Below are 55,043 nucleotides of genomic sequence, written 5' to 3' on the forward strand. Positions count from 1 at the left end.
TGATGCCGACCGCGAAGACAACCATGCACCCGGCAGTGTCTCCTCAGCGATTAGATGCTTGACGCCCCGGTAGCGATTAGACAACAGCATCAACAGCAGGCTCGTGCACCGCAGCAATGCGTCGTTATTCGATCACCTCGTCAGCGCGGGCAATCAGTGTCGGCGACAAATTGAACGCCCTGGCTGCTCTTGCGTTGACGATCAATTGAAACTTGCTGGGCTGATAGAATGGGATGTCGCCAGCTTTGGTGCCATTGAGAATTTGATGGACGTCATTGGCAATTCGCTGCGCCAGCTCTCCGAGGTCCGGCGCATAGGCCATTGCTCCGCCTTCTTCGACATAGTCACGGTATGGATAAAGCACCAGCAAACGGTATTGCTCTTCGAGTGCTGCCATGAGGGTCCGTTGCGCCAGAAAGCTGCCGCCTTCATCTACTATTGCGGCATCGAATTGCTGCTCCGAAATCTCCGCGAAGGTATGGCGAAGTTGAGCATCATTCACCTCGGCCAGCTGTTTCGCGGTCAGTTCTATTCCCAATTGTCGCGCAGCTTCTTCATATGCGGACATGCCGCTTAACGCGCCGGAAAAAAGAGCCATTACTTTCCTAGTCGTTGGCATTGCTTCCTTGATGAGCTGCAAGCGCTTGCCGTAAATTTCGAGACCGGCATTGATGCTCACGCCGGTCAGATTGCCGCCGGGATGAGCGAGACTGGTGAGCAATCCGGCTGCAACTGGATCGCCAGTGATAGCAACCAGCGGGATCGTCGAAGTGGCAGCCGTGAATTTCTTGGCGAGGTCGTTGAAGTTGAGAATGATGACGTCTGGCTTGCGGCTTACGACGTCGGCGGCGAGGGGGGCGAACTGTTCGTATCGGCCTCCTGCCGAAAAGCGCTCCACGATAAGGTTCTGTCCTTCCACATCCCCCAATTCACGCAGGGTCTGGTAGACCCGTCGTACCCAGAATGGACCAGCGCTCTCGGTGAGCTGATCGGCGGGGATGCCAGAATGAACGAATGCCAGCCGACGCATCTTCTGCTGTGCGCTGGATGCACCATGCAGAAGAAGTGCGCCGACCGCACTTCCGATCAACCGCAAACAGTCGCGCCGTCTCATGGAGAGCCCCTGCCGAAGCCATCAAGCAGATTGAATTATCACAGGAAGCTTGTGCTGCGCGCCACAATAAAATCAAATGAGCGACTTCCGCCTTGGGTCATGAGCGTCGATTTCGCATGCCCTCAACCACGTCCGGTTTCCCCCAAACAGCCGACGCCAGAGTGAACGTCACGGCTCGGCGCTATGGGCCAAAACCTGACGCATGCACCGCAGCAATTGACTGCGCGCCTGGCAATGCTACTCGATAACCTCGTCCGCGCGGGCGAGCAGAGACGGCGGGAGGTCGAGGCCTATTGCCCTGGCGGTCTTTAGATTGATGGTGAAGTCGTACTTGACTGGTTGCTCGACGGGAAGAGTGCCGGGCTTCTCGCCCTTGAGAATCTTATCGACGTAAAGACCCGCGCGCCGGTACAGGTCGACCAGATTGGGACCATAGGACATCAGCAGGCCTGCCGTCACGTAGACGTCGGCAGGTGCCATCACAGGCACGCCATGCGCCATTGCAATTTGCGCCATTTTCCTGCGCTCATTGAAAAACATGGAGTCGAAAACTGTCATCACGCCGGTCTTTCGGTCTCGGGGGACTTGCGAGAAAGCGCGCTCAAAACCTTGCGGACCGAGCACCTCGACCGGCTGAACCGTTAGATTCAGCGGATCGCCCGCTGCTTGAGCATGATCGACAAAGCGCTGGGCAGTTGATCGGTTATCTGGATTGATGAGCAGCGCTACGCGAGAAAGGCCAGGAAGGCTCTCCTTGAACAGTTGAAGCCGCTTGGGGCTGACGTCCACCACTGCATATCCGGTGATGTTGCCCCCTGGACGCGAGAGGCTATCGACCAGCCCGCCTTCTACCGGGTCCGGAACGACAATGAACACAATCGGAATTGTCGTCGTTGCGACCTTCGCAGCGTACGAGGCTGCCGGCGCGGAGGTGATAATGGCATCGAGCTTGAGCTGCGCCAGCTCCGCAGCCATCGCTTTGAAGCGTTCTGGCTGTTCCGCCGCAAAGCGATGTTCGTAGACGACGTTTTGCCCTTCGACGTATCCCAGCTCAGTCATCCCTTGTAGCAGCGGCCTCAGGAAAACCGCTTCTTGCTCGGCGCTCCCCGCGTGCCAGAGCACGCCGACCCGGGCAACTTTCCGCCTTTGCTGGGCGCGCGCGGAGAGCGGCCACGTCGCCGCGCCGCCGATAAGTGTGATAAATTCGCGCCGCTTCATTGGATCACCTCACGGCAGGCCGGCAGGTCCTAGACCGAGTATGCGGGTCGGCGCCTCCGACCAAAGGAATAGCACATCTCCGTCACGTTGAGGCGCTGCGCTTCTGGTCACAACCTGCCGATATTGCGCTCGGGAAATCACGATTCTCTTGCATGATGTGAGCTGCCGCACACGCGCCCGAAGCGGGCAGCGCTTAAACTCCACGCAGACAGGAATCCGAAAGCTGACGTTCTCGTTCCTGGCAGATGCATCCGGCTGTGATAGCGTTTTCGCCTCCACCCCGTTCTTAGAGTCGCTTCCATGAAACGCGTCGGACGTTTCGGTGTAGCAGTTGGTCTCGTTCTATTTAGCGGCTCCGGCTATTTTGCCGTTAGCCGACAGAGCGTAGCCCCAGAGGCGATCCAATCTTCGGTCATTCAAAGATCAGAATTGATCGACCGCGCATGGCGGCTTCCGGTCGCGACTACGTTTAGGATGGAAATCACATGGCAATCGAATGGCTCACGCTGTGGCCCAGCCAGTGTCGCCAACACGTTTCGTTCGCTCGACGAGCAGAAGACAACCGAGACCCTGGTGCTCGAAGGAACAGGAAAATGTTGGACAGGCATTTGCTTTATGGGTCTTACGCTTGATGAGCTTGCCGATGTCGCGCGCGCCAAAACCCGTCGGAGGATCACCGTCCTTCGGAATCTGACGGGCGAGGAATTCCGCGAGCATATGAAACGCAGCAACGACCCCGGCCGCCGCTACATTGTCAATTTTGCCCGAGATAAAATCTTTGGCGCCGGGGTCGGTCACTTTTCCCCGATCGGAGGGTATTTGAAAGACGAGGATTTAGTGTTTGTCCTTGATGTGAATGAACATTACAAGCCTTGGCTGATCCAGCGTCAGCGGCTGTTCTCTGCGATGGACACCCTCGACGGCGATAAAAAACGCGGGCTGCTCCTGATCGAAGACAACTAGCGCAACGTCCGCGTAAGCCCGATAGTCCGCAATGTGGCTGCCCGCTCGTGACTTCCGACTTACCCCGAGAAACGGACATTCCCGCAGATAGTCGATAGGTCTCAAAGGGGCCAGAAGCGGTCATTCGATCACTTCGTCGGCGCGAGCCAAAAGCGCCGAAGGGACAACAAGACCAAGACTTTTAGCGCTCTTCGTATTGACCACCAGTTCAAACTTGATTGGTGTTTGAACTGGAAGTTCGCTTGCTTTCGCGCCCTTAAGGATGCGGTCGGCGTACGTGGCCCCCCTCCTATATTCCTCCACAAGGTTGGGACCATAGGAGATCAAGCCGCCGCCTTCAGCGAATGATCGGGACCAATTGATAGCGGGAACACGATGCCTCACTGTCAGGGAGATGATCTCCGCACGATGAAGTTCTGTGAAGGCATCGGGTATGATGACGAGAGCGCCATCTGTCTTACCAGCCTCACCAGTGACCTGGGCCTCAATTGCGTCCATATTTTCTACGGGTGCAAGTTTAGCTTCGACGCCCAGTGACGAAGCCGCTTTTTTGAAAGTGTCGGCATAGCTTTCGATGAAGGTCGCCGATAACGGGTTAAACAGCATCGTGATCCGACGGACGGAAGGCGCGATTTCCTTGATTAGCTCTGCCCACTTGCCACCAAGAGAAGGTACGATTGGAGCAAACCCTGTCATATTGCCGCCGGGCCGCGGAAGACTTGCAATCAGGCCCGTTCCAACCGGATCGGCGACCAATACAAAAACGACGGGAATGGTGCGGGTAGCTTCCAACATCGCCGCAGCGGCTGGTGTTGAGCTCGTGAATAGGAGGTCGGGTTGGCGCGCAACCAGCTCTGTCGCAGCTCGTTTCATCACCTCAATGTCCGCCGCTGCCCATCGGACGTCAACGGATACATTGCGGCCGACGGCCCAACCTGCTTCTTGTAACCCCTGGAGAAAGGCAACAACGCGGCTTTGACCTTCCGGATCATCGGCCGACAAGTGCATCAACACGCCAATGTGCCGCGTCCTCTCGCGCTGCTGCGCCAAAGCCCTTAAAGGCAACGACGCCCCTGCGCCCCAGATTAGACCGATAAACTGCCGCCGCCGCATGTCAGTCCTCTCAACATGATGGCGTAGTGTATCTGCCCGTACTATCCCGTTGAAGGCACGCGCGGCTGAAAATAGATAATTCCAGCGTTGCAAGCTGGCGTCCGCTATGGGTCATGAGCGTCGATTTCGCATGCCCTCAACCACGTCCGGTTTCCCCCAAACAGCCGACGCCAGAGTGAACGTCACGGCTCGGCGCTATGGGCCCCTAGGAGACATCAACGCTTTCTTCGCCGCCGAACTGTACTTGCGATTTCCGCCGCTGCATTCTGAAGTTCGCCGAGATGACGGGCCGCGAACGCTTCGATGGAGAATGCGTTCTTGAGCCACAGCATATTGATCGCTCCCAGCACGCGGGGTCCGTCCAGCAGGGGAACAGAAATTGAAAACAGGCCGTCTGAGTGCGGCGGTCCGCCATAGTAGCCTCCTGTGTGCATGGAGTTCCGTATGCCGTAACCGCGCGCCCGAACCTCATCGAGAATGGCACTCAGCCGCGCCGGTTCGCGTGCCAGCCGATCTTCCGGGCGGGTGGACGCGCGCAGCAAGCCAATGACGCGCTGTCGTTCTTTCGCAGGACAGTACGCAAGATAAGCCGTCCCCACGGCAGACCATAACCAGTTTACCGGCAATCCTATGCGCTCCTGCTGCAACAGGAACGGGCTCCGCGCTCGGGTTGTCTCGCAGATCTCCATGTGATCGCCGGCAGGCACCATCAAATCTGATGGCCAAGATACGCGCTCGCATAATCGGTCCAAAATCGGAGCCGCGGCTTCCGCAATCTTGTCGCGATGTTCACGGTGCGACGGCGCATGCTGCGAAAGCATCGCGCCGATGCGATAACGGCCGTCGCCAAGCCGTCGCGTGACGATGCCCGACCGAGCGAGGGTGTGGAGGATCCGAAGCAGGCTGGGCTTGGAGATGCCGGTCAAAATGTAAAGTTCTTGAAGCGAGGAGTCCGGCTGCATTTGCAGCGCCTGAAGCACCTGCAGCCCTCGCTCTAGGCTCTTGATGATTTTAGGTCCCGCCACCAGAGTTCCGTCCATCCAGATTCCACATTGTGGAACATAGCGTTTCACATTGCGAAACGCACGTCGATTTTTATAGCGTCTTTCATCGACCCGCTGGAAAGTCATGTGCCTGCAGGTTGCGGATTGAGAGTTCATCCCTTGATGGAGACTTCCATGACACCTCGCCAGTTTAGCCAAAGAACTGCATTGCCGATCGCGGCCGTGGCGCTTTTGATGGCTTCTAGCCTACCGATTTCAGCACAATCCTTTCCTTCTGGGACTGTTCGTTTCGTGGCGCCGAACTCGGCCAGTACGCCGCCCGACATCATAAGCCGCATCATTTCAAAGGAATTGGCGGAATCGGAAGGCTGGCGCGTGGTCGTCGAGAACCGCCCCGGCGGCGTCACGACCATTGCTGCGACCGACGTCTTAAATCAACCGGCGGACGGCAACAGCCTCTATGCGATGTCGGTGCCATCGGTCGCGGCGCCGTCCCTGTTGCCCAAAATCGCGTTTGACCTCGACAAAGATTTCGATCCCGTCATCAAGGCGACCGTATCCTACAATGTGCTGGTGGTGAATCCGTCTGTGCCGGCGACGACAGTGGCGGAGCTGGTCGCCTTGCTAAAAAGCCAGCGGGACAAGCTGACGTTTTCCTCGGGGGGGTTCGGCACGCCCGCGCATCTGATCGGCGAGCAGTTCAAGCAGCAGACCGGTACGCGCGCCCAGCACGTTCCATACGCGCAATTTTCGCAAGCAATCGGCGACCTGCTCAACGGCACCAACGCCTTCCAGTTCATCACAATTTTGCCCGTGGTAGACCTGATCAAGACCGGCAAGCTGCGGGCTCTGGCAGTGACTGGCCCGAAGCGCGTGCCGACCCTTCCTGACGTGCCAACCATCGTCGAAGCAGGTTATCCGTCGTTGGTTGTCGAGGACTGGACGGGGTTTGCGGTCAAACACGGCACGCCGAAGGAAGCGGTGACGCAGCTCAACGCAGCGATCAACAAGGCATTACAAAGGCCGTCGGTGCGGGAAGCACTGGGAAAGATCGGCGCCGAAGCCGCAGGCGGCACGCCCGAGCAATTTGGCCGCATGGTCGGCGATCAGATCACGCACTGGCACCAAGTCGTCTCCGATGCCGGCATTAAGGTCGAGTAGCAATGACCGCGGATTTCCGGGTGACGCTGCTCGGGACGGGGGTACCGATCCCCCGTCCAGATCGGTTCGGGCCGAGCACGCTTATCGAGGCGGGCGATCACACTCTCCTTATCGATGCTGGTCGCGGCGCCACGATGCGGCTCTTTCAGCTCGGTGTTCCCATCGGCAAACTCGATGCGCTATTGCTCACGCATTTTCATTCGGACCACACCGTGGGCATTCCCGACCTCTGGTTGACAGGCTGGCTGAGCTCCTATTTCGCCAACCGTCGTCGGCCGTTCAACGTGATCGGCCCGGTCGGCACCGCAAGGCTTATGCATCATCTCGAAGCGGCTTATGCGCAGGACATCGAGATTCGTATCGAGGATGAGAAGCTCGCCCGCGAGCACGCCGCTATCACTGTGAAGGAATTTTCCGAGGACGGCATCGTCTACGAGGCCGGCGATCTAAGGGTTATTGCCTTCTCGGTCGACCATGGTGAGGCGATCAAGCCGGCTTATGGTTACCGGATCGAGTACCAGAGCCGGGTTGCCGTGATCTCCGGCGACACTCGCTACAACGCCAACGTGGTGCGCTACGGCGCGGGCGCCGATCTGCTGGTGCATGAGGTAGCGATGGCGCGCCTTGAACTTTTGGATGAAATTTACATCCAGCGCATCCTCAATCATCACACCTCGCCGCAGGAGGCTGGACGGGTATTTGCGAAGACAAGGCCGAAAATGGCGGCTTTTACCCATCTCGTTATGCTTGCGAGCAGAGCCGTCGCGGCGCCTAGCATAGGGGATTTAATTTCAGCGACGCGCGAGACCTATTCCGGGCCGCTCGTCGTCGGCGAAGATCTGTTGAGTTTCGAGATAGGCAAGACCGTCACAGTTGTAGGTGCAAAATTGGAGAGCTGAAATGTCGGCATCGAGTCAATCGCGACGGTTTAGCCCAGCTTAAGTTAGTTCGGTCTACCCCTGACAGCCGACATATCCTTGGCCGTAGGACGTGGCAGCGATGGGCCAACAAGCGACATTCGCCAGTAGCGCTACTTCTGTTGCGGCTCATCCGCTGGATCGACGAAAATTGTCTTCGAAGGACCCTCAAATTGAAGTTGAACGACGGCTTCTTCGTCTAAGGTCCAAACGAAATGCGCTTGGCCAGCGGGCACGATAGCGAATGTGCCGACCTTTCCAATTTCCGGGTTGGAGGCGTCAAATCTTTCGCCCACAAATGGACAATCACGCTGACAGGAAACTCCACAGCCGGTGGTCTCCCCACGTCTGACTACCAGTTTTTCGCTTAGCTGGATTCGAGTTTCACGCGGTAGGAGCATGCTGAAATTCATGCTCCGCTTCCATGCAAGTGCGGCTATCGTTCGAATTGATGAACTCAACATATGTCAGTGCAGCTCCGCGTGTGCGCGGAGCGGGCATTGTCGACTCACATTGACGTGGCGGACATCCGCTCCTCCACACCAACAACGACAGGATGCTGAAAAGACATCGACTTCTTTGGATCAAAAGGGACGTCGCGCAAATAGCTACGGTGAGTAGCTACGAAGATGGGCCGCGCCTTACCCCGATGGCCTGACTTCCAATATCCACTGACGACGGATGAGGTATTGCTGCCAGCAATTCGACAGTTTCATGAGCTCGCGACGCGCGCCTGCAAAGCGCCGAACACCGGCTCAGGCCCGCTGATCATCGGCATCGCTTCGCCGAATTCCACTCTGCGCGATAGTCACGAAGCAACTGCTTCTGTCTAAAGTTCCGCTCAGCGAGATCCATCTCGGCCTCCAGTTGCCGTCTCGCCAGGTCTCTCTCTGCACCGATCTTCCGGACGTTCAAGGCTCGCCACGAGTGGCTGTTGCGATGCTCGGTGCGCTCATCTTGGAGCACGCTACGACGGGGTCGCGAAAGACAGCCGCCCGGCACGCATATAGGTCGATTTGAGCGCGGGCCAACTGAGCAGAACCTTCAATCTGGGCGCGCGGCTCAGCCTTTGATGACAATTTCCCGCCGGGGTGTAGCCTGTGCAAGGGCGGAGCTTGATTCGTCATGCTGGAAGCTATTCTCATGCTGCTGGGAATTGGAGCCGTGGCCCTTCTGCTTATTGCGTTTTGGGGACTGCATAGGCACGTGTGAGCGGGCCCCTCGTGCTTGAAGAATCTAAGGGTGGACGCTAGCCGGTTCACGACTGGCGATTGTCTCACTAGTCTCAAAATAGAACGAGAGGGCTCAGCAGTCCGCTCTCTCACGCACTTTGCCATAGAGACAGCAAAATTGCACTTCACCCGTTTTGATGAGGGAAACCGGCTTTAGAGATCCGCATCTCGACCTTTGTGCAGTTCGACCCCGGGCCGGCGCTCGATCAACCGCCTGCCGAGGAAGAAGGAAGAGATCGCCAAAAAGATCGCCAAGGAGATCGCCCGGAGTGAGCGAGCTGGGACAGGCGCACCAGTCTGGAAGCGATCATGGCAGGGATCGTTAACCAGCCCCAATGCTCCCGGCTGCCGATCCAATTGCGGGGTAAGAGCGCCGGAGCAACGACGAAAGGCCGCAGGAGCGCCTAAAAGCTTATAGGACGTCTCCTGCGGCCAGCGCCGCGACGTTCCGCACGATCGGCGCGGCACTGCAAGTGCTAGTACAGAGGCTCGTCAGCGTGAAGGGCAGGCGGCCCGCCAATCAGGCGATCCTATTAATTGGGAGGCTTGTCTTCCCGGTTGAGCAGTCCCAAACGCCGTTCGAGCTCTTCCTTCTTGGCCACGAGTCTCGCGGCAAGAATGTCATTGACGACCGTATGGAGTCGCCAAAGCTCTTCGAGAGACATGCTCTCAAACGGCTGCCGTTCCATGAATCCCCCCGACTCACGAAATTGCCCATAGCTCGGGCTTACGAGGGGCAGACGGCAACTCGGGGTTGGTTGCGCGGAGAGTTACCTACACCTAGGGCGCCGACCTAGTTTCTTGGAAGCTGAACGGCTCGACCTTGACCGCGAGCGGCGCAACTGAGCTTGCGCTAATCGGTTTCGCAGGACACCTAATTCAGCAATTTGACATTCGATAAATACGATACGTTGGTGCAGAGCAAAAGCGGCGTCGAAAGTTCGATCGGAAATACTCATCACGACCTCAACACTACTGGACTGAAAAATATCTCGACAATCATAGCATTACGACAGTGGACGGGCACAATTGCAAGGCGAATTCTTGAGCAATGCGCCCGACGCCGTTGCACTGATGCTTGGATCGTCGCCGGGCAGCCGGCCGAGCGGAAAAGCTGGCGCGCGCCGAAGCCGGCCCGTTGGCGTTGCCAGCGGCTGGCGCGGCTACCGCCGATGCACGAAACCATTTTACGCGATCGGCGAAGTCGTCCGGAAACAGGCAAGGTTCTAGGTTGATGGCATCAGACGCGGGGATGCCACCATGCTAGTCCTGATGAACCTGATTTGGCGACGACTTGCCTACACCATGCTGATCGGCATGAGATCCAAGCTCGTACGTCAGTGAAACTAGAGGCGGCTGTGGTCAGGAGGCCACCATGCCCAAACAGGTCGTGATAGCTCTCTGCCTTTGGGAGTTGCGTGCCGGGTCGCTTTCAGCATGGTAGCGTTGGTTGCGCAAATGCACGAATGCCCACCTGTCTCAAAAGCCTGAATTCTCGAAGCTTCTGAGCGAGTCACACGGAACTTTAAGCATATGCAAATTGAGCGTTTCAAACCGTAGTCTTCCAGCAAACCCATCGGCGGCGGCCCCTTGATGCATGGTGCGGCCGATTGTGAAATGGATCATATTGCGAGCCAGAAATGTCGCGATAGGATCATTCCACCGGAGCTGGCTGTATATTTCACTTAGATCTTTTCACCCGGTGTCTTTTGATCATGCGCGGAGTCGCTGCGGCCTTCGTGCAGGCCGGCTGCTTTTAATCACCAACAAGCTCTGTTTCCCTCGCGGCAAGTTCTAAGTTTTTCTGTACCGACAATTTGCGGAATCCAAATTGCCGTTGGAGGACGTTTATGCCCAAGGAGAATTGCCTGATTGTTCGTGCCGCCGGGAAACGACTGGACCTGTTACGAGGCGAAGCCGCCCGCATCGCCCAAGGAGCTAACGTTGGCTGGTGGACCGACCGCGCGGAGATAGGCACAAGGTTCTGCTTTGAAGATTCAAAAACAAAGGACTTATTCGCCCTCACCTGCGACGGACTCGGCATCAGCTGCCAGGACGGCTAGGCCCCAATGAAAAACCCGCCGACCTTGGAGCCGGAGGAGTTTGGACTGTAGACCAGACCGGAGAGACCTTGAGCCGTTGCAGCATGAAGGCTCGCCAGCCGTGAACGAGAGGCCGCGAGTTGAGGCGGTGGCCCACAAAGGGAAGCGGGATTGTGTCAGCGACGATCTGGACGCGCCTGGAGGGGCACGACTTTGTCCATGTCGCTGTGACCGGAGCGCCGGCTTTGCAGCTTCACCACCTGCTCAAGTTCGAGAGCCTCTATGGCGAGCTCATCTGCCAAGCGTTCGAAAAGGGCGCGCTTTTGCGGGTCGCTCGTTCGCCTGCTCATAAGGGCCAAATCCGCGGCGTCGGCACGGAGTTTGTCCAATTTTTCCCTGAGGTCCGCCATGGTATCGGCCCCGTCCTGGACCCACCTCGTCATGCGTTGACGGGATGCAGGTCAATGGCGGAACAAGCTATGAGTTCTTCCTTAACCGATTGTTAGGCCGACATTCATTAGGGTCGAGATGTGTGAACGAGCGCCCGCTAAGCTTTACCGAGCGTGCGTCTGCGGCTATTGTGCTCAATGCTTCAGTGCGCACGTGGTCACGAGCAGCATGGTCCGGCTGCATTGCCAATCGGATCCCAACATCGGTTCGTGGACTCCACGAGGAGTACCGATGGCCATAGTGGTACCAGCTGCCGCTAGAACAGCGGCGGTCAGCGCGAGCGTTCGATAGGTTGCCAAGTTCCACCTCATTGCGCTTCCCTCCAGTGGAAGCGCCCATGCTAGGCGCAGAGATACCTCCCGCTTGTGAACTACTTCACACGGCGTTTCTCACAGTCATCACAGTCGCGTGCAGCAAGCCCGCCGCGTGAACCGGCGCCACTTGAGGCGCTAGGCCGCCGAGGCGCAGTCATACGTGATGATGCAGTCCCCAGAAGGCGATCGGCAGAAGGGCTGCGGCCCCAATTCCCAGCAATAGGAGAATGGCTTCCAGCATGACGAATCAAGCTCCGCCCGGCAAAGGATCACCTTCGCGGTCGGTTGGCATTGGGCTTGCTAGGTAGGGATTGCTGGTCACTCCACCGTCCCAGTTCGTAGCAGTGCCGCCGGGTCACGATCAGGCAGGCGGTGAAGCTGCTCGCCCGCGACGATCGAGGCGCAGCAGGGCCGCGGCACCCTTGTCACGGGGACCGTGCGGCAGGATGCGGCACACGCGCAGCACTTGCGGTCCGAATTCGCTAGGGTGTTGCGAACTGTTGAGGAAATGGTCTCACGAGGTCGATCCACAAAGCGGCCAAAAAGGTAGTTCGGCGGCGGCCCAAGTAACACTAACGCACGGACGTTCTTGCGGCGATCGCGCCCAGCGCCGATACTGGATGCAGTCGCGAAGTCGTCCTCGTTTCGCGTCGCGGGGCCTTCGCGGCAAGGGGCCCCGTCACAGGCGACGGTCCCACCCATGATCAGCTCTAGTGAGCGCGCCGCGCCGCTTGGGGCACAGACGGCAGGCTCCGAGAAAACGGCTTGGCGATCGCGAGAACTGCGGCTTCGTCAGTTTCGAGCGCGATCTTCTGGGCGAGCATCACATCGCCAATTGCCAAGTCTCGGTCCGGGAGGAAGCACCACCCGATCTTAGGCTCCATTCTGTCGTCAAGCTCCAAAACATTCCCCATGGTGCCTTGATGAATTCGGTATCGTCGGCCGGTTTGAGAGCCAGTAACGTCAAAAAAGCCATTAGTATCAAATTGCGCGCGCTGTTCTGGAGATAACCATTCTCGCAAAAGGCGACGTGCACGCGCTTCCGGGCCACTTTGTCATTGAAGCTCCGATAGAGCGCACGCAGGGCACGCAAACGCGCACCCTGAGCGACGCCGTTGCGTCCGAACAAAAACATCTTCCGTACTGCGACGGCTTAACCGCCGACTAAGTGCGGATAGAACAGCGTTTCCTCCGTTGTTGGATCAAATGATCTTATCAGCTTGAGATCGCCGGACGCTGTCCGAGTGGCAGCGGTAAATCCCTCGCAGGTCAGCTTCTTGAACCGCTGCTCAGCCTCGGCGAGCCCATTGCGGTCGTCCTGCTCAAAAAAATGTCTGCTGTCGCCTGTGCTGTTCATTACGATCTGGGTAGCCATGGAAGAGAACTCCGCAAAGCCTAGCCCCCGATGAAGAACAAACCTCGCCGCGCTGAATAGTGTTCCTGCTCGAGACCAACTTTATTGTGCGCTCCTGTCAGCCATCCGTCTGGCTCGCTGAAGTCGACGAAACGCTGATCCGCCGCGACCTGACCCCGGGCAGGGCGCGAAACTGATCGCGAAGCGGAACGCGGCTTATGAGGCGGTGCACGGCCCAGCGAAGGCTGTGGGCGGCGCGTTTCGGCCGCCAAGACCGGCAAGCCTGAACGACGAGCCGGCCAGATCTTTTGTGTGATGGCCCGTGCCTTGGCCCGCAGCAAACACGTCGCTCTCGGCGGCTTCTACAGGCGCATGGCCGCACGGCGCGGCGGCTTGGTGGCGAACAAGGCCCTTGCGAGAAAACTAGCCACGCTCTTCTGGCGCGTTATGGTCAAAGGCCTCGACTTCGTCGAGACCGGCGTGGCTCAATACGAGGCGAAAGTATTGGAAACCAAGCATCGCATTCTGCGCCGACTGGCTCGTCAGCTCGGCCAGCAAATCATTCCCAATCCAGCCACCGGCGCCTGATCGGTGTTCATGGAGAGAGAGGGACCGGCCAGCTGCACGGCTTCGCCCTAGTGTCATTTGAAATCATGGCGCCTGCGGCGGGCCGCGGCTCGTTTCCCTGCGGAAATGAGCGCTCGAATGCCATAGCCAACGATGACGCCGAGGATGAACGCGGCTGCCACTAGCAACGGTACAGAGAACCACTCCATACCAGCCGAATGCGGTACGTGGCTGCAGCGTTCCTACCTGGCCCGCCGAAGGGCCGGACCGCCAAGGCTTAGTGCAGCACGCGGGCGGCTTCGGCGAGCCGGACCTTCTCTCTCAGGTCCTCGAGCTCCTGGATCATTTTTAGCAGATCGGGCAGAGGGCGCGCCCGCTTCAAAATGGGGGCCTTTTGTCCCATCGCTCTTCGCCTCCATGACACGCTGACGGCGAGCGACACCAAGGCGCAAGCACGCAAATTTTCCCCTGCAAGGGAATGGACAATCTTAACCAAATCATCGTGGACTGGCAGCTGGGTTTGATCACCCGGACCGAGAATAGAGCCGCATTCCCTGGCAGGAATTTGCCCCGACGCCTGGCAGCGTTCGGCGGCTGACGAGCCTTTGAGGCTCAGAACGGACGCGCTTGGCGGCGCGGCTCCGAACCCAACCATATTGGCCGGGGGCGAGCGTGCTGTCCAGAGGGGCAACCCTTAAAAGCGTCTCGACCAGTCTTCTCGGCTGGTGATCAACCCCCGGCTGCCGGTCTGTCACCGGCGACGGCTTTGATCGGCCGAAACCGAGAGCACCACCATGTCCAACGTCATCGAACTGGCCGCGCGGCGCGCAGCACGCGCTCTGCCGCCCGAAAACGTCCGCTCTCTCGACCTCCTCGTAACCGGCCGGCAGCGAGCCAGCCGCGGGCGCAATCCGTTGCGGCACCCCTGCCTTAGCGTTTCCCACGCTGTAACGGTTGCAGGAAAGCTCCACAGGGGCGAGGCGCTCCGGGTCGATCCCTTCATCGACGAGGCCGCCATTCTCTGGAAAGGCGTGGAGGCGGCTCGCCTCCTCCTCGCGGAGCTCTTCCAGCTCGCCGTGCAACAGGGCGGAGGGCAACAGCAATGAGCAACGCAATCCGTTTCCCCCACGCTGGACGCATGGAAAAGATCGAACGCGACCGACGAGATGCAAGGGCCTACCGCGAGTTGGAGAGCGATCTACGCGACGTGGTCAACATGGGCCGCATCGCTGCAAATCTCGCCCACGATGCGGACGGCGAACCTCCGCTCTGCGAGAAGCGAAACTTGGCTTTGTTCGCCGTGTACCATCTCTTAGAAATGCTGCAGTGCTTTGAGATGAAATACGAAGATGATGGTTGGCACGTCAGCCAGGAGGCGTCATGAAGCGCCGACGCCGAACCCACAAGACCATCGCCAGCGGCTGGCGGTGCACGCCCGCCGGCTGAGGCGGTGAAGCCTGGGCGCGGGGCTTCGGTCCCGCGCCTATATTGAAGGGCCGACGGACCCGCAGGGCTCATGGGTTTTTTTGAGCACGTGCCCGTGCCAAGTTTGGAAAATGTACCCGTTCCGACATTCACGGTGCTTTTGGGCGAAGCCAATCAAGGCCAGGACAATCAAAGCCGCTGCGACGCATCCGGCTACAACGTTCTTCATCATGGCGGCCACTCCAGCTAAACTGTGACTGGCTACTCGGCCAAGTATAGGCCATCCGGCCTCCGAAGTCCGCTTCGGCAGCGCAGTGTGGCTAGGCTGCGATGAACATCTCGCCTCGGCATCACCCAAAGCGTCTGACATGACTCGCTAATTTTCGCGAATGTCGACGCTTGAGTACCACTCCTGCGCGGCCCGCCGGTTCACACTGGCGGGCCAATCACCTCGTACTCGAATGCGACGCCTTCCGGATCGTTCTCATCGAGCCACGCTTGAGCGATTTCCTCGGTGGCGAAGACCTTCAACTCCTCGCCCTGATCGTAAATCCATACGGTCATTGCACTGTTGGCTCCTCTTCAATCTCCTGTCCGTGCAAGTGATCCATAACTTCGGCGAGGTCGCGCATATCAATCATCGCGCCACAGACTGGGCAGCGGACAAAATGTTCTGCCTCGTTTCGCACCGGCGGGCCAATGGGTCTTCCTTCGCTCGTCATAGCTCTCGCCCCATTGCAGGATGGCTCCGGTTCTTGACCTTGATCCAGTGCTTCTGCCGACCGCCGCGGTACGGCCGATCACGATGTTTGGAGACCAAGCCCTCTAGGCCCATCCGGCAAGCCGCCTGAAAGAGGTCGGGACCGATCTCGCCGCGCTCGAAGGGAGCCACCGTGATCCCGTCCGGCCGCCGGGCCAATAGGCGCTCGAGGTTTGTCTTACGGAGGTGCAGAGGCAGACCACGCAAATCGTCGCCGCCCATCGCGAGAATATCGAAGGCGTAAAGCTGCACCTCGTGATCGTATAGCCGGCTGTGCAGCGCGTTGAAGTCGCTGATGCCGTCCACCCCCAGGATGACGGCCTCGCCATCGATCACAAAGCGCTTCTGCCGGCTTTTCAGCGCTGCCTCGGCGATCCACGGATAGCGCTTGGTCCAGTCGGTGCCGTTGCGCGAGAGCAGGCGCACACGCTCATTCTCTCGAATGACCAGCATCCGGTAGCCGTCGTGTTTTACTTCATGAATCCAGTCGGGTCCTGAGGGGACTAGCTTGGCCGCGCTGGCCAAGCAGAGCTCGTACGCCATACGCATGGTCCTGAAGATAGGACTTTCCGCTGGCTTTACGAGACGGGAACAAGTGGCAATTTTGTCCGCCTCCTGCTCGGGCTCCCAACCCCCCTTGAAGCCGCAGCAGACCCCAACAGCCCCAGCCAGCCCAGCTGGGGCCGCTTTCATGGACTCGGCAGACCTCGCTGGTGCCGTTCTCCAACCGAGAACAGATTGTGACTATAATGGGCGCTGTTTTGTTCGCTGTGCGTGTATTCATAAGCGGAACGCCCCGAAGTAAGGCTCTTGTCCTAATTCCTCGACTGCCGAGCAAAAGAGGCCCCAGCTCCGTTTGGGCGGGCGAAGCTGGGGCCAGACGGGGTTATAGCCCTTGGAAAAGGGCCATCGGGAAAACTTGGCAATCGACCGAGCGTTCCCGGCCGCTAGTGGCCCAGTTTCGTTCCGATGCAGGAACAGAACTTGAGGCGCGACGGGTCGTTAAGGAGTACGTGGAAAGCCTGCGCGAGATCATCAGGAAGCTACGGCGCCGAATGAATTGAGGCCGCCTCACTTGGCGGCCGGCTTCTTCTTAGGAACCAGCTGCAAGCCTCGCGCTTGGTGCTGTGCTCCGGCTCCATGCCCCCCTGCGGGCCGGAGTAAGTCCCAACGGCCCCAGTCGCCGCCAAATGGCTGGGGCCGTTTTTTAGGCTATCGCGTTCGATGGCCCGTGATTGCAAGCCGCGGATCTCCGCGCTCGAAGTCGGGCCGTACATCGGCGCCGCGGGCGCCGCAGCCCTGACAGACGAAGCGGGGCTCAATGTCCGACAACCTCGTCCGGCCACTGATCAGCGTCCAAGGCAATGTGATGTCCGCAATGGCAGTAGACCAGGACACCGCGCAAGCCCATCTCGCGCATCTGGCCGAAGTTGATCTTGAGCGGCCGGCCGTCGGCGGTGGCGTCGGGCAGGGCGAGGCATGCAGCCATCGAAGCGCGGCGCACGCGAGAGTCAAATTGTCGATTACTGGTGGTCCGGAACGGTCGACAGCTACTGAACGTCGTAGGTCGGGCGAATGCTGCGGCGTCGGAACAGCGGACCTTGTACGGGCGCGGAGAGACGGCCCCGGCTGCAGGGGGGCTTTTGAGATGGACCGGGGCCGCTCTGCCAGCTCTAACGGCAAGCTGGCAAGACTCCGAAATTGTCGTCAGGGCTCTCAGTTCCTTTCATAGCTGCCCTCCCATCGCTCTGTGCAAAAGTGGACCGCAATAAAATTCCGGACGGGTCTAGGCTGGCTGTGCTGGCCCCCAAGGCAAGCAACCTTCAACGGCCTCGGCATTTAGGGTTGTGCTGGGCCGTTTCTCCTTCTGCCCTTGATTGCGCGTCATGTTTAACGATGCACTCTTTGATGAGTTGAGGCAGCTGGAGCGCGATGTCGTCGAAGCTGAGCGGCGACTGGCCGAGCAGGAGGCGATGATTGTCGACCTGAAACGGCAACACCAGGATTTCAGCAGCGCGCAGGCCGAACTGGAAATAATGCGCGAGAACCAGCGGCAGCGTCAGCAAGACCGACAGCGGCTTCTATCGATGCTGCAGCGCTAATGAACCTTCTGCAGATCTATGATTCCTAGCGGCTCGGAATGCGCGCAAGCTACTGCGCTTCGTGGGTGTGGAAAGTCCACAATTTGCGGGAACTTCGGACTCGCGTTTTGCGCGTGGCCCCGGCTAGTCTCATCTGATGCGGTCTGGTCCAATTTGGGTTCTGCTGGGATTTGTCGTCCAGGTGCTCGCCGGGGTCGTGCCGGTGAAGTATCCACAGTACGCTCTGCTCTCCGACCTCATTTTTTGGGCCGCAACACTCTTTCTGGTCTCGATTGTCGCATGGTGGATCTGGTTCAATCGCCACGCGCTGAAAGCAGGGGCGAAGCGCTTGACCGGACTTCAATGGCTTTTACTCGTCGGACTGGGAGGGCTTTGGCTGTTCGGGTCTATGGCGGTCGCGGCCGGAGCGTGGATGGTCTGGAACGGGTCGTCTTCGACGACGGTTGGCGCTGCTTCCATTGCGCCAGCTGCTGAGGACGGTCCTCTCAGATGGTTTGGAAATCTCGAGATGTTTGGCGGGTCAGCAGCAGGACTTAATGTCCACCAACTCTCGTTTCACGGGTTGAACGCGTCGCAACGCGAGGTCAGGCTTATTTCGGCAGCTATACGCTCGGCGATCGATGGGTCCGAGATCACTCTCAAGGTGCAAGCACCAGATCAACTGGTGGCGATCGACCAAATCAACCTTGTGCCTTCCGGTGCTCCTATCAAGCTCACCGCTGTAATGCCCAAACAGGGCGGGTTCACCGCTGATGAATTTCTGGCTTCGTGGTCGCGGTTTAATTTCATCGCGAGGGATGACGAGCGGGAGTATCGCATCCCGTTTAACGAAGCCGCCATTGCGCCTTTCTTCCCTGGCCGGGTCGGACCTCGCGTGACCAAAAAGCAGTAGTATCGCTCACGCCGAAGGTCGGCTTGCTGCTACCACGACCGTCACAAACGCCACCACCAGCACGACCCAGCCAACGACCGATATTGCATTCATGATCCGCCCCCATGCGCTGAGGGCAGAATAAGAGTCACGCATTCGCGGGGTTGTCCAAGCTACGGTTTCAGGCGTCAACCGTGGCTAAGACCGTAGATTGCTCGCGTCGCAAATAGAAAGTGGCGCATTTTCAAGAGGGTTGACAGGACCCCCCTTCTTCCGATGGTCACGAAGCTTTGCCTCCCATCACCGAGGCCGCGGGTTGCTGCCAAGGTCTCGTAAAGCTTGCGGCAGCTGAAGGCGATACCGAGTCCCCTGTGAGGCTAAGCCTATCATTCGCCACTGATAAGGTTTGGTCGCGAACCTTATCAGTTCGTCGAGGATCGAGTCCTCAAGGGGTCGGGTTGGGTAGCGCTCAGCTTCCATGTGCCTCCGGAAGGACAGGCATTCGAAGCACTGCGTTTGGCCTGAGCTTGTGAATCAATGGCTAAAGACGTGCTGCCCAATGCGGTCGGCAAGAAGGATCAGCCAGCCAAGCAGTTCCCGTTCCGAACCGGAGAGATCGGATCGGCTCGCGAGCCGGGCGACAAAAGGGCGATATTCGCTCCAGCGATGATAGAACTCGATCAGATCGCGCGGGGGCGAGCATTGCTCTTCCCGTCGCGTTAGCTTCTGGTCGTCTTCTTCGATCATGACTTTGGAAGCTAGTGCACCTTCACACGCCATGGGCGTGAAAAAAGCGTGAACTCGCTTGGACTTACTCCCGCGTGGTGCTAGCCTGGCACAGTTTTAGGTTGATTTATTTTCGGGGTTTCTCTTGTGGCGGCCAAAGCGCATTGAGATCAATCTCTTCGGGGCTTGCGTAGTACGGTCTGCGCAGTTCGGTGGCTTCGAAATCACGGGTGCCAAGCACAAGGCACTCTTTGCGCTTCTTGCGACCGCGCCTTTCGGCCGTCGCACGCGCGCGTTCCTGCAGGAGACGTTGTGGGGCACAGCCTGCTATGACACCGGCCGGCAAAGCTTGAGGCGAGCCTTATCCAATCTCCGGCAAATCATGGGCGATTGTTTCACGGAGGTGCTCAGCACCAGCCACGCCGATCTTGCGCTCGACCTCTCGCAAGTACTTTCATCGGTCGACCGGGCGCGGGCGAGTTCCTCGAAGAGATCAACCTTCGCGAAGAAGGCTTCAATCGCTGGTTGGCGGCAGTCCGTCTCGACCCCCAGCAGATCTATTCGTTGTACAGCACGCGGTCGCAGCCGCCGAGCGCGCCGATGCTCCCGCTGATCGCCGTGCTGCCGTTCCGCGCCATGAACGCCGATTCAATCGAAGCGTCGGCCAGCGACGCCGCGTTGGGAGACTGGCTGGCCGAGGAAGTGTGCCGTTCGCTTTGCCGCTCCAACCTCATCGCGGTGATCTCGCATTGGTCGAGCCGGGCGCTCGACCACCGGACCGTGGATGTTACGACCGTGCGGTCACGACTGGCGGCCGACTATTGCGTGGCGGGAACGATGCGTGTTCATCGCGGTGAGATCATCCTCGACGCCGATTTTGTCGACACCGTGTCAGGCCGTATTCTTTGGACGCGGCAGTTCGCGGGGCGAGCGAGCGATTACCTTGGCCGTTGCTCGGAAGGCGTGGTGGAGATTGTGCGCGCGATCGGCGGCACGCTGGCTGACGACGCGATCAAACATGTCGCCGGTCAGTGCTGCCCCCGGCATTGTCCGCTCGACTTCTTAGCCGGACGTTTTTCGTGATGTCGTACCGAAGCGTTCACCGAGGCGAACGACCACGCGCGAAGACGTGACACGAGCCACTCCCGTCCTTGGCGAGGACACCTCTTAGAGTGCCAAAGAGCAATCCTTTCGTCTCATCAGCGAGCTGCGCCGTAAAGTGGATTGGAGAGCGATACTTCGCCGCATTTTCAACTGGCAAGCAAACATACGAAACGGAGTCAGTTAGGCGACTGATAAGGATTGCATCGAAACCTTATCAGTCTGGTGGCGGTGAAACGATTCCGTTGCTCTCGGGAATAATGTGTGGGTCGGAGGGGGCGAGTCGCTCCGGACCTTCACGTTCTTGTGCGAAATGCCCGCCAATGCCCTAGTCCCGTGCACGTCTCAGCAAGGCTTACAGCCGCTCTCTTTGCTTCTCCCACCGATCATCCTCGGCGCGTGACCGCTTCTCAAGCGCCTCGACCTCGGCCTGGATGTCCGCTGCTTTTCTTTCGTGCTCGCGCTGGGCCTTGTCCAGCGCAGCTTGCGCTTTGGCCGTCGCCCTCTCTCGCCGTTTGCGCTCCCTTTCACGGGCGACCTGTTCCCGCCGGCGCTCGGCATCGCGGCGTTTCTGCTCCTTCTCGAAGTCTGCCGCGGCCTTTCGGGCTTCTCGTTCGCTGATTTTCGGAGCAGCTCGCTTCGCCGGCTTCGGCCGCTGTCTTCCGCGCCGGACCCCGTTCTCACCGGATCCCAGGTCGGACGGGAGATCGGACTGCTCAGCGAAGCGGCCATTCGATCCCGCCGGGCGCTTGAGCACGACGCCGGGCTTCGACATCGTTGCGGCGACCACGTCGAGGTCGTCCGTCTCCTTGGCGACGCCCTGATGGAAGAGATTGCTGCCAGCGCCCCAGGCCTCGAGCGCCGCTTTCATCGACGGCGCCGCAATCGCCAGATCGTAGAAGCCCAGCGACGTCTGGAATGTCTTGAGCTTCCTTGCCATGGATGTCGGCAGCCCGCGGCTTTCTCCTAGCGCCGGCGCGCAACCCAGGTACCGAGTAGGAAGGCGACGAAGAGCGAGGACAACGGGGCTTGCACCGTCACCTTGCGCAGCCGCTCGGCCCAGCGCAGCGCCGCCTCATTCGAAGGCTCGCGCCGCGACTTTCGGCTCCAGGCCGTCTCGGTCTGGCTGCTCGGCTGCGCTGCGCCGAGGGCATCCTGATCATCAACCAGGCCAGAGGCTTCGGTCATCGCGGAAGCTTCTTTCATATCCATGCGGTCCTCCTATTCCGACCTCAGGCTGACTTCCGTTGCGGCTTGGCCGTTGGTTTCTTTGCTGCCGTCTCCTTGGGCTTCTTGCCCTCGATCGGCATCAGCATCTCCTTCTGACCACTCGATGCCTTGCGCGCTTTCTTGGCTGGCTTTGCGGCCTTCGCCGGCGTGGCCTCCCGGCCGACGCTCCGCCGCAGCGCCTCCATGAGGTCGACCACGTTGGTCGTCGCTGGCTTGAACTTCGGCGTGATGGGCTTGCCGGCACGCTTCTGGTTGATGAGGTCGATCAGCGCGGCTTCGTAGTGGTCCTCGAATTTCTCCGGATCGAAGCTGCTGGCCTTTTGATTCACGATGTGCTTTGCAAGGTCGAGCATGTCCTTCGTCACTTTGACGTTCTCGATCTCCTCGAAATACTCGGCCTCGTTGCGCACCTCGTAGGGATAACGCAGCAGCGTGCCCACCAGGCCCTTGTCCATCGGCTCGAGCGCGATGATGTGCTCGCGATTGGTCAGTACGACGCGGCCGATGGCGACCTTGTCCATCTCGCGGATGGTCTCGCGGATCACGGCGAATGCATCGTGGCCGACCTTGCCGTCCGGTCGCAGATAATAGGGGCGAATGAGATAACGCGGGTCGATGTCGGCCTTGTCGACGAATTCGTCGATCTCGATGGTGCGCGTGGACTCGAGTGCAATCTCCTCGAGCTCATCTTTGGTGACCTCGATGTACTGGCCCTTGTCGAGTTCGTAGCCCTTGACGATGTCCTCGTTCGGCACCTCGTCGCCGGTGTCAGCGTCGACCCTGAGGTACTTGATGCGATGGCCGGTCTGCCGGTTGAGTTGGTTGAACGAGATTTTCTCGCCCTCCGAAGTCGCCGGATAAAGCGCAACCGGACAAGTCACCAGGGACAGACGCAGAAAGCCTTTCCAATTGGCACGGGGGGCCATGAAACGCGGTACTCCGAAACAAGGGTGGCCGGATTCAAGACGAACGGCAGGGCATGGTTCCGACAGCCTGACCACGCTGCAGGACCATTTTTTCTGAAGGGGCTCGACTCTGTTGTTCTTGATATGTTCTAGTTGGTCATGACCGATCGACCCGCGAGCTGGCGCATGCCGACCCGTAAGCAGATGGACAAGATGGCCGCTTCCGTCGGCAGAAACGTGGCGCCGAAGTCCGGATCGGCCCCGAACGGTGATCTGCCGCCGGAATACTGGGGGGCGCTTCTGGCCGACCCGCGCGCCGAGGGGGCCGATCCGGGACGAGGCGCATCCGCACGTGCGCTGCGGCTGGCCCAAATTGCAGAGCATTTACTGAGGGTGGGCTGCCGGCGATGCGGCAGAACTGTCGAAATCCAAAAGGTTGACGCCGTCAGGCTGTATGGTCCGAGCGCGATCTGGCTGGATGTCGGGCAGCGTCTGTTGGACAACACCTGCAGCCAGCGGAGCGGGCGCCATGAGGAAGACGGCTGCTGGCCGGCGTTCGAGTAGTCGCCGACGCTGCGTGAACTGGATGCTGCCATGGCACCGAAGTATCACCCGACGCCCCTCTCGGGAGGAGACCGCAAGGCACTCACCAAAGAGCTCGGCCGGGCACGCGCAATGACGACGATCCTCGCAGGACAGGCCGCCGAAGCCCTGGCCCAAGGCGAAGCTCTCAACCGTCAGGCCGACAAGTTGCTCTGCGAATCCTGGAACGAGCGCATGTGGGCGGATGGCGGCCCCATTGACCCGTCACCGACGGTCGACCAAGCCATCAATGGGGACTTCGCCTCTCTGGAGATCGAATGCTCGCGCTGCAAGACGAAGCGGGACGTCGATCTGGCGGCGCTGCGCCATCCGCCGACCACATTCGTCCACGACTTGGCCAGCCGGCTCCGTTGTAGCAAATGTGCCAAGGCCGGGCGTCGGCCGTCCGCTACGCTGCTGCAACTGATGTCGCGCTCCCGCCTGATCGCTCCAGAGACTTGATCGTGTGCAATCTATACTCGATGACAAAAAACGTCGACGCGATCCGTCGCCTGTTCGGCGCTCTGAACAGCCGCGTTGGCAACCTGCCATCGATGCCCGGCATTTTTCCGGACTACCCCGCGCCGATCGTGCGCAACGGTGCCGAGGGACGCGTGACCGTCATGGCACGTTGGGGCATGCCGAGTTCGCAGCGGGCTCTGATGGACGCGACCAAGAAGCGTGCGGAAAAATTACAGGCGAAGGGCCAGACCGTCGACTTCAAGGAATTGCTAAGGATGGAGCCGGACGGCGGCACGACGAACATCAGGAATGTCAGCAGCGCTCACTGGAAGCGATGGCTCGGACCGGAGAATCGCTGTCTGGTGCCGTTCACGTCGTTTTCCGAGTACGACACGATCGACGGCAAGAAAGTGCCGGTCTGGTTCGCTCAGGACGAGACGCGACCTCTGATCGCCTTTGCCGGGGTGTGGACCAATTGGACCAGTGTGCGCAAGGCGAAGGAAGGCGAGATCACCACCGACATCTTCGGATTCCTCACCTGCGAGCCGTCCATCCCAAGGCGATGCCTGTGATCCTGGCGACGGCGGAGGAATACGAGGTGTGGCTCCGCGCCCCCTGGAACGAGGCGAAGTCGCTGCAGCGGCCACTCCCGGATGGCGCGCTGCGGATCGTCGCCACCGGCGAGAAGGAGGATCCGGCACTGGCCGCGTGAGCGAGGCCATTTGGCAGCAAGCTGCCGCCAAAATTGGAGTTCGCGGCTGTACACAGGCCGGCGGAACACGTGGACAAGCGGCGGCTCCAGCGATTTTGAATCCCTGCTCTGTGCTAACCGCCGGGAACGACGCGGACGGCACAAGGAGTTCGTCCCGGCGGGAGCGATCTCGTTGCTGATGACGAAACAGAGACGGCCGGCGATCCGGACGTTGCGCGGCTGGCGATCTCCGTGCTGCAGGAAGTCGGCGCTATCCGAGAATGCGAGGAGCACGGCTGGATGCAGGACCGCGCCGAGCGCACGCCCGCGATCGCGCTTATGATATCGCTCGCCGGGATCCACCGGCAGGCGTTTCTCCCGACGAAGCCACAGATGCGATCACAGAGCTCTTGGATTCGGTCGGTGATACCTGCCCCGAGTGTCCGCCCAAGGACTTGGTCTAAGCCGCGACGGCTGGACGGCGAACGTCTATAATCTCAGGATGGTCCGGTCCGATTCAGAGCAGGGCAACTCGAACGCGCCTCACCGCAAGATCATCCACATAGACATGGATGCGTTCTATGCGTCCGTGGAACAGCGCGACAAGTCGCGACGATCCCGGCATGTCAGCGCAGCCGAGGCCAGATCAGATCTCGCGAAAACGCGACCCAAATTGACGCGAATGACCAATTTAGAGGGAGGAGTTGAACGCGCGAGCGCGATAGTACGCGAAGGGCACAGGACGGAGTATTTCGAACTCGAGTTTGCTGTGAGAAAGGGAGCACTCCTCTTCACGCGTTTGTCTCATCGCCTGCATCTGCTTCACCAGCATCTTCTCAGCACCACCGGCCTCAGAGAAGGCGAAGCGGGCAGAACTGCCGGTTAACAGGGCTGCCGAGCGGATCGACTAAAAGGGCAAGGCGGCCTTCGCTGAGCTCAAGGAGAACGACAGCGAACGCGAACGTGTTGCTCAATCCGGCTCTTCCCAAACGGGAAGGAACGAACGTTTACGGTCATAAAGATACGAAAGGCAAATTATTTCACGACGAGATAATCAAGACAGCTGAAGCGATGGGATCGGGATAGGTCTCGATCACTCGTTTCAGGAACTCGGACATACCGAGCCATCAGCAAAAATGGACAGACGTCAACTTCAATATCCAGAAATCGAACCAGTACACGATCGAGATACTGGGGCTTCGGGCGTGGCGGCCGTCTCATCTTCACTCAGGTCGTGGACCAGTCACTGATTGTTGCGGCTCCAGCCACTGACTCGTAGCCCAATAACTCACTATTCGGCGAATTACCGGCGTGGCGATCAGCACAATGGGCACCATCAAGGCCCAAGACGACAGCCAGGACGCGAGCCAGCCGAGGATGAACATGCCCTCCTTAAGAAGGTGAAGATTCGCTACACCGGAAGCAATCGCGGTTGTCAGGCCGGATTGGATTACGCCAAACGCGAAGTGCTCATGCCTGCGGGAGATCTTTGGCAAAAGATATGCTGTCATGCTGCTGCGGACTTTGATTTCCGATTGGCTTCCAGCCGCCGATCTACAAGGGTTACGATTTCCTCGAGGATTGGATGGCTCATGCCCCTCTGCGCTGCGACAAGCTGAACCAGTTTGTCCGCCCGTTCGATGTTGGGAGCGCCATTATTCAACGCACGAGCGGCTGACGCGGGACGCGATAGGTCGTGGGCAGCTGCCGCGTATTTCTCGAAGCTAACCAACTCGTCACGCGAAGCGCCAATACTCACGCACACGTCGAGCACAAAGTCATAGATCGATCGCGAGGCCTCCAGGTCAGAATAGACGGCCTCTCGTGCCGTTCGCATACCGTCTTCGGTGATGCAGCGATAGTTGCCGGCCATCAGCATCGCCCATTTGGCCAATGGAACGAACTTGGAATCGTAGAACCGCAGCTTCACCGGCAACTCAATCCTGCCTTCCCTCGTATCGAGCCGCGCGTCGTCGATATCCTGCTCCAACTGTCGGAGCACCTCGTTTCCCTTCTCGCCATCGAAACGTGCAACCTTGAAATTGGTGGGCAACGTGACCTGAAGTACGTTCACCTTCTCGTCCGGCGGCCTTATCGCTTGCGGGTCCGGACTGCACAGCGTGATGGTCACTGGATCGAATTCATCCCACACGGCTGGCGCTGTATACGCCGGCTTGAGCAGTTCAGAATTCACTCCCCGAATGCGCCTCATATAGGGGAGGGGGGGCATGTTCATGATCGAGATGCACGGCACACGCGACATCGCGATGGCTTTCAGGAGTTCTCTAACGCCCGGCGATCCATACTGTGGCTCCTGCATCGCTAAGCCGACGATGTCGAATTCTCGCGGATCGACGTCTGCGGCGGAAATCGCGGACACTCGGCCGGGTAGGCGCCGCGAATCGAGTTCGACCGGTTCGCTTCGGCCGCGAACCGGAATCCTGACGCGAAAGCCTTCGGAATTGATAAGGTCCGCCTCTGCCGGCAGGCAAACCAGCCTAATTGAATGACCGCCAAAGAGGATCTTCGACGCGAGAAGCGAACCGTACGATGCACCCAGGATAAGAATATTGTACTTGGACATGGAGCTTCCTTCAGCTTAATTGTGATATCGTTACCTTGCTGGGTAGTCGCTACGCTGGTACGCACGAAATGATCTCGGCAAGTGCCGAGAGTCCATGGGCTCGATAGTCGGGCTCCAAGCCGTGTTCGTCCATCTGCATGCGCAGAGCCTTGAACATCGTCAGCGGCGGCACAAGATCGTTATTCCGGCAGGCCTCCGCCATCGCGTCAGGCGACACCCGCTCAATCCAGACCGTGTTCAGGCCAACCGACTTTGCACCGATGGCATCCCATGGATTGGAGGAAACGAACATGACCTCCGCGGGCGTGACGCCGAGGCGACCTTCGATTAGCGAATAGGCCTCCGGGCTGGGCTTGAATATCCGCTTCGAGTCAATGCTGATGGTTGCGTCGAGGATTGCGTCTAAACCGGTATTGCGAACGAGGGTGTTCAGCATATCGGCGCTGCCATTTGATAGTATGGCGAGCTTGTACTGCTTCAGATCAGTCAGGGTCCGCCTCGCGTCCGGATAAAGATCGAGATGCAGGTACTTGTCCATGATCCGCTCGAACACGGCGGCATCGTACTTCAAACCGAGAGTTCTTAATGTGTATGCGAGCGATTCGCGGGTAATGACGGAGAAATCCTCATAGCGACGCATCAAGGAGCGTAACCAGGTGTATTCGAGCTGCTTGATTCGCCAAATCTGCGTGATCATTTCTCCATAGCCCGGAAATGCCACGTCGGTGATCGAGGCAACCGACTGGATATCGTAAAGGGTACCGTAGGCATCGAAAACAACTGCTTTGATGGTCACTGGATTAGCTCTCGTTCGGGGATGTGGGCGATAACTTCGGACAAAGGAGCATTAGAGGGGCCGGATCACTTTGGTTCTACGCCGGTGTGTACCTGGAACAGGAACGCGTCGAAGCGCTTTTCATTGTCGAAGTCGCGACCGGCCAACAATGTCCCCAGCACACCACCGAGGAAGCCCAGTGGCAGCGACACGATCGTTGGGTTGACGAGCGGCCAAAACGCATCTGCCCCGCGCATCGCCGGTCCAATCATTGCCAGCACGACAGACGATACGAGTCCCAGCGTCATTCCGCCGATCACGCCACCTGTATTGAATCGACGCCAGAAGAGCGACAGCACCAACACTGGAAAGTTGGCGCTTGCCGCTACGCAGATTGCCAGGATCACCAGCACCGCAACGTTGACGCCCTGGGCGAGAATGCCGAGTGCGATCGCAAGCGTTCCGATCAGAATGGCGCTCGCCCGCGCGATCCAAACTTCCTGTTTGCCTTCTACACGGCCGTGCTTGACCCAGTTGACGTAAAAATCATGTGCTATCGCGCTCGATGTCGACAGAGTCAAAGCCGAAACTACTGCCAGGATCGTCGCCACGGCGACCGCGGCGACGAAGCCGAGCAAGAGATCCCCGCCGGCGCTTCCTTTGCCCCCGCCGAGATACTGGGCAAGCAGGGGAAGCGCGAGATTGCCGCCCTTGTCTGCGGCCCGGATGGTGTCCTGACCGAGGAAATCCGCGGCGGCCAAACCGAAAATGGTCGTGCAGACGAAGAAAACACCGGCGAGAAACATTACCCAGACCACGGAACGTCGCGCCGCCTTGGCATCCGGCACCGTATAGAAGCGTGTCATAACATGGGGCAAACCTGCGAGGCCGAGGACATAGCCCAATCCGAGCGAGATCTGGTCGAACGGGTTCTTCAGATAATTGCCCGGCAGCAAATAACTTGCCGTGTATTTCTTCTCGGCTTGCTCAAACAGGAGCAACGGGTTGAACCTCACCATCGACAGGATCATCACCACAATGATGGCCCCTGCGCTCATCATGAGAACCGCCTTCACGATTTGGACCCATGTTGTCGCAAGCATGCCGCCGAATGCGACATAGACGATCATGCTGATTCCGACGAAGATCACTGCCCAATCGTACGAAATGCCTGTGAGCAGCCGGACGAGAACTCCCGCGCCTGCCATCTGTGGCATCAGATAGGTGAAGTTTACGACGACCGTTCCCGCAATGACGGCGAGAAGCGAGGTTCTGGTTTGCATTCGACTACGGACGATGTCGCCGAGCGTATACTTGCCCGTGTTGCGCATCGGCTCGGCAATAAGAAAAAGCACGGTGCAGAACGCCACGAGCGGGCCGAGGGCATAAAGCGCTCCGTCCATTCCGTAGAGCGCGGTAAGTCCGCTGAAGCCCAGGAACGCCGCGGCGCTGCACCAGTCGCCCGCCAGAGCAAAGCCGTTCTGGGCGGCCGTAAGTCCGCTGTCGGCCGCGTAGAAGTCACTGGTTGTCGCCGTTCGCTTGGCAGCCCAATAGGTGATCCCGATGGTGATCAGCAGTATAACCGCGAAAATTCCCAAAGTGATGTTCATTGCACTACTCCGCCTTTCGGGAAGCGGCGGCGGCGCGCGCTGCCAGCGGATCGAACTTGTTTTGGGCGATGAAGCCGTAGGCTATCGCAAGTCCCCATGACAGCAGATAATTGACAGCTATCAGGACGAAGCCGAGGTTGACGGAACCGATGATCTTCGTCCCAACGACCCCCTTGTCAAAGGCCGCGAGAATGGTGAGTCCGATGTAACAGGTCATAAACATGACCGTCATTGGCACGAGATATCGGAGTTTCTCTCCTACCAAGACCCTTATGGAGGCGTGTGCGGCCTCCGGTGACGTCTCAGTGTGGACCATGGTCCTCCCCTTATGTTTTTCAAGCTCGCGCCTTAAATGGCGCCGTGTTTTTGTTCTCACATGCCGCTGCGAGTTCACCCGGCTGAAACAAGCTGGACCGGGATATGCATCTTTACGAAATGTCCCTTAAGTGACAAAATAAATAATTGCGATGATCACTATCGTAATATCCGATTATGGAGTTGAACCCTTGAACTTCGACATCGATTGCCTTCGCTCGTTCGTTGTAGTTGCCGACAGCATGAGCGTCTCCCGCGCCGCCGACAGCGTCGGCCGTTCGCAATCGACGGTGAGCCAACAGATAGCGAAGCTGGAAACTCAGGTGGGCAAGGGCCTGCTGGTTCGTAGGAAAGGGCGCGTAATCGAACTGACCTCGGAAGGAGGCAAGCTGCTGGAATTTGCAAGGCGTATCCTGAAGCTTAACGACGAGGCCTACGCATCAATGTCCGACGATGTGCTGATGGGCTCCGTCCGGCTCGGAGTGCCCTACGATTTCTTCGGGCGCAACTTCGCTACCTGGCTTGCGCAATTTAAGAACAAGCACCCTATGGTCGGGCTGGAGATCGAGGCCAACCAGTCCGAAAATCTGATGAAGCGCAGTGCGCGTGGCGAATTCGATTTAGCGTTCTTCAAGCAGCCGACCGGAGCTAAAAACGGAATCGTTGCATTGCGCGAGCAACTTGTTTGGGCGAGCGGGCCCAACTACTCGCCTGACGCACTGAACTCCCTGCCTCTTATCTTGTTTCCGGAGGGCTGCGCGTATCGGCGATTCGCGGTCGCTGCGCTGAAGGAAAGCGGCCGGGACTGGCATCTAAGTTTTGTGAGCCCGAGCTTCGAGTGTCTCAAATCGGCAGCCGTGGAAGGCCTCGGTATCACAGTACTTGCACGCGCTTTGGTGACGCCCCCTTTACGCGTCGTTCGTCATGGACTGAGATTACCACATCTGCCGAGTGTAGAACTCGTCTACTCGTACGGGCGGCGCAGCAATTCGCGCGTGGTCAGCGAGCTTGCAAATTATTTGGCTGACAGTCTCACCGACTCCGGGCCGGCCAGTGCAATAGGTTCAGCCTGAACTTTGCGACCACACATCGTGATTGCTGCTCATTCGCCGATGCACAGCGGAACGGGAACTGCGAGACTGCAACAAGCTCCCTACCATGCTTAGTCGGACAGGGACCTCTGTGCCGTCAGACTCGCTGCAGATCCTCAAAGTCAGAAGAGATGGATGGTCAGCTATTTGGCTGCTGTCTATGAACGTAAAGCAGGCCTGCGACCTACAAATCGATGCGTTCGCATCGGTCTCCTCATACGGATAGACGCGCAGAGGGAGTCCATCAACTCACGTGGGACGAAGCCGCGGCCCATGCTTCGAAGGACGTATCAGGCTCGTTGGTGCCTTTGAAAACGACGCTGACGATGCTGACCGATTTCGAGAACGACCGCGTGGAAGGGATTTCGATCATTCCCCAATGTGAGCAACTAATCATGCGCGGAGATCTACCCGAGATGTTAGAGACGAGATTGATATCTATCAACTCTGCGTACGTCGACTCAGCCGCCCCGATCGTCGCAAAGTCGTTCTCGTCGCCTATAACTCCGCTCGTTCGCGGCATAGTACGGATGCAACCGACTCGCGCGTTGCGTTCGGCATGTTCGGCTGGCTCACGATCACGAAGTGCCGTGACGGTGTTCGACACGCTGCCAGCGGCTCGTTTGATCTGGATGTAGAGTTCTGTAGTAGCGGTGGCGGATTCAGAGATGGGACCAGAAACACGTGACATGGTGACACTCCTTGAGCAGCGACCGATTTGAAGAGTGACAGTAAGAATCCGCGATGAAAAATTGAATGTCATGAGGTATCATATACGTGCTCTATCGTCTCAAGCTTGAGGTCTCCGCGAGCGACCCATGCATTGGCTCAGCCCACATTTCGAGATGATGCTCGCGTGACCCGGATGTGCCCGGCTCTTAGGTCCGCCCGGCGCATCGAAACGGCGGGGCCACGGAAATCCCGTATCACTCGGCTTCGGCGGATCGGCGGTGCTTGGAGTCGCCGCTGGCGGGCGTCCGCTGCAGCTCACGGTCGGCGACATCCTGCTGGTTCCCGGCACATGTTCAATGATGGAAGCGGGCGTCGGTGCCGCCCCGAAATCGCTCCAAGCCTCAACCTCACGATCCGGGCACAGGTCAGGACTCGAAGGGAATCGGTGAAGACCGGCTTAGCGGGCCGCCTGCTGGAGTTCAGAGGTAGAGGCCGTGGAGAGCCTGCGTTAGCTGGTGGTAGTCGGTGGCGCGATCGCGCGTGGTGCGTACCCTCCGCATCAGTGGAGATCTGAGTATCGCGCACCGCCGACGTTGGAGGTGTAGCCGTCCAGGCGTGACGATCTCTTCGAAAGGGACTGCCTTGTTGAAGATCAGCCGGTACAATGCGATCTATATAAATTCGAGACCCTCTGGGACCGACGTATTCTCCGCCGCACCCGTTCTCCATTACTGAGCGCGCAATCGCCGGCGAGCGAGAAACTCGCCGGCGACGCGTCGCCATCAGCAGAGTGCCCTCTTAGTGTCGCATCAGGCGAACCACGTCCTGCCTCAGGAGGTAAAGCGAGACAGCGAGCAGAACGACGTCCTTCATCAGGAACGGCACGTTGCCGGTCATTGCGGGGAAACCTCCCGCGGCGACGTCCCAGCCTTCCGGCATGAACGGAATGATGGTGACTGTCGCGATAAAGGTGCCGGTCGCGCCGAGGGCACCAAGAACGCCGAGCCGCTTGTCCCAGAAGCCTAGGAGCAACAGCGAGCCGAAGGTCCACTCCGAGGCGCCCAGGAAATAGCTGGCGCCAGCGTGGCCGAAAACCGGATAGAGCCACCAGATCAGCGGCCCGTTGCTGATGAACGGGACCAGTCTTTCGAACTCGTACGGAAACCATTTCTGGTAGCCAAAGAAGAAGAACATGATCACCATCGAGGTCCGGACGATGTGGTAATCGAGATCATCCGCAAGCAGGCCGGACCTGTGCAGCGCGCGGACGAGAGGAGTTTGCGTAGTGTTGGCAAGCGTGGTCATGGTCGTAATCCTTTCGTGCAAGATCTGACGTGCGCACGGTCGCTTCACGCGACCGCGGGGAAGTCGATCTCGGTGTCGTTGATGCGGTTGAAGACGTTGGTGAATACGGTGGTCGCGAACGCCAGGCTGATCTCCACCAGCTGCGCGTCGCTGTAGCCCGCGGCCTTGATCGCGACGAAATCCTCGTCGCTGACGGTACCCCTGGACTGCGCGAGCTTGCGAACAAAGCCGATGAGCGCGTCGCGCTTGGCGTCGCCAGTGTGTTGGCCACCAAGGAGCTGCTTCAGCGGCTCCGGCTTCACGCCGGCGAGCTTGGCGAGATGGTTGTGGGCGGCGACACAGTAATCACAACCCGCTGCTTCGCTGATCACCAGCTTGATGACCTCCTGATCGGGCTTGCTCAGTGTGCCCGCAGCGAGCACCGCATCGGCGGCGAGCACTGACTTGAGGGCTGCGGGACCATGGGCGGCAAGGGCCGCGAAGGTGTTCGGCACGCTGCCGATGGCCTTCTTGATTTGCGCATAGATCTGGCCCGACGGGCCGGCTGTGGTTTCGAGATTGGGGACTGAGAGGCGGGACATGGTGGCACTCCTTTGTGAGGTTTGGTGAACGATCGCGGAGTGACAGTATGACCGCTCCATGATACGTTGAATGCCGCATCTGCTAGATTATATGCTCCATCGTCTCATGCTGGACGCATTCAGGAGGTCGCATGGATTGGCTTAGCCGGCTGTTCGAGATGATGCCGGTCCGGGGGCGGCTAGACTTGCGCTGCTCCTACGGCGCGCCCTGGCGCATCGACCAGGGGCCGGGCGAGGCGAACGAAATCCCGTATCACGCGGTCGTCGGCGGCTCAGCACTGCTGGAAGATCCGGCTGGTGGCAAGCCGCTGCAGCTGATCGCCGGCGACATCCTTCTGCTCCCTGGAAACCCCCGGCACATCATGCACGACGGCAGTGGGGCGCGAGCGAAGCGGGCGCAAAATCACCAGCACCTTAATCTTGTGATCAGTGATAACGCCGGCAGCGGCGAGCGGCTCGATTTGCTCTGTGGCCATTTTGCGATTGCGCCACCGCACGATCGGCTGCTGCGCAACTATTTGCCGCCGCGTCTGGTGGTGCATGCCGGCACTCGCAGCGGACAGCCGGCGAGCGCCGCACAACTCGCAGGCCTCGTTTCGCTGATGCGCAATGAAGCGGTAGAGGATCACCTGGGCGGTCGCGCGATGCTGAACGCGCTGTCCACGGCGATGTTCGCGCTCGTGCTGCGGCTCGCCAGCGACACCGACGCCGCCCCCCGCGGTCTCCTCGCCCTGGCTGGTCATCCCCGCTTGGCACCGGCCGTGGCCGCTCTGTTCGACGAGCCTGCGCGCGCATGGTCGCTGCCGGATCTCGCGCGCCTGTGCAGCATGTCGCGGGCCACGTTCGCGCGGCAATTCCAGGAAAAGCTTGGACGCTCGGCGAGCGATCTCTTGACCGATATCCGGATGACGCTTGCAGCGAACGAGTTGAGGAAACCTTCGATCTCGACGGCTGCGGTGGCGGAAGCAGTCGGATATCAATCCGAGGCGGCTTTCCAGCGCGCATTCAAAAGCCAAATGGGGATCACTCCCGCCCAATGGCGCAAGGCGCACGAACGGGCGGTCCTCACCGACGCGATGTCGGTCAGGACCGAAAGAGAGCGGGCCGACGACGAGAACGCCCGGACTGATGCAGCCAGTTTGGTCCGGTGCAACACGTTCTAGGCGCACGTTTCGGCATGGCCGCGCCTGGCGCGATCAGAATGCCACTTGCGTCCGCATCGCGACCGCATCGAATTTCGAGCCCACGTCTGCCGCGCTGGTCGGTGCTGCCTGTTTGGAGATGTTGCCATGCAGGTAGTTGAGCATGAAGCGGACGTTGCGATTGACGTACCAGTTCAGGCCAGCGGTGTAGATTGTCTGACGGCCGCCGGCGACGCCCGTGGCTGTCGCGAGCTGATCGTTCAGATCGATGGTCGAGACGCGGCCGGCAATCTCCCAGGCTCCCCAGCCGCCACCTGCCAACGAGAACGGGTTGGTGGGGTTAATGCCGTTATAGGCGGCGGCCGCCGGATTGTAGGTGTGAGTTTCCCCAGTCAGGACATAGCTCGCCTGCGCGTAGCCGCCCTGGAATTTCAGGCTTGGCGCGCCGAACGGCGGCAGTCCGGTCGCGGCGCCGCGATCCACATTGAACCAGTAATACTCACCCTGTAGCCAAAGCGGTCCGTAGGTCGCCGCAGTTTCGATGCTGTAGACCTGCGCGCCTGAGGCATTGGCGATGGCGCCGGTCGAGATCAGCGCGGTGGGATCGATACGCAGCTCGGGGCGGTCGCTCAGGGTCACGGTCTGCGCGCCAGTCACGAGATTGTGCGGCGGCTGGATCAGCCACTCGGCATCGGCGCCCAGATGCAGCGAATAGTCCTTGCCGCTGACGATCTGGCCGGCGGCGCGTGCCACCGCGCCATACTGCTCGGTGGTACCCGGGGGAGTGATACTGGAAGCGGAATGAATGGCGCCGGTCGTCGGGCCTGTGACGTAGGCGCCGGCCCAGAACACGTCATTCCACCAGTGCGTGCCGAAGGTCGAGCGGAAGTCGCCGGCTGCGATATTGGTCGCGATAACACCGGCCGAAGCTCGCTCCATGAACAGGATGTCGTTGGAGCTCGTCGCCTCATCAAGCGTGTACGGAATATCCATGATGCCGCCTTCGATGGCCATCTTGCCGCCAAATGGCTTTAGCCCCGTGTAGCTCAGATACGCGTTCTCAACCCCGGAAACGCCGCCGCCTGGCAGCGATCCTGGCGCCGTGCCGCCAAAGCCGTCCGACGAGCCGCCAAAGTCATAGATCAGCGCGTAATTCCAGTCGCCAAAGAACTTCCCAAGCACGCCGATGCGCGCGCGGCGCAGGTTGGTGCCGTCGTCGAGCCGCTGTGGTACCGTCCCGGCCGTGTTCGGGTGGTAGTCATAACCACCGGCATCGAAATGCACGCGGCTCGTTAGCGAAACACAGTTCTGGTCGTCCGCTGTGCAGATGGTTGGACGATTGTTTGGCATGGTCACGACGACGCCGGATGCTGGAGGCGCGACCTTGACGGGAAGTGCCGCGTTGGCATTGGCGGCCGTCTTGGTGGCCTCTGCTTTTGCATCTGCCTTGGCTGCAGCCTGCGTGTTTGCCGTCGTTTGCTTCTGCAGCCGGTCCAGCTTTTGCTCGAGCAGATGAAGCTGTTGCTTGAGTAGCGCGATCTCGTCGTTGTTGCTGGCTGACTGTGCCTGGGCCTGCGGCGCCGCCAATGCTGCTAGACCGATTGCTGCTGCAAGTGTTGTCCTGATCACCTGATCCTCTCCTTGCTGATGAATTGTTCCCCGCTCTATCCAGCGTGCGTGACTGCGCCGAGACTAACGCACGGTCTGCTGTCGGCCGCACCTGATGCGATCGTGCAGCCGAATACCCCGAAAGCGCAATGGTGACGGCGAGCATGAGATCCTATCAAAGACGTTATGAACAACCATTCGCCTGAGCTGCGACGACAAAGGACAGAGTAGGTTCCCCATCGTGCCGCGCAGCTGAGAGCAGTCCTCACCGACCGAAATCGGTGAAGACCGTCGAAGCAATATCCGAGTTGGAGTAGGCTCACGCCGCCGACGCCAGGTCGGCTGTCGGATAATCCGTGTAGCCGCGGGCATCGCCGCCATAGAAGGTCGAGCGGTCGTAGCGGCTGAGCGGGAGGCCACGACGCAGCCGCTCCGGCAGATCCGGGTTCGAAATGAAATGGCGACCAAAGGCGACGAGGTCGGCGTCACCAGAGGTGACAATGGCCTCTGCAGAAGCCGGCGCGAAGCCGCCAGCTGCGATCAGGGTCCGCGAGAACTTCGGCCGCAGATGCTGTGTGGCGATCGGCGCCTGGCCATGTGAGATCTCCTCGGTTCCCTTGATGCGCGGCTCGACGACGTGGAGATAGGCAATACCCAGGCGGTCGAGTTCGGTCGTCACGTAGCCGAAGGTTGCGGGCGGATTGCTGTCCGACATTGATCCGTAGGTGCCGCTCGGAGAGATGCGCACGCCCACGCGATCGGATCCCCAGACTGAGATGGCGGCTTGCGTCACTTCGAGCAAGAACCGGGCGCGATTTTCAATGGGGCCGCCGTATTCGTCGGTGCGCTCATTGGTCCCGTCTTGCAGGAATTGGTCGGGCAGGTAGCCGTTGGCGCCATGAATCTCGACGCCGTCGAAGCCCGCACGCAGCGCGCGCTCGGCGCCGGATCGGAACTCCTCGATGATACCTGGAATTTCCCGCAGTTCGAGGGCGCGCGGCATCGAGAACGGGGCTTCGCCGCGCTTGGTGTAGGCGTGACCCTCGGCCGCAATCGCAGAAGGCGCGACGGGTGCTTCGCCGTTCGGCTGCAGATCGACATGTGACTGCCGGCCGACGTGCCACAACTGCAGAAAGATGCGTCCGCCGTTGGCGTGGACGGCGTCAGTGACGCGCTGCCATCCCGCGATCTGAGTATCCGAGTAGATGCCCGGCGCCCCGGCATAGCCGTAGCCGCGGATTGAAACCGGGGTGGCTTCGGAGACGATCAGTCCACCGTCGGAGGCACGCTGCGTGTAATATTTGACCATCAGGTCGCTCGGAATATCGCCGGGATCGGAGCGCATCCGCGTCAGCGGCGCCATCACGATGCGATGGGACAATCGATACGGGCCGACCTGGGTCGGCGTGAACAGTCTGGACATCGTTATCTTCCTTCGGGAGCTTGAGAACGACAGCGGCCGATGGTCGCGACGGATTTGCGCCCCACCGGCCGCCTCATGCGCCGTCATGCCTTGACGGCGGTCGCCCGCTGGAGAACCGGGATCATGTCTTCTGGCTCGGGCCGACGGGTGTAGTCGGGGTTCACTTCGGAGTAGAGGATCACGCCGTCCTGTCCGATGACGTAGCGGGCCGGCATCGGCAGCGTCCAACTCGGATCATCGTTGAACGTCGGCAGATCGTTCTTGAGCTGCTTGTAGAGCTCGACCAGATAGTCGGGCATATTGAACCGCAGGCCGAATGCGGCGCCGACCTTGCCTTTTTCGTCCGACAGGATCGGGAAAGAGAGCTTGTTCTGGCGCACCGATTTACGGCTGTTCGGAGCGGTCTGCGGCGAGATCGCGACGAGCGAGGCGCCGTACTTGTCGAATTCCGGCTTGGCGGCCTCGAGTGCCTGGAGCTCCATATTGCAGTACGGGCACCAGACGCCGCGGTAGAAGCTGAGTACCAATGGGCCGCGCCTCAGCAGTTCGGTCGAATTGACCACATTGCCTTCCGGATCCTTCAACGAGAAGGACGGGGCGACATCGCCGGCCTTCTTGGCGCGCTGGGCAGCCCCTGAGTCAATTAGTTCGGCGGTGGCGCGGTGCATCGTCTCAATGACCGGGTGGGGAACGTTGTAGGGCGGCTTTCCGGCTTCGAAATCGGCTTTGAAAGCGTCGAGCTTGGCTTGAAGAGACATGGACGGTTCTCCTTTGGTTTTACGTGGACTGCGGTGTTGCGCCGGTCCAAAGGTGGATCGAGGTCGCGCGAAGAACCTAAAGAAGAACGCTGTGGTGAGTTAGGGATGTTGTCAGACTAAGGATTATTCCTGGGGGGAATATTTGAGCGGGCGCCGACAAACAGAAAGGAGCGCCTGCGAACGTGAGACGATTCACGCCCCCACCGAAATGACGAGAGAAGCAGTTTGGCCAAGGATCAGTCTGATTTTGAAGATGTTGGCAGCGGTCGCAATTGATTCCGACCGCTGCCACCTTGCTGTGCTACGCCGCCCGGCCTTAAGTGTGTGCCAATGATGCCTGCGTGGGTTCTGGCTTATGCAGACTGGTGACCAGCAACACTGCCGCGCCATTGACCCAATAGTACCAAGCGTCGAGACCGCTAAAGCCTAACGCGAGCGGCGCTATCAGGAAGATGCCGCCGACGAGAAAATCGACGGAGAGATGAAACGAGTAGGGAAGAATGCGGATCACGCCGGTTTTGTGGTCCGTGAATAGCGTTAGAGCGAATGCTGCTAGGCCTGTCACGACGGCGAGCCATTCTGCGAGAGGATTGGAGGTGCCGAGCCCCAGGATGAAGGGCAACGCAACCAGACTGATGGCAACGGGATAGTCCAGGTACGCATGCATTGTCTTGGTGACGAAGCGGGGATCCATGTGAGTAACTCCTGTTTGGTGAACCGATTGGCGTTGTGACGCGCCATTGCTGTTCTCAGCCAATCACTGCGCTAAGCGGTCGGCGGGTCCGAGCGACGGGACGATCCTGGACTTCAGTGCTCTTTCGACGCCGTTTCGACACGGGGAAAGTCGATGTCGGTTGCGGCGAGGTGATTGAAGTAATTCGTGAAGAGATTCAGGGCGACGTTGCCAAGGATCTCGAGCACGTCCTCATCGGTGAAGCCGGCGGACTTCACCGCAACGATCTCGGCGTCGCTCACCACACCACGGTTGATCACGAGCTTTCGCGCGAATGCCAGGGCAGCCTTTGCTCTCGCATCGGAGGCTTCGCCGGCGAGGTTGCGATTGATCTCGTCAGGCGCGAGCCCAGCGATCTTGCCGGCCGCACTATGAGCTGACGCGCAATAGTCGCAGGAATTGGCGCCGGCAGTGACCAGGGCGAGCTGCTCGCGCAGCGCCGGTGAGAGCTTGCCGGCGCCGATTGCACCCGAGAATGCCAGATAGCTGTTCAACACGGCCGGCGCTTGCGCCATGGTCTTGAGGATGTTCGGAACCTTGCCGATCTTGGATTTGATGACTCCGAGCGTGGCGGCAACTTCAGCTGGGGCTTTCGCCGGGTCGACTTGAGGAATGCGTTGCATGATTGACTCCTAGTGGTTGAAGCGCCGTCTCTTGGCGGCACATGCTGCAACCTAGGAGTATCAAGACGGATAAAAAGATGTGCTGGCTGATTACGAGCTTATCGGCAATTCAGTTGGGACGATGTGCAAACTCCGTAATGATTACATGCTCCGATATTCTGTAGGAGGCACTCCAAAGCGTTGGGAAAAGGCTCTGCTGAACGCGGCCGCCGATTGATATCCGGCCTGAGCAGCTATTTCCTTTATGCCGACTTCTTTGCGATTGAGGCGCAGCAAGGCCTTCTGTAACCTCCATTCGGAGACGTAAGTCATTGGTGCTATGCCAACGAGGTCCGTGAATCGCTTTGCGAAGCGACTCCTTGACATGCCGATCGTCTTTGCAAGGCTATCGACTGACCAAGGATCCTCGGGCGCTTTGTGGACGAGCTCAAGCGCACGACCGATCTGGAAATCTGTCATTGCTTTCATGACTTGGGCGAGCGGGGCGTGGTGTTCCATGCTCACGCGCACAGCCTCGATGAAGAAGACCTCGGACAGGCGCGAAATCGAAGCGGCTGCGCCAAGCTCATCAGCGAATGCTCGTCGTGCGACGAGGTGTAGCGACTCGTCGAGCAGGGGATGACGGCCACGGTCCGCTTGCGTCATGACAATCACTTCGGGCAGTGCCCTAAGGAGGGGGTGATCGGCGCCCTGCGAAAAACCCAAATGGCCACATACCATCTGGGTCGTTGCTTGCGGATCGCCTTTGCCGATCACGAATGCGCCCTTGCCGTTATAGCCAGACTCTTGGACCACCCGCTCGAGTGGTGCGGGGGTGCGGCCGGCGCTGTCGGCGAGGACATGTTGCTGGCCGCGAGGAATTAGGGCCAGATCGCCCGGCCCGAGGTTGATGCTGCGACCCGATGCGAGGCCGATATGACAGCGCCCCTGGATCACGAGATGGAAGCGCGCCGCCTGCTCGTAAGCCGGGACGGTGATCGCCCAGGGCGGCGAATAATCCGTGCGAAAGTAAAGCATTCCCCTCAGCCTGATCGTCTCAAAGACATCGCTCAGTATGTCGCTCATGCCGATCGTCCCCTTCAGTCAAACGAGTGCGTGCATGCTGGCAGGAGCGGCGTCATTGCCTCCGCCATAGTGCCACGCATGGTTATGGGCCTTTCAGAGTGCGCTCATGCCGCCATCCACCACGAGATCAACCCCGGCGACATAGCTGCTCTCGTCGGAGGCGAGAAACAGGGCGGCTGCTGCGATCTCCTCAGGACTTCCAAGCCGGTTAAGTGGGACGGCTCGGACGAAGTTAGCTCGGATCGCATCGGCGCCTTCCTTCGTTGCGGCTTGGGAATCGATAATCGGCGTGTCAACTGGCCCCGGGCTGATCGCGTTGACACGGATACCGCGATCCTTCAGCTCGGCCGTCCAGGTGCGCACGAAGGAACGGACGCTGGCCTTGGTCGCACTGTAGGCGGTGTAGCCGGGGATGCCTTTGAATGCTGCAATCGAGGAGATCACAATGATGGAGCCGCCATCACGGATCAACGAAAGCGCTTTCTGAACCGTGAGAAGCAAGCCCCGCACATTGATCCCGAAGGTCTTGTCGAAATTCGCTTCGGTCACATCGACCAGCCTCTCGGGCGCGATGAATCCGGCGTTAGCAACAAGGACGTCGATTCCGCCTTTTTCCTTGCCGATTCTGGCATAAAGGCGCGTGAGATCGTCGAGGGATTGTACGTCACCTGGTACTGCTGTGACATCGTGTCCGATCAGGTGGACTGCTTGTTTGAGCTCGCTCTGCCGGCGCCCTGTAATGTAGACATAAGCGCCTTCCTTTGCGAAGCGATGCGCTGTCGCCAAGCCGATGCCGCTGCTGCCGCCTGTGATGACGGCGACCTTACCCTGTAATTTGCGCATTGCTCTTTGCTCCTGTGTCAAGCCTGCCGGATTGGCGGTGGCGCTCAGGTAGCGGGGAGGCGGTCCGACCAGCTAGGCAGGTGGGATGAATAGACCTCATTCCGCGTTGGAATATTCGCAGGTACCGCGTCAGCGACCAAGCGAACAGCGTACTGATGTACGCCGTCCATTCTGTTGCGAACCTCATTAGGGTGCTCAAGCTGCGGTGATGGAACATTTGAGCCACGGCCCGAGGACGGTGACGCTGTCCGTTTTATTGGAGTCATAAGGGAGGCTAAAGGAGACCGCCGTTCTGGGAAGCGGGGGCGTGGGACCAGAGATTACTTCCATCGGGACTGATCGCTTCGCGACCCGGGTCAGCACCCGCGACAGATGATCAGCTTGCGGTCTAGCTCCTGGTCGAGCCGCTGTTGCTGACGCTCCGAGGCCGCGATGGCCTCAGCTGGGGATACGTCGGCTCGGCGCGGTTGGCGATGGCCAACCGGAGCAAGCCAGGGCAGGTGCGAGGTCAGCACCATGGACCGGGGCGCTGCAACGGCCGCCGTGGCGTCGGGATGATCTGCAGTCGTGCCAATCGGAAGATCAGGAAAGACGCTGGCAGGGTAGGTCGCATTTGCTGGGGAAAGCAGGCCGACGAGCACGAGAGCTGCGATGGCTTTCCGGGTTGAGCGCTTCAAGATCGGTATGCGGGACATGGCGACACTCCTTGGCAGGAGGCTCGAGATGAGCAACTCCGTTGTGTGTCACCGTACTCGTTCACCCGAAGCGCTGAATGCCGCCCGGGATCGAAGACATGCTCCTTCGTCTCATCCGCGGACGCCTCATGACCGTAGTGGCTGCTTCACTCGGTCATGCGTTGAACGCACGTTCGAAGAAGTTCACAAAAGCTCGCGCCTTCGCTGTCGCGGCGCGCCCGGTCGGAAGCACGGTCCACAGATCGAGGGCCGGGAGGCTCCATTCCGACAGGACTGCACGCACGGCTCCCGATCGTAGTTCGGGACTGAACATCCACTCCGACGCGATGGTGAGGCCAACATCGGCAAGCACCGCAGCTCTGACGCCCTCAGCAGCGGTCACCCGCAATCTGCTTTGAACGGTCACGGCCAATTCGGAGCTTTCGCGCCGAAACGACCAAATGCTGCCTTCCTGGAGATAGACGACCGCCTGATGCTTGCTTAGTTCACTTGGGGTCTTGGGCGGGCCCGCGCGATCGAAATAGGCAGGCGTCCCCAAGACCAGGCGCTTGCATCTTGCGATACGGCGGGCGGTCAGCGCCGAGTCCATCATCTTTCCCATCCGGAGAGCCACGTCGATGCCCTCCTGGACGAGGTCGATCTGACGGTCGTCCAGAACGACCTCGAGGTCCAGCTCCGGATGCTGCGCCAGAAATTTCGGCAAGAGCGGAATGAGGTGTATCCGGGCAAAGGTAACGGCGGCGCAGATGCGCAATCTGCCTTTCAGTCCGGCACTGGCCCCGCGCGCGGCGCGTTCGGCCTCGGCCGCTTCCTCAAGGGCGCGCCTGGCGCGCTCGAGATAACCGAGCCCGGCCTCCGTTGGGGTCAGGCCCCGCGTCGAGCGCGTCAGCAGCTTGACCCCGAGATACTCCTCGAGCTGCGCGACCGACTTTGAGACCGCCGGTTGTCCCACCCGAAGCTGCCGGGCCGCTCCGGAGAAAGACCCCGTTTCCACGACCCGCACGAACGTCTCCATCGAAGCCAGACGATCCATCCTATTCTCCGCAGGAATGAGCGATATCGCTCCGCTCTATCTGCCATGCCACGCGGAAATTGGCCATCTCTCCAGGCATCCGAGCAACTGCTCGGCAAAGGAGAGACGCGATGAGCACCCGTGAACACCCGATCGTGACGCTGGTCCGAAGCGTTGGTGCAGGCTTAAACCGTATGACTCGTGCGAAGGTGGTCGCGCTCCAAGCCATTCAGATCCTCAACGGGACGGCGAGGGATGCCCTGTTCGCATATGCGATGACGGGCAGCGCGGTCGCGGGTTTTGCTATCATTGCAGCGCCGCATCTGGAAACGCTTCTGCGCTGCACCTTCCATGGCCGGGGATGAGCGGGCTGCCGCGCGTGGCGCCTTCGGTAGTTGACACGGCCTCGCCAGGACATTGAATCAGGCGCGGCAAGGGCATGCCGACAAGCGGAACGAGGATGTCTCGAATGGAGCAACCGATCGAACGCCGGACAGCGGCGACCTCGCAGAACCGCGCACCGGACCGGGCCAGCCTTCCGGGCCAGGTCGTACTCGTGCTGCAGGGCGGCGGCGCATTGGGAGCCTACCAGGCCGGCGTGTACCAGGCGCTGCAAGAAGCTGGCATCGAGCCAGACTGGATCGTCGGCACATCTATCGGAGCGATCAACGCCGGCCTGATCGCCGGAAACGCACCGCAGGACCGGCTGCCACGCCTCATCGAATTCTGGAGCAGGGTGCAGCGCGCTCACCACTGGGACTTGCGGGGCATGTTGCCGGGATTCGCTGATCGATGGTCCTACTGGACCACGCTGGCGCAAGGCATACCCGGCTTCTTCAAGCCCAATCCATTAGCCCATGCAGGTGATCGCTACCCACTGGGAGCGGATCACGCTGGTTACTATTCGACAGCGCCGCTTGAGACCACTCTAGCCGAGCTCGTCGACTTCGATCTGATCAACAAGGGAAGCCCGCGCCTCACCGTCGGAGCGGCACACGTGCGCACCAGCCAGATGACCTATTTTGACAGCCGGCATTGCAAGCTCGACGCCAAGCACATCATGGCATCCGGCGCGCTGCCGCCGGCATTTCCGGCCGTCCGCGTCAACGGTGAGCTTTACTGGGACGGTGGTATCCTCTCTAACACGCCGACCGAGGTGGTGCTCGACGACAACCCGCGCAGGGACTCGCTGATCTTCACCGTCCACCTCTGGAATCCGGTAGGCGCCGAGCCGACCAGCATGGCCGAGGTCCTCAACCGCCATAAGGATGTCCAATATTCCAGCCGGATCGCAAGCCAGATCACGCGACACCAGCAAGCACATCGGTTGCGCCACGTCATCAATGAGCTCGTCGCGCGATTGCCGGACGCCGAGCGCGACAAGCCGGAGGTGCGCGAATTGATGAGCTATGGCTGCCAGACCCGGATGCACGTGGTGCAGCTGCTGGCTCCGCAACTCGACGACGAGGACCACACGAAGGACATCGATTTCAGCCCCGCCGGCATCAAACAGCGTTGGGACGCGGGCTACGCCCACACAATGGCTGTGCTCGCGCGAGAGCCCTGGGTCGGCCAGTTCGATCCGCTGTCGGGCGTGATCCTGCACGAGGCCGGAGAGTTCACGGCACTCGCCGCCAAGTAAGGTGAGGTGAGCGCCGAAAATTCTATCCGACACTGACGGGCAGCTGGTAGAGGCGCCCGGTTGCGTCGAGGTCCTCGACGCGCCATTCGCCGCCGATACCTTCGATGATCCACCTGAGCAGCGCCCACAAATCGGTGTCGACATTGGCGTCGTCCAAGGTCTCGAATGCATAGGGCAGGGCGTAAATCTCGATCCCGTCCGGAAAGGGCTCGCCGCTCCGTCCGATGAATACGAGTGCGTAGGTCATTCCGGAAGGCGCTCGCACGTACCCTGGCCTCGACAAAACTGTGGAATCCAGAGCGAAGCGACGCACGAAGAAATCCCGGAATTCGGGGTAGTGTCCGACCCGATCCTCGGTCAGCACCAGTGCCCTTCTTGTTCCATCCAGCGCAGGATTGTCGATGATTTCGATCTGCGTCATGACTGTCTCCTCTCGATGCGGTCGAGGAAACCGTTGATCTTCTGCGCGATCTCGGCACCGGAATCCTCCTGCAAGAAATGGCGCCCCGTCACCAGTTCGGGTCCTTCGGCATGCGGCACAAGTTCCTTAAAGCGCATCGCGAAGGTCTTGTAGTCGAACACTTCGTCCTCTCTGCCCCACACAAGAAGCGTCGGAAATTTCGACCGCCTCAGTTCGCGCTCAAGCCATTCGAAGCGCGAAAAGCCCCGCGCGCTCTCGTCGAGCGGAATCCAGCGCGGCCATGTCCACGTCAGAAGACGTGCCCCCGGATCCGGCAGTATGCCTTCGTAGATGCTTTGAGCCTCGGCAGCGAACTTCTTTCGATCCACCACGGACAAATACATGCCGCGGCCGGCGAGGGCATTGTGGCGGCCGAGAAGATACGGACCTACGACGGGCGCGTGCATCATCCGCCAAGGGAAAATCCGTTTGTGGAAATCGGCCGGAGGAAGCGGCCATGCCCAAGTGCTCATGATGACCAGAGCGCGCACGCGGTCGGGATTGGACAACGCAAAGCCCAAGCCCGTCGGGCCGCCCCAGTCGTGACAGACGATGGTGGCGTCCCGCACATCAAGCTGGCGCAGCAGGCTCGTTAGGTTCGCGATATGGCCGTCGAGAGTATGCGCCTGTTCGCGCACAGGCTTCTCAGAGAGCCCGAATCCGATCATGTCCGGAACGATGACACGTCGCCCGGCCGCAGTCAGCGGTTTCACGAACTTCCGGTACAGGAATCCCCATGCAGGATTGCCGTGCAGGAGAACCACTGGAGCACCCGCGCCTTCGTCGATGTAGTGCATGCGCAAGCCGTTGACGGGTCTGAACTTGGGTGCGTACGGCCATTCAACGTGTTCGAAGCGCGGGGGCAACACTTGCGTCCCTGCTGGTTCGTTCATTGCACTTTTCCTAATGATGCATGTTTTCCTAGAGGTGACGCGCTGGCTCTTACGATCTGGGCCGATAGCGAGCCACTCCTGATACGGTAATAAGTCTTATTCCATCGCGGAATAAGCTCACTGATCACCGGCTATTGATTGGTTCGCTCTATTGAATGATGATCATAAGCCAATAAACATGGATGGTTCTGAGACGCAGCGGAGAATTGCAAAAATGGGAAAGCCGAAATTCCTCATCACCGGCGCGACCGGCGATACTGGACGGAATGCGACACACAAGCTGCTCGAGCAGGGCTTCGATGTCCGTGCACTGGTCCACAAGGAGGACGAGCGATCCGCCAGGCTAAGCGCGGCCGGTGCCGAGATCGTGGTCGGCGATCTTCTCGATCTGGACCAGATCCGAAGCGCTCTCGACGGCGTAGCTGCAGCGTATTTCGTCTTTCCCATCCAGCCCGGATTGATCGAAGCAACCGTCTATTTCGCTCAAGCGGCGAAGGAGGCGGGTGTCAGTGCCGTCGTGAACATGTCGCAGATCTCCGCACGGCGAGAATCGAGGAGCCACGCCGCCCGCGACCATTGGATCGCCGAGCGCGTATTTGACTGGTCTGGCGTGCCGGTGACGCATCTGCGTCCGACATTTTTCGCGGAATGGCTGCTGTATCCGGGTAACCGCAACACCATCGTCGAAAGAGGGGTTATCGAAATGCCGCTTGGCGATGGGCGCCACGCGCCGATAGCCGCTGAGGATCAGGCGCGGCTTATTGCAAAAATCCTGACAAAACCGGAGCCTCATGCCGGAAAGACGTACTCCCTTCACGGCCCGATCGAGATGAACCAGGCAGGGATCGCCGCGGCGGTAAGTGAGATGCTCGGCCGGAAAATCACGTACCAGCCCATCACGATCCCGCAGTATCGAAAGCGCCTCGAGAGGGCGGGGCGGCCAGCGTTTTTGACGCAGCATCTCTGCGAGGTGGCCCTCGACTACCAGAACGGAATGTTCTCGGGCGAAGACGAGGTCATCGCGGAGGTGACGGGCAGAGCGCCAATGTCTGTCCACGAGTTCGTCAGGCAACACCAGGAGGCGTTCAAGTCAAATGATGCCGTTGCTTGATCCGCAATGCAATTGGTCTGACTGGTGCGCCCTCGAAGCCCAGGTTTGGCTTGTCGGGCACGACGTCATAGGAGCGGAACATCGGGCGCAGTGTGACTCGAGAGGGCATGCATGGTGCTATGAGCGCCCCGAGGTAAAAATTCCGACTGGACGAAAGCGCCGTTTTAGGCGGCTGCCTGATGCAGGGATCACGTAGCGGGGGATGGTTCGATGACCGCACGCACTCCAGGCCACGAACGCCCAGACCACTCGCGGTGACCCTGTGCTAACTCTATCATTACGACAAATGAGACTGTCCTTATCTCTGGAGCCGGCATGGCCGGTCCGACGCTTTCGTATTGGCTTGCTAGGGCGGGTCGAAGCCTATGATCGTGGAGAGCGCGCCGTCGATACCGACGCGCGTCTACGTGATCGAGTTTTGGTGGCGGCTGCGACGTCGCCGACCGAATGGGAATGTATAAAGACCTTGATCGCCTCGGCTATCGAATAAGAGGAGATGCACATCGTTGTGACCGAGCTAAGCGTAAGACTGGGTTCGGCACAACCATCTTCCGCGAGATATAAATGGAGGGCGCTTCGTCACGATCTCGCGTGGCGACCTCGCGCGCCTACTGCTAGAGAAAGCAAAGCCAGTCACGAAAATCATGTTCAGCGAGCGAATAATGGACCTTGGGCAGGATAGATGTCACGTCAAAGCGCAGTCATTCATGACGTTTAATCTTGCGATTGGCGCCCGCGGACAGGGACGGCGGCTCGAAACCGTCCTGCAAGCCACTCGCAGTCCTACTCGAGAGCCACGGGTGATTGACTCGTTGGTGAGCGGGGGTGAGGCTCGAACCCAGGGCGTGATTAGACTAGCGTTCTCCACCGGCTGAGCTACGCACCTATGGTAGGTAGGTGATGGCATTGCGGCAAAAAGCAGCGTCGAAGCGTGTATCCGGCCGGGGCTATTGCCGTTCCTCGTATCTGTTGCAGCGGCCATCGCCCAGCTGTACCCGGTTGATTTCCTGAAATGGTGGATCACAACGCAGGAGCGTATACACCTTGTAAGAGGGCGGGGGGACGCGCCAGCACAGATTCTGGCCCACGGGTATCTGGTACGTTTCCCCGTTTGCCAATGTATAGCTGCACGCGGCATTTGTGCTGTTCATTTTCGCCTCTGCGTAGGCCTGGGTGAGCGAGGTCACCGCGAGGAACATCGCCAATAATACACGCATTTTGTTCGTTCTCCGCACATCTGATCACAGATAGTAAAACTGGGATGCGGGCATCGCTGCAACAAGACAGCCCCAAGTCAAAAATTTCTGAAAAGCACGTCGGGAAAGTTACAAGCATGTGACGCGCAAGCCTCTCCGCTGTTAAGACCGTGCGCCTCGGCGGTCACCAGGTCGAGATCAGGTCAGGCTGAATGCACGGTGGTTCTCAATCTGCTCGTCCAATTTAGCCGATGACCTCTTCCGGCGAGACCGACTGCGCCAAGTCTGAGAATCCGGCGTCTGCAATGAGGGCCGCATATGGTAGCCGCTCAAGTCTATTTCGGTGTATCGGCCGGATTGACGAACTTGCGTCCGCTCGGTCCCGTGCCACTAACTTGGATCAACACAGGCTCGCGTACTTCGACGAAGTGGGCGACGTTTGCGGGCTCGGTGTAAAAGCTTCCAGCAGGAAGTTCTTTCAGCGATACCGGATCGAACTTTTCACCGTAACCGGTATACCAAGTTCCCGACAGAATCGTCACTTCCCGGGAGTCCGGGTGCGTATGTGGAGCAAGCTTGTACCCGGCAGGAAGCTTTAAACGGACCGTGTAGGGACCGGGCTTGGTTGGATCACCCTGCAGGTTTGTTTGCTCCATTCCTGGAAGTACCAAGCCGCCTTGCGGCATCCATTTCATTTCGGACGGCGCGAGCGCCATTACTCCAGGCGCGGCAGTTTGGGCTCCAGCAAGTGCGCTAATGCCCGCGGCTGCCAGAAGGCAGACCGAGGATACAAACATGTGGAGAGGCTTCCTCATAGGCTGCTCCCGTGACACTGCATTTGGTCAATGGGCCTTCCACGCACGACGTGGATCAAAAACACGGATTGTCTAATCCGCATTGATTTTTATCAGTCAACGTTGTTGACCGTCGGCTCATAGCCTGAGGCCGTGGATTTATTGCGATGTCGCTGTTTGGCCCTTCTCGGCCGCAACGGAACTCAGCTCTGAGTCCGTGATGAGTTGTAGAACGGACATTACGCGCCAAAACGAATGGCACGGGCTTTGAACCTCGCCGCCGTTCTCTCAGACCTACCTTAGGCTGGGGGAGCGGAGATTCCCCATGAAGCTTTTATTTGCATCTATATTTTTCACGGCTGCTCTGTTTGCCGCTGCAACCACCGTGCCGCCTTCACCGTCGATGAATTATGCAGCAACCGCCGGCATGGGTTCCTTGCACGATCTCCACCACACCATCGACACCAACAATCTTCCCAACGAGGACCTCGAGGATATGTCGCTGGTCTATTCGAACAATCACTAAACGCGAAGCGCGAGGTCGATCTTGTTCGACTACCGCGCGACGGCCGAACGCCGGGGCGGGGTCTGCATTAGCGGCGCCACCGTCGGACGTCGGTAAGGAAGGCTTCGCCGAAGCTGCGCTCTCGGCGCCTCTAAATGAATTTGATAGCCGCGCTTGCAAATTGCTCGGCTCACCGTGCTGTTGGCGCCAGCCAGCTCAGGTCCTGATTGGTCTCGGTTCTGATTGACCTTGCAGTTGCCGTTCAGCCTGTTCAGCGAGAAGAGCGTATTCCTCCGCCATCGTGATCAGCCGGGCTTTGGTCGCCGTGTCTCTTGTGCGTTCCGCTTTGGCGCGCGTCTGAGCCGCGCGTTGCAACCAATGGCTTGGGCTTGAGAGATCGTGCGACATTGGAGCTACGAGCTACCTCACGTTTTCGATCAACCGAGAGAAGTCTGCGATTCGGTTCCAAATGAGGCGTGGGCGCCTGCGCATGCGGGGTTGGCTAACTGCCGTTGACGCATTCGCGCCAATCAATTTAAAATGTTGAAAGCTCGGATTGGCAGAACTGCTGATGTGAAGAAGACCCGCGGCGGCGGTGATGATCAGTGTCCGGGCATACCTTGAGCAGCTTCTCGCGGCATACCGTTGGAATCCGCAGACCGACGAGGCGTCGTCGTGCGGAGACCTTCCGCGCGATGGACGAGATCGCGAGCCGTCGCTTCGCGCGAGAGGCCGTGCAGCACGCCGCCATGCTGGAGCGCCTCCGCGCCCGAGTCGGCGCTGCGCTGCAGCCGGCTGCGGCCACCGGCCCTGCGGCATGACCAAGGCTGCCGCGCGTCGGCCTCTCAGCGCCCGCACAGTGAGTTTTTCCGGTTGACGCCAACCACCCCTGCACCCGTTCTCGATCGCGGCGCCTGCGAGCTGCTGACCGGGACGGTGGCGGTACGGGGCTGGGCCACAGGGCGGCCGGATTCGGCGATGCCCCGCATCGATGGGTTCGGAATTCAGCCGGCGCCTGCCTTTCGGCGGGCCGCGATGCGCTCCTCAAGCGCACTTGCCAACGGTGTGCCGCATTGCATCAGGATGTCGACGACCGCGGTGAGTTCCGAGCTATCGAGCACCGTCGGCGAGACCGGCGCGCCAAGCAGTGCTTTGTCGATCCATTCGCACAGGCGCCGCCCGATCCCGTGATCAATCCAGAACTCGGAATTTGCGCCCTGAACCTGCCACCATGCCGCCACAGCACGGGCGATGAATGTCAGCCGGTTCGCGTGCGGCCCGATCTCCAGCAGTCCGAGGAACGCGATAGCGACAAACGTGGATCCGGCTGCCTGCTCAGCCAATTGCGTGAGTATGGGCAGGAGCGAGTCAGTGCGGGCGGCTCCAAGGGGATGGACGTAGCAGCGTGACCCTTGTCCAAAGTGGTGTTGCCCCATGAACATCGCGGCAATTGCTCCAGCAATGTGAAGCCCTGTGCCCGCGGAGCGCTTGGATGTGAGGTGGCGCCATGACGAGGTCGCCACAAGCCGCTGCGCCAGCCCCTCGCGGATCGATACGGCCATGTTGTCCGATACCGCGCCGACATTCAGCCACAAGTGATCCAATGCATGCAGCACGGCCTCCGCTGCATCGAAGAATCGCTCGTCGGGCAACTGGGCGAGGGGATCGAACGCGTACTCCTTGATACCCGCGTCTCCGATCGAGACCGCGCATGCAAGTGCGGCTGCGAAATAGGCGTTGTTCCATTCGAATGGTCGCTCGCTAGGTTCCTCATCCGGCCCACAGCCCACGCCGTTCGCGCCGGCAGTCCAAGGCCAGCAATGCCGCACCATCGCACATAGCACTTCGGGATCGGCCGTGCGCCAGAGTTCGACGGCAAGCGACAACCATGCAGCCGCTGCTGGCGCATGCAGCGCGAAAACGCGTGGTCTAGTAGGGGATCTTTTCCGTAGCGGCCGCGCGCTGCCCAGCGAGATTCTGCGTCGCTGTTTGGGCGGGTACGGATCCGGCAGTTCGGGGCATCCTGGCTCTGGCCCATCGCTTGCGAGCCAGCGCAGTTCTGCGTCAACGGCGCTCTGCAGCCTCGTCTTCTCGGCCGCCTTGCGCGCCGTCTCTTGCGCTTCATGGCGCGCACGATAGTCGTCGATGTTGCGGAAGTCGTTGTCGTCTCGATGTCGGAGGGCATGGATGGCAGATGCCAAGCCAAGGCGAACTAGTGATCGTGTGAGTTCCAGGCGCAATGGGCGCTGCGCTGCGACCTCGGCGCGGAGCACCGCTGCCATGCCTGTATCTGGTCTGGCCGCCAGGTGAAGCAGGCGACAAAGGTCCGCGGGATTAAGATCGTCGCGGTATGCGGACAGGAAACCTACGGCAGCGATCGCGGCCGCGTTGAATTGTAGTTGCTGCGGGGACCCGCGGTCGTTTGGATCGGGCTTCGCCGCCTGCGCCAACTGGGCGCGCGCCCAATCACCATGCACGGCCTTCAGCTCCGGCGATCCATCGCGCATCACCAGTGCAGCGACGATGAACCGCGTGCGCTCGACCCGCTCCTGCTCGTCCTTGTCCGGATCGTCCTGCGACGCTGACGCGTCGCGTGTCGCCCAGCGTACACCCAGCTCAAGAAGTTCAACCGAACAGGGCGGTTCGGTGAGGGCTAGCATGACTTGCCATTGAACCGCAGCCTCGTCGCCTCCAAGCTGCGCCTGCTCCGCGAACTCGTGGGCTAGCCGTGCTTCGTCGGCGGGCGGCACGTACTCGATGATTGCGCGGCCGCTGTCGTCCGTACCTCCCTGCACGTAGTTAGCAGGATTGAGCTGATTCAGCGCGCTCATGGCGGCGAACTTCGGATCGGCCATCGCGCAGCTTTCACTATCCGGCGCCCCGATTCGCGCCGCCTCGTCCCGCAGCGCCTTCGTCATCGCTTTGCGCACGTCCGCAGGCCCATTTACCCCGTAGTTGCTGAGCAGGAAGTCGAGTGGCCTGCGGCGCGAGGGGCGGCGCCGCAAGTTGTTCAACTGAACTGCGCTGGCGGGTTCAGGATGCACCCAGCCGATGGAGCTGCCGTCGGCATTGACGACGTCGTAGCCGTACCGCTGGCGATCCATCGCCAGCAACTCGGCCGATGCAGCGAACGGCCACAGGCACTCTCGCGTCTTAGGCCAATGCGACAGCAGCACATCGACCGCAACGAGTAGGTAAGCCGCCGGGGATCCTTCGGGGCCCAGAACGTCATCGATCACGGTCTGCACGGGCTCCCCGCGTTCGATGAGCAGGTGCGCCCACGCTTCCAAGGCCATCAGCGCCGACGCGGCGATATAGGCGTCCTGCGAGCGGGACCACATGTAGGATTGGCGCCAGGGGAACGAGCGCCGGCCGCTAGGAAGTGGAATCTCGATGCGGTTGTCGCCTGGCTCTCTGCCGCGAGCGCGTCGCCGTACAGCGTGCGCGATGACACCGCGCACCAGCCGCAGCCCTTCCGCCTTGTTCGCCTGAAGCAGATCAAAGAATGGTGCGCGCGCTGGCGACGCGGGGAAATACTCCAAATCCCACGCCGAGAAAACGTCCCGCAGCCGCGACCGTTCACGGTCTTCGTCGGCGTCCCCTTCGGGCAAGGCTTCCAGAAACAGGTCGGCTACGGCTCGCGGCGCTGCTTGGGGCGCAGTGCCCATAAACGGCAGCAGCTTGCGGAATAGAACGTGCCGATGCGGATGGGCAGTAACTCCCTGAAGATAGGACTCGGCGTCGGTTGGACGCAGCTTGCACCACAGAAGAAATGTCGTCCGAAGGTCGCTTTCCTGCGCCTCAGTCATCGACAATCCAGGTGCGTTCTTGGCAGCCAGCCACGTGTTGAAGTCGGACCCCGTCGGGTGGTTCTTCGCCTCGACCTCGACCAGCCACGCATATACGCGCTGAACCAGTAATGGCGACAACGCATCATGCCCCGCATAAGCGATGCACCAACGACCATAGAGGTCGACGAACTGCGGCACCGCGGCGTGCGGCAGCCGGTCCCCGATCGTGACCGACCAGACGATCAAGTTGAGCCACGCCGGACCTCGAGGCGCGACGATGTCGTCGGTGAGTTTGGTCGTGTCGAAACCAACTGCTGACAGGAGTGGCGCGGCCGGTTGGGAGTGGACGGTGATGGCCGCGCGGACCAGATCGGCAAGCAGTTCGGCCTTGTTCGCGGCCAGTGCCGGCAAGCAGCGATTCAGCACCTCGTCTGCCCGCTCCGAACGCGCGAGGGCGAGAAAGACAGCGCGTCTCCATGAGCCGTGCGCGCCGGGCGCGCTCACCCGATCAAGCAGAGCCCGCCATGCCGTAGCATCGGTGCCCAACTCCGCGTGCAAGCGGGCGGCGAGTTCCACGCCGCGCAACAGACGCACCGGCGCCGGGCTCCCCAGCTCGATTGCGGCGACGTGCTCCGGCTCCTCATACAGCAGGCAACCGATCGCCCAGTCGCGCAGCACATCGTGCTCGGGCTCGACGCGAACGGAGCTGAGCGCACGGAGTGATCCGCTTTCGGTCAGCGCTGTGACTGCATCCGCCGGTGACGTGCTGGTGTCCATCGGAGCCGACGAAGCCAGCGAATGCACGGCCAGTGACCGAAGTACGCGGCGCCGCTCCAAGCGACCTGCCGCATCTGCACCATCGCCCGTCGTCCACCACTGCCACGCCATCTGCGCTTCGCTGAACGGCGGAGCGTCCTTCGCCGGCACGCTGCGCGCCAGCCGATTCAGGCGATACAGGTTACGCACGAGCTTCTCGGCTGGATGCCCGGGCCGTAGCAGCGCGGCGAGGGCAAGATTGGCGCCCCGAAGCCAGGTCACCTCGTCGTCGTCGAGCTCCTCGATGACCAACGGCGGCGCTTCGCCGAGATCCTGCAGCGCCTGTGCCGGCAGCCACGCGCGCGCATCGGCGTCGAAGTCCAGTCGCGCTGTGATCACGACGCGGAAGGCGCGCACCTGAGCCGCGGCACGAATCAGGTCCGCGACGGTGGCCCGCTGCCCTGGGTCGTCGAAGCGGTCGAGGCCGTCGATGAACAGCGTGCCACCGCCGTCGCCTGCCAGGTCGGTCAGGAACTCGCGGGCGTTCGCGTCGCAACCGAGCTGCGCTTGCAGCGTCGCCCATCCGCCTGCTGGGACACGATGCGGAGCCACAACTACAACGCGGGACTCGGCGCCAATGCGCTGCGCAAGATCCTTAAGCACCCCCGACTTGCCGACGCCGCCGGCGCCCCGGATTTCAAGGTAGCGGGCCTGGTCAAGCGCAGCGAGTGCTGCGGCAACATGGCCGCCACGATC

The 55,043-nt window shown here is 60.1% G+C and carries 54 protein-coding genes and 4 pseudogenes (1 of these 58 running past the window's edge); 20 read left to right on the forward strand and 38 right to left on the reverse strand.

Annotation, left to right across the window (positions count from 1 at the left end; genetic code table 11):
* Nucleotides 1-124 precede the first annotated feature (124 nt).
* Together XH84_RS21945 and XH84_RS21950 are read right to left on the reverse strand one after the other, a co-directional pair.
* Entirely contained in the window at nt 125-1,114 is a 990-nt protein-coding gene (locus tag XH84_RS21945; RefSeq protein WP_128919688.1) for an ABC transporter substrate-binding protein, read from the reverse strand.
* Nucleotides 1,115-1,351: 237 nt separating this feature from the next.
* Complete coding sequence (locus XH84_RS21950; RefSeq protein WP_128919689.1) at nt 1,352-2,332, reverse strand: ABC transporter substrate-binding protein; 981 nt, start codon at nt 2,330-2,332, stop codon at nt 1,352-1,354.
* A gap of 300 nt (nt 2,333-2,632) precedes the next feature.
* Between XH84_RS21950 and XH84_RS21955 the strand changes: the two genes are divergently transcribed.
* Nucleotides 2,633-3,295 carry a phytochelatin synthase family protein gene (locus XH84_RS21955; RefSeq protein ID WP_128919690.1) on the forward strand — a complete coding sequence of 221 codons (663 nt, stop codon included), beginning with the start codon at nt 2,633-2,635 and terminating at the stop codon, nt 3,293-3,295.
* Nucleotides 3,296-3,415: 120 nt separating this feature from the next.
* On the opposite strand, the gene XH84_RS21960 is transcribed toward XH84_RS21955, so the two are convergent.
* Both XH84_RS21960 and XH84_RS21965 read right to left on the reverse strand, forming a co-directional pair.
* On the reverse strand, nt 3,416-4,408 hold the full coding sequence (locus tag XH84_RS21960) for an ABC transporter substrate-binding protein (RefSeq protein ID WP_128919691.1): 993 nt from the start codon (nt 4,406-4,408) through the stop codon (nt 3,416-3,418).
* Between the two features lie 215 nt (nt 4,409-4,623).
* Entirely contained in the window at nt 4,624-5,448 is an 825-nt protein-coding gene (locus XH84_RS21965; protein ID WP_164936284.1) for a helix-turn-helix domain-containing protein, read from the reverse strand.
* Nucleotides 5,449-5,586: 138 nt separating this feature from the next.
* Here XH84_RS21965 and XH84_RS21970 point away from each other — a divergent pair, with 138 nt between their 5' ends.
* Both XH84_RS21970 and XH84_RS21975 read left to right on the forward strand, forming a co-directional pair.
* Nucleotides 5,587-6,573, forward strand: a complete 987-nt coding sequence (locus XH84_RS21970) for a Bug family tripartite tricarboxylate transporter substrate binding protein (protein WP_164936285.1) — start codon at nt 5,587-5,589, stop codon at nt 6,571-6,573.
* A gap of 2 nt (nt 6,574-6,575) precedes the next feature.
* Nucleotides 6,576-7,472 (forward strand): MBL fold metallo-hydrolase, encoded by an 897-nt coding sequence (locus XH84_RS21975; RefSeq protein ID WP_128919694.1) that lies wholly within the window; start codon nt 6,576-6,578, stop codon nt 7,470-7,472.
* A 131-nt stretch (nt 7,473-7,603) separates the two neighbouring features.
* Here XH84_RS21975 and XH84_RS21980 read toward each other — a convergent pair whose 3' ends face one another.
* Nucleotides 7,604-7,903, reverse strand: coding sequence for a cupin domain-containing protein (locus tag XH84_RS21980; protein ID WP_128919695.1), 300 nt, complete (start codon nt 7,901-7,903; stop codon nt 7,604-7,606).
* A gap of 1,352 nt (nt 7,904-9,255) precedes the next feature.
* Nucleotides 9,256-9,411: a hypothetical protein gene (locus tag XH84_RS39930; RefSeq protein WP_164936286.1), complete on the reverse strand. Its 156-nt coding sequence runs from the start codon at nt 9,409-9,411 to the stop codon at nt 9,256-9,258.
* A 1,161-nt stretch (nt 9,412-10,572) separates the two neighbouring features.
* Between XH84_RS39930 and XH84_RS21985 the strand changes: the two genes are divergently transcribed.
* Complete coding sequence (locus XH84_RS21985; RefSeq protein ID WP_128919696.1) at nt 10,573-10,785, forward strand: hypothetical protein; 213 nt, start codon at nt 10,573-10,575, stop codon at nt 10,783-10,785.
* 155 nt (nt 10,786-10,940) lie between these two features.
* Here the strand turns inward: XH84_RS21985 and XH84_RS21990 are convergent, their stop codons facing one another.
* The 3 genes and pseudogenes from XH84_RS21990 to XH84_RS22005 all read right to left on the reverse strand — a co-directional run bounded on the left by XH84_RS21990 (nt 10,941) and on the right by XH84_RS22005 (nt 12,903).
* Nucleotides 10,941-11,174, reverse strand: coding sequence for a hypothetical protein (locus XH84_RS21990; RefSeq protein ID WP_128919697.1), 234 nt, complete (start codon nt 11,172-11,174; stop codon nt 10,941-10,943).
* A 1,064-nt stretch (nt 11,175-12,238) separates the two neighbouring features.
* Nucleotides 12,239-12,663 (reverse strand): annotated as a pseudogene (locus XH84_RS22000) (hypothetical protein).
* Between the two features lie 18 nt (nt 12,664-12,681).
* On the reverse strand, nt 12,682-12,903 hold the full coding sequence (locus XH84_RS22005) for a hypothetical protein (RefSeq protein WP_128919698.1): 222 nt from the start codon (nt 12,901-12,903) through the stop codon (nt 12,682-12,684).
* Between the two features lie 294 nt (nt 12,904-13,197).
* Here XH84_RS22005 and XH84_RS22010 point away from each other — a divergent pair, with 294 nt between their 5' ends.
* Nucleotides 13,198-13,470 carry a hypothetical protein gene (locus XH84_RS22010; RefSeq protein WP_128919699.1) on the forward strand — a complete coding sequence of 91 codons (273 nt, stop codon included), beginning with the start codon at nt 13,198-13,200 and terminating at the stop codon, nt 13,468-13,470.
* Nucleotides 13,471-13,726: 256 nt separating this feature from the next.
* On the opposite strand, the gene XH84_RS41415 is transcribed toward XH84_RS22010, so the two are convergent.
* Nucleotides 13,727-13,852 (reverse strand): hypothetical protein, encoded by a 126-nt coding sequence (locus XH84_RS41415; protein ID WP_283811958.1) that lies wholly within the window; start codon nt 13,850-13,852, stop codon nt 13,727-13,729.
* Between the two features lie 391 nt (nt 13,853-14,243).
* Here XH84_RS41415 and XH84_RS22015 point away from each other — a divergent pair, with 391 nt between their 5' ends.
* Both XH84_RS22015 and XH84_RS22020 read left to right on the forward strand, forming a co-directional pair.
* Nucleotides 14,244-14,555: a hypothetical protein gene (locus XH84_RS22015; RefSeq protein ID WP_128919700.1), complete on the forward strand. Its 312-nt coding sequence runs from the start codon at nt 14,244-14,246 to the stop codon at nt 14,553-14,555.
* Entirely contained in the window at nt 14,552-14,833 is a 282-nt protein-coding gene (locus tag XH84_RS22020; RefSeq protein ID WP_128919701.1) for a hypothetical protein, read from the forward strand. The genes XH84_RS22015 and XH84_RS22020 overlap by 4 nt, the downstream gene beginning before the upstream one ends.
* Before the next feature lie 470 nt (nt 14,834-15,303).
* Here the strand turns inward: XH84_RS22020 and XH84_RS41420 are convergent, their stop codons facing one another.
* From XH84_RS41420 to XH84_RS22030, 3 genes and pseudogenes are all read right to left on the reverse strand, one after another.
* Entirely contained in the window at nt 15,304-15,438 is a 135-nt protein-coding gene (locus XH84_RS41420) for a hypothetical protein (RefSeq protein ID WP_283811959.1), read from the reverse strand.
* Nucleotides 15,439-15,592: 154 nt separating this feature from the next.
* Nucleotides 15,593-16,177 (reverse strand): ATP-dependent DNA ligase, encoded by a 585-nt coding sequence (locus XH84_RS22025; protein ID WP_430641934.1) that lies wholly within the window; start codon nt 16,175-16,177, stop codon nt 15,593-15,595.
* Between the two features lie 669 nt (nt 16,178-16,846).
* A pseudogene (locus XH84_RS22030) lies at nt 16,847-17,115 on the reverse strand (hypothetical protein).
* 405 nt (nt 17,116-17,520) lie between these two features.
* Here XH84_RS22030 and XH84_RS22035 point away from each other — a divergent pair.
* Nucleotides 17,521-17,736, forward strand: coding sequence for a hypothetical protein (locus XH84_RS22035; protein WP_128919703.1), 216 nt, complete (start codon nt 17,521-17,523; stop codon nt 17,734-17,736).
* A 181-nt stretch (nt 17,737-17,917) separates the two neighbouring features.
* Nucleotides 17,918-18,628, forward strand: coding sequence for a hypothetical protein (locus XH84_RS22040; protein WP_128919704.1), 711 nt, complete (start codon nt 17,918-17,920; stop codon nt 18,626-18,628).
* A 513-nt stretch (nt 18,629-19,141) separates the two neighbouring features.
* On the opposite strand, the gene XH84_RS22045 is transcribed toward XH84_RS22040, so the two are convergent.
* Nucleotides 19,142-19,354 carry a hypothetical protein gene (locus XH84_RS22045; protein ID WP_128919705.1) on the reverse strand — a complete coding sequence of 71 codons (213 nt, stop codon included), beginning with the start codon at nt 19,352-19,354 and terminating at the stop codon, nt 19,142-19,144.
* A gap of 579 nt (nt 19,355-19,933) precedes the next feature.
* Here XH84_RS22045 and XH84_RS40880 point away from each other — a divergent pair.
* Complete coding sequence (locus XH84_RS40880) at nt 19,934-20,416, forward strand: hypothetical protein (protein ID WP_245471804.1); 483 nt, start codon at nt 19,934-19,936, stop codon at nt 20,414-20,416.
* A 373-nt stretch (nt 20,417-20,789) separates the two neighbouring features.
* Here XH84_RS40880 and XH84_RS22055 read toward each other — a convergent pair whose 3' ends face one another.
* Genes XH84_RS22055 through ku form a run of 3 tightly spaced genes read right to left on the reverse strand, consistent with a single transcriptional unit; the run spans nt 20,790 to nt 22,590 of the window.
* Nucleotides 20,790-21,374, reverse strand: coding sequence for a cell envelope biogenesis protein TolA (locus XH84_RS22055; RefSeq protein WP_128919706.1), 585 nt, complete (start codon nt 21,372-21,374; stop codon nt 20,790-20,792).
* A 26-nt stretch (nt 21,375-21,400) separates the two neighbouring features.
* Nucleotides 21,401-21,646, reverse strand: coding sequence for a hypothetical protein (locus XH84_RS22060; RefSeq protein ID WP_128919707.1), 246 nt, complete (start codon nt 21,644-21,646; stop codon nt 21,401-21,403).
* A gap of 20 nt (nt 21,647-21,666) precedes the next feature.
* Nucleotides 21,667-22,590: a non-homologous end joining protein Ku gene (gene ku, locus XH84_RS22065; RefSeq protein WP_128919708.1), complete on the reverse strand. Its 924-nt coding sequence runs from the start codon at nt 22,588-22,590 to the stop codon at nt 21,667-21,669.
* Nucleotides 22,591-22,728: 138 nt separating this feature from the next.
* On the opposite strand from ku, the gene XH84_RS22070 reads away from it, so the two are divergent.
* From XH84_RS22070 to XH84_RS40885, 4 genes and pseudogenes are all read left to right on the forward strand, one after another.
* Nucleotides 22,729-23,133, forward strand: a complete 405-nt coding sequence (locus XH84_RS22070) for a hypothetical protein (protein ID WP_128919864.1) — start codon at nt 22,729-22,731, stop codon at nt 23,131-23,133.
* A gap of 30 nt (nt 23,134-23,163) precedes the next feature.
* Entirely contained in the window at nt 23,164-23,613 is a 450-nt protein-coding gene (locus XH84_RS22075; protein WP_128919709.1) for a hypothetical protein, read from the forward strand.
* 2 nt (nt 23,614-23,615) lie between these two features.
* Nucleotides 23,616-24,325: pseudogene (locus XH84_RS22080) on the forward strand (SOS response-associated peptidase).
* Nucleotides 24,326-24,497: 172 nt separating this feature from the next.
* A pseudogene (locus XH84_RS40885) lies at nt 24,498-24,768 on the forward strand (hypothetical protein).
* A gap of 759 nt (nt 24,769-25,527) precedes the next feature.
* Here XH84_RS40885 and XH84_RS22095 read toward each other — a convergent pair.
* The 5 genes from XH84_RS22095 to XH84_RS22115 all read right to left on the reverse strand — a co-directional run bounded on the left by XH84_RS22095 (nt 25,528) and on the right by XH84_RS22115 (nt 29,589).
* Nucleotides 25,528-25,815 carry a DUF2798 domain-containing protein gene (locus XH84_RS22095; RefSeq protein ID WP_347338757.1) on the reverse strand — a complete coding sequence of 96 codons (288 nt, stop codon included), beginning with the start codon at nt 25,813-25,815 and terminating at the stop codon, nt 25,528-25,530.
* Nucleotides 25,812-26,888 carry a hypothetical protein gene (locus XH84_RS22100; RefSeq protein WP_128919710.1) on the reverse strand — a complete coding sequence of 359 codons (1,077 nt, stop codon included), beginning with the start codon at nt 26,886-26,888 and terminating at the stop codon, nt 25,812-25,814. The genes XH84_RS22095 and XH84_RS22100 overlap by 4 nt, the downstream gene beginning before the upstream one ends.
* Before the next feature lie 49 nt (nt 26,889-26,937).
* Nucleotides 26,938-27,684 carry a haloacid dehalogenase type II gene (locus XH84_RS22105; RefSeq protein ID WP_128919711.1) on the reverse strand — a complete coding sequence of 249 codons (747 nt, stop codon included), beginning with the start codon at nt 27,682-27,684 and terminating at the stop codon, nt 26,938-26,940.
* Nucleotides 27,685-27,749: 65 nt separating this feature from the next.
* Nucleotides 27,750-29,273: a solute symporter family protein gene (locus tag XH84_RS22110; RefSeq protein ID WP_128919712.1), complete on the reverse strand. Its 1,524-nt coding sequence runs from the start codon at nt 29,271-29,273 to the stop codon at nt 27,750-27,752.
* A 4-nt stretch (nt 29,274-29,277) separates the two neighbouring features.
* Complete coding sequence (locus XH84_RS22115) at nt 29,278-29,589, reverse strand: DUF485 domain-containing protein (protein WP_128919713.1); 312 nt, start codon at nt 29,587-29,589, stop codon at nt 29,278-29,280.
* A 190-nt stretch (nt 29,590-29,779) separates the two neighbouring features.
* Here XH84_RS22115 and XH84_RS22120 point away from each other — a divergent pair, with 190 nt between their 5' ends.
* Nucleotides 29,780-30,661, forward strand: coding sequence for a LysR substrate-binding domain-containing protein (locus tag XH84_RS22120; protein ID WP_128919714.1), 882 nt, complete (start codon nt 29,780-29,782; stop codon nt 30,659-30,661).
* Between the two features lie 262 nt (nt 30,662-30,923).
* On the opposite strand, the gene XH84_RS22125 is transcribed toward XH84_RS22120, so the two are convergent.
* The 3 genes from XH84_RS22125 to XH84_RS22135 form a co-directional block, all read right to left on the reverse strand.
* Complete coding sequence (locus XH84_RS22125; protein WP_128919715.1) at nt 30,924-31,370, reverse strand: hypothetical protein; 447 nt, start codon at nt 31,368-31,370, stop codon at nt 30,924-30,926.
* A gap of 779 nt (nt 31,371-32,149) precedes the next feature.
* Nucleotides 32,150-32,656 (reverse strand): YkgB family protein, encoded by a 507-nt coding sequence (locus tag XH84_RS22130; protein WP_128919716.1) that lies wholly within the window; start codon nt 32,654-32,656, stop codon nt 32,150-32,152.
* 44 nt (nt 32,657-32,700) lie between these two features.
* Nucleotides 32,701-33,237, reverse strand: a complete 537-nt coding sequence (locus tag XH84_RS22135; RefSeq protein WP_128919717.1) for a carboxymuconolactone decarboxylase family protein — start codon at nt 33,235-33,237, stop codon at nt 32,701-32,703.
* Nucleotides 33,238-33,368: 131 nt separating this feature from the next.
* Between XH84_RS22135 and XH84_RS22140 the strand changes: the two genes are divergently transcribed.
* On the forward strand, nt 33,369-34,400 hold the full coding sequence (locus XH84_RS22140) for an AraC family transcriptional regulator (protein WP_128919718.1): 1,032 nt from the start codon (nt 33,369-33,371) through the stop codon (nt 34,398-34,400).
* A 33-nt stretch (nt 34,401-34,433) separates the two neighbouring features.
* Here the strand turns inward: XH84_RS22140 and XH84_RS22145 are convergent, their stop codons facing one another.
* The 9 genes from XH84_RS22145 to XH84_RS22185 form a co-directional block, all read right to left on the reverse strand.
* Nucleotides 34,434-36,008, reverse strand: a complete 1,575-nt coding sequence (locus XH84_RS22145) for an OprO/OprP family phosphate-selective porin (RefSeq protein WP_128919719.1) — start codon at nt 36,006-36,008, stop codon at nt 34,434-34,436.
* Between the two features lie 298 nt (nt 36,009-36,306).
* Entirely contained in the window at nt 36,307-37,410 is a 1,104-nt protein-coding gene (locus XH84_RS22150; RefSeq protein ID WP_128919720.1) for an alkene reductase, read from the reverse strand.
* Nucleotides 37,411-37,493: 83 nt separating this feature from the next.
* Complete coding sequence (locus XH84_RS22155) at nt 37,494-38,168, reverse strand: peroxiredoxin-like family protein (RefSeq protein ID WP_128919721.1); 675 nt, start codon at nt 38,166-38,168, stop codon at nt 37,494-37,496.
* A 316-nt stretch (nt 38,169-38,484) separates the two neighbouring features.
* Nucleotides 38,485-38,862, reverse strand: coding sequence for an SPW repeat domain-containing protein (locus tag XH84_RS22160; protein ID WP_128919722.1), 378 nt, complete (start codon nt 38,860-38,862; stop codon nt 38,485-38,487).
* Between the two features lie 113 nt (nt 38,863-38,975).
* Nucleotides 38,976-39,524, reverse strand: a complete 549-nt coding sequence (locus tag XH84_RS22165) for a carboxymuconolactone decarboxylase family protein (RefSeq protein WP_128919723.1) — start codon at nt 39,522-39,524, stop codon at nt 38,976-38,978.
* Nucleotides 39,525-39,665: 141 nt separating this feature from the next.
* On the reverse strand, nt 39,666-40,589 hold the full coding sequence (locus XH84_RS22170; RefSeq protein WP_128919724.1) for an AraC family transcriptional regulator: 924 nt from the start codon (nt 40,587-40,589) through the stop codon (nt 39,666-39,668).
* Nucleotides 40,590-40,682: 93 nt separating this feature from the next.
* Nucleotides 40,683-41,432 carry an SDR family NAD(P)-dependent oxidoreductase gene (locus tag XH84_RS22175; protein ID WP_128919725.1) on the reverse strand — a complete coding sequence of 250 codons (750 nt, stop codon included), beginning with the start codon at nt 41,430-41,432 and terminating at the stop codon, nt 40,683-40,685.
* Between the two features lie 356 nt (nt 41,433-41,788).
* Complete coding sequence (locus tag XH84_RS22180; protein ID WP_128919726.1) at nt 41,789-42,127, reverse strand: hypothetical protein; 339 nt, start codon at nt 42,125-42,127, stop codon at nt 41,789-41,791.
* Nucleotides 42,128-42,281: 154 nt separating this feature from the next.
* Entirely contained in the window at nt 42,282-43,160 is an 879-nt protein-coding gene (locus tag XH84_RS22185; RefSeq protein WP_128919727.1) for a LysR family transcriptional regulator, read from the reverse strand.
* A gap of 110 nt (nt 43,161-43,270) precedes the next feature.
* Between XH84_RS22185 and XH84_RS22190 the strand changes: the two genes are divergently transcribed.
* Nucleotides 43,271-43,504 carry a hypothetical protein gene (locus XH84_RS22190; RefSeq protein WP_128919728.1) on the forward strand — a complete coding sequence of 78 codons (234 nt, stop codon included), beginning with the start codon at nt 43,271-43,273 and terminating at the stop codon, nt 43,502-43,504.
* Nucleotides 43,505-43,608: 104 nt separating this feature from the next.
* Nucleotides 43,609-44,781, forward strand: coding sequence for a patatin-like phospholipase family protein (locus XH84_RS22195; RefSeq protein ID WP_128919729.1), 1,173 nt, complete (start codon nt 43,609-43,611; stop codon nt 44,779-44,781).
* 22 nt (nt 44,782-44,803) lie between these two features.
* Here the strand turns inward: XH84_RS22195 and XH84_RS22200 are convergent, their stop codons facing one another.
* Both XH84_RS22200 and XH84_RS22205 read right to left on the reverse strand, forming a co-directional pair.
* Entirely contained in the window at nt 44,804-45,202 is a 399-nt protein-coding gene (locus XH84_RS22200; protein ID WP_128919730.1) for a hypothetical protein, read from the reverse strand.
* Nucleotides 45,199-46,134, reverse strand: a complete 936-nt coding sequence (locus XH84_RS22205) for an alpha/beta fold hydrolase (protein WP_128919731.1) — start codon at nt 46,132-46,134, stop codon at nt 45,199-45,201. The genes XH84_RS22200 and XH84_RS22205 overlap by 4 nt, the downstream gene beginning before the upstream one ends.
* Before the next feature lie 214 nt (nt 46,135-46,348).
* Here XH84_RS22205 and XH84_RS22210 point away from each other — a divergent pair, with 214 nt between their 5' ends.
* Nucleotides 46,349-47,245 (forward strand): NmrA family NAD(P)-binding protein, encoded by an 897-nt coding sequence (locus XH84_RS22210; protein ID WP_128919732.1) that lies wholly within the window; start codon nt 46,349-46,351, stop codon nt 47,243-47,245.
* 1,531 nt (nt 47,246-48,776) lie between these two features.
* Here the strand turns inward: XH84_RS22210 and XH84_RS22215 are convergent.
* Nucleotides 48,777-49,238, reverse strand: a complete 462-nt coding sequence (locus tag XH84_RS22215) for a cupin domain-containing protein (RefSeq protein ID WP_128919733.1) — start codon at nt 49,236-49,238, stop codon at nt 48,777-48,779.
* A gap of 322 nt (nt 49,239-49,560) precedes the next feature.
* On the opposite strand from XH84_RS22215, the gene XH84_RS22220 reads away from it, so the two are divergent.
* A complete protein-coding gene (locus tag XH84_RS22220; protein WP_128919734.1) occupies nt 49,561-49,761 on the forward strand; it encodes a hypothetical protein in 201 nt (66 codons plus the stop codon).
* A 983-nt stretch (nt 49,762-50,744) separates the two neighbouring features.
* Here the strand turns inward: XH84_RS22220 and XH84_RS22225 are convergent.
* Nucleotides 50,745-55,043: the 3' portion of an NACHT domain-containing protein gene (locus tag XH84_RS22225; RefSeq protein WP_208757101.1), read on the reverse strand. It continues 375 nt past the right edge of the window; only the last 4,299 of its 4,674 coding nucleotides appear in the window; its start codon lies beyond the right edge, outside the window; the stop codon is at nt 50,745-50,747.

This window comes from Bradyrhizobium nanningense (genome assembly GCF_004114535.1).
GTDB lineage: Bacteria > Pseudomonadota > Alphaproteobacteria > Rhizobiales > Xanthobacteraceae > Bradyrhizobium > Bradyrhizobium nanningense.

Excerpts from the sequence above, each read along its gene's own strand:
- XH84_RS21945 (WP_128919688.1), bottom strand. The coding sequence starts at position 1,114 with ATGAGACGGCGCGACTGTTTGCGGTTGATCGGAAGTGCGGTCGGCGCA.
- XH84_RS21950 (WP_128919689.1), bottom strand. The coding sequence starts at position 2,332 with ATGAAGCGGCGCGAATTTATCACACTTATCGGCGGCGCGGCGACGTGG.
- XH84_RS21955 (WP_128919690.1), top strand. The coding sequence starts at position 2,633 with ATGAAACGCGTCGGACGTTTCGGTGTAGCAGTTGGTCTCGTTCTATTT.
- XH84_RS21960 (WP_128919691.1), bottom strand. The coding sequence starts at position 4,408 with ATGCGGCGGCGGCAGTTTATCGGTCTAATCTGGGGCGCAGGGGCGTCG.
- XH84_RS21965 (WP_164936284.1), bottom strand. The coding sequence starts at position 5,448 with ATGGACGGAACTCTGGTGGCGGGACCTAAAATCATCAAGAGCCTAGAG.
- XH84_RS21970 (WP_164936285.1), top strand. The coding sequence starts at position 5,587 with ATGACACCTCGCCAGTTTAGCCAAAGAACTGCATTGCCGATCGCGGCC.
- XH84_RS21975 (WP_128919694.1), top strand. The coding sequence starts at position 6,576 with ATGACCGCGGATTTCCGGGTGACGCTGCTCGGGACGGGGGTACCGATC.
- XH84_RS21980 (WP_128919695.1), bottom strand. The coding sequence starts at position 7,903 with ATGAATTTCAGCATGCTCCTACCGCGTGAAACTCGAATCCAGCTAAGC.
- XH84_RS39930 (WP_164936286.1), bottom strand. The coding sequence starts at position 9,411 with ATGGAACGGCAGCCGTTTGAGAGCATGTCTCTCGAAGAGCTTTGGCGA.
- XH84_RS21985 (WP_128919696.1), top strand. The coding sequence starts at position 10,573 with ATGCCCAAGGAGAATTGCCTGATTGTTCGTGCCGCCGGGAAACGACTG.
- XH84_RS21990 (WP_128919697.1), bottom strand. The coding sequence starts at position 11,174 with ATGGCGGACCTCAGGGAAAAATTGGACAAACTCCGTGCCGACGCCGCG.
- XH84_RS22005 (WP_128919698.1), bottom strand. The coding sequence starts at position 12,903 with ATGGCTACCCAGATCGTAATGAACAGCACAGGCGACAGCAGACATTTT.
- XH84_RS22010 (WP_128919699.1), top strand. The coding sequence starts at position 13,198 with ATGGCCCGTGCCTTGGCCCGCAGCAAACACGTCGCTCTCGGCGGCTTC.
- XH84_RS41415 (WP_283811958.1), bottom strand. The coding sequence starts at position 13,852 with ATGGGACAAAAGGCCCCCATTTTGAAGCGGGCGCGCCCTCTGCCCGAT.
- XH84_RS22015 (WP_128919700.1), top strand. The coding sequence starts at position 14,244 with ATGTCCAACGTCATCGAACTGGCCGCGCGGCGCGCAGCACGCGCTCTG.
- XH84_RS22020 (WP_128919701.1), top strand. The coding sequence starts at position 14,552 with ATGAGCAACGCAATCCGTTTCCCCCACGCTGGACGCATGGAAAAGATC.
- XH84_RS41420 (WP_283811959.1), bottom strand. The coding sequence starts at position 15,438 with ATGACCGTATGGATTTACGATCAGGGCGAGGAGTTGAAGGTCTTCGCC.
- XH84_RS22025 (WP_430641934.1), bottom strand. The coding sequence starts at position 16,177 with ATGGCGTACGAGCTCTGCTTGGCCAGCGCGGCCAAGCTAGTCCCCTCA.
- XH84_RS22035 (WP_128919703.1), top strand. The coding sequence starts at position 17,521 with ATGTTTAACGATGCACTCTTTGATGAGTTGAGGCAGCTGGAGCGCGAT.
- XH84_RS22045 (WP_128919705.1), bottom strand. The coding sequence starts at position 19,354 with ATGATCGAAGAAGACGACCAGAAGCTAACGCGACGGGAAGAGCAATGC.
- XH84_RS40880 (WP_245471804.1), top strand. The coding sequence starts at position 19,934 with ATGCTCCCGCTGATCGCCGTGCTGCCGTTCCGCGCCATGAACGCCGAT.
- XH84_RS22055 (WP_128919706.1), bottom strand. The coding sequence starts at position 21,374 with ATGGCAAGGAAGCTCAAGACATTCCAGACGTCGCTGGGCTTCTACGAT.
- XH84_RS22060 (WP_128919707.1), bottom strand. The coding sequence starts at position 21,646 with ATGGATATGAAAGAAGCTTCCGCGATGACCGAAGCCTCTGGCCTGGTT.
- ku (WP_128919708.1), bottom strand. The coding sequence starts at position 22,590 with ATGGCCCCCCGTGCCAATTGGAAAGGCTTTCTGCGTCTGTCCCTGGTG.
- XH84_RS22070 (WP_128919864.1), top strand. The coding sequence starts at position 22,729 with ATGACCGATCGACCCGCGAGCTGGCGCATGCCGACCCGTAAGCAGATG.
- XH84_RS22075 (WP_128919709.1), top strand. The coding sequence starts at position 23,164 with ATGGCACCGAAGTATCACCCGACGCCCCTCTCGGGAGGAGACCGCAAG.
- XH84_RS22095 (WP_347338757.1), bottom strand. The coding sequence starts at position 25,815 with ATGACAGCATATCTTTTGCCAAAGATCTCCCGCAGGCATGAGCACTTC.
- XH84_RS22100 (WP_128919710.1), bottom strand. The coding sequence starts at position 26,888 with ATGTCCAAGTACAATATTCTTATCCTGGGTGCATCGTACGGTTCGCTT.
- XH84_RS22110 (WP_128919712.1), bottom strand. The coding sequence starts at position 29,273 with ATGAACATCACTTTGGGAATTTTCGCGGTTATACTGCTGATCACCATC.
- XH84_RS22115 (WP_128919713.1), bottom strand. The coding sequence starts at position 29,589 with ATGGTCCACACTGAGACGTCACCGGAGGCCGCACACGCCTCCATAAGG.
- XH84_RS22125 (WP_128919715.1), bottom strand. The coding sequence starts at position 31,370 with ATGTCACGTGTTTCTGGTCCCATCTCTGAATCCGCCACCGCTACTACA.
- XH84_RS22130 (WP_128919716.1), bottom strand. The coding sequence starts at position 32,656 with ATGACCACGCTTGCCAACACTACGCAAACTCCTCTCGTCCGCGCGCTG.
- XH84_RS22135 (WP_128919717.1), bottom strand. The coding sequence starts at position 33,237 with ATGTCCCGCCTCTCAGTCCCCAATCTCGAAACCACAGCCGGCCCGTCG.
- XH84_RS22140 (WP_128919718.1), top strand. The coding sequence starts at position 33,369 with ATGGATTGGCTTAGCCGGCTGTTCGAGATGATGCCGGTCCGGGGGCGG.
- XH84_RS22150 (WP_128919720.1), bottom strand. The coding sequence starts at position 37,410 with ATGTCCAGACTGTTCACGCCGACCCAGGTCGGCCCGTATCGATTGTCC.
- XH84_RS22155 (WP_128919721.1), bottom strand. The coding sequence starts at position 38,168 with ATGTCTCTTCAAGCCAAGCTCGACGCTTTCAAAGCCGATTTCGAAGCC.
- XH84_RS22160 (WP_128919722.1), bottom strand. The coding sequence starts at position 38,862 with ATGGATCCCCGCTTCGTCACCAAGACAATGCATGCGTACCTGGACTAT.
- XH84_RS22165 (WP_128919723.1), bottom strand. The coding sequence starts at position 39,524 with ATGCAACGCATTCCTCAAGTCGACCCGGCGAAAGCCCCAGCTGAAGTT.
- XH84_RS22170 (WP_128919724.1), bottom strand. The coding sequence starts at position 40,589 with ATGAGCGACATACTGAGCGATGTCTTTGAGACGATCAGGCTGAGGGGA.
- XH84_RS22175 (WP_128919725.1), bottom strand. The coding sequence starts at position 41,432 with ATGCGCAAATTACAGGGTAAGGTCGCCGTCATCACAGGCGGCAGCAGC.
- XH84_RS22180 (WP_128919726.1), bottom strand. The coding sequence starts at position 42,127 with ATGTCCCGCATACCGATCTTGAAGCGCTCAACCCGGAAAGCCATCGCA.
- XH84_RS22185 (WP_128919727.1), bottom strand. The coding sequence starts at position 43,160 with ATGGATCGTCTGGCTTCGATGGAGACGTTCGTGCGGGTCGTGGAAACG.
- XH84_RS22190 (WP_128919728.1), top strand. The coding sequence starts at position 43,271 with ATGAGCACCCGTGAACACCCGATCGTGACGCTGGTCCGAAGCGTTGGT.
- XH84_RS22195 (WP_128919729.1), top strand. The coding sequence starts at position 43,609 with ATGGAGCAACCGATCGAACGCCGGACAGCGGCGACCTCGCAGAACCGC.
- XH84_RS22200 (WP_128919730.1), bottom strand. The coding sequence starts at position 45,202 with ATGACGCAGATCGAAATCATCGACAATCCTGCGCTGGATGGAACAAGA.
- XH84_RS22205 (WP_128919731.1), bottom strand. The coding sequence starts at position 46,134 with ATGAACGAACCAGCAGGGACGCAAGTGTTGCCCCCGCGCTTCGAACAC.
- XH84_RS22210 (WP_128919732.1), top strand. The coding sequence starts at position 46,349 with ATGGGAAAGCCGAAATTCCTCATCACCGGCGCGACCGGCGATACTGGA.
- XH84_RS22215 (WP_128919733.1), bottom strand. The coding sequence starts at position 49,238 with ATGTTTGTATCCTCGGTCTGCCTTCTGGCAGCCGCGGGCATTAGCGCA.
- XH84_RS22220 (WP_128919734.1), top strand. The coding sequence starts at position 49,561 with ATGAAGCTTTTATTTGCATCTATATTTTTCACGGCTGCTCTGTTTGCC.